A 57671-nucleotide genomic window follows, 5' to 3' on the forward strand; every position below is an offset into this window, starting at 1 on the left:
GGAGCGACACACGAGGTTCGAACTCGTGACCTCAACCTTGGCAAGGTTGCGCTCTACCAACTGAGCTAGTGTCGCATCAACAACGTTTCCGCTGTTTAGGGCTGCGAATTATAAGAGCATTTTTTTGTGATGCAAGTCCTTCCTTCAAAAAAACTTTATTTTTTTACTGAACGACGAAAAAGCAATCAAAAGCGATATAAATTACAACAATTTGGATCGCAACCTTAACAGTTAAATCTTGAAAATAGTACCTCGATAGTACTTAAGTTCTGCGATGGACTCACGAATGTCGTCCAAGGCCAAATGTGTTCCCTGTTTTGTGAACCCATTTAGCACCTCAGGTTGCCAGCGACGTGCTAGTTCTTTAAGAGTACTAACGTCAACATATCGGTAATGGAAGAACTCTTCCAACTCAGGCATATGCTTGTATAAAAAGCGGCGATCCTGCCCAATGCTGTTACCACATATTGGCGAAGCTCCTTTCGGCACCCATTTTTCTAAAAATTCAATGGTTTGTGCGACTGCGTCTTGTTCTGAGATTTGACTGTTTCGAACGCGCTCCACCAAACCGCTTGCCGTATGCGTATTAGTGCACCAGTCGTCCATTTTCACCAGTTCTTCTTCCGGCTGATGAATCGCTAACACTGGACCTTCAGCCAAAATATTTAGTTCGCTATCTGTGACAATAGAAGCAATTTCGATGATTTTGTGCGTTTCAGGATCAAGCCCTGTCATCTCTAAATCAACCCAAATTAGGTTTTGATCGCTAAAGGACATGGTTACGCCGCCTATTTGTTTATCGATAAAAGAGGTACTATACCTCAAAATACGAGAAACACGATACTCATACACGGAGCCAAGAGTACGGCTCAACCATTTGAGTAAATTCACATAAAGTACAGAATTGTGGCAAAGAAGAAAAAGTTAACCAAAGGTCAGGTGCGACGCGTACGTAGCAACCAACAAAAGCGTTTGAAGAAGCAAGAAGATTCCATCCAGTGGGATGAAAACATGCTAGGCGCCAGCAAGCAAGGTCTCGTGATCACTCGTTTTGGTCAGCACGCGGACATTGAAGACCTTGAAACAGGCGAAATTCAACGCTGTAACCTCCGCCGTGGTATTGAGTCTCTAGTATCTGGCGATCGTGTTTTATGGCGCGAAGGATTGGAGTCTATGGCGGGCATCTCTGGTGTTGTTGAAGCGGTAGAACCTCGCTCTTCAGTGCTCACTCGTCCAGATTATTACGATGGTCTAAAACCCGTTGCAGCCAATATTGATCAAATGGTCATTGTCTCTTCGGTATTACCAGAGCTATCGCTAAATATTATTGACCGCTATCTCGTTGCATCAGAAACACTGAATATTGCGCCATTGTTGGTCTTAAATAAGGTCGACCTTCTAGAAGCCGATGACCGTGCAATGTATGAAGAATGGCTCAAAGAATATGAACGTATTGGCTATAAAGTGCTTCTGGTCAGCAAGAAGTCTGGAGAAGGCATTGCTGAACTAGAAACCCTACTGCGTGATCGAATTAATATCTTTGTTGGTCAATCAGGCGTAGGGAAATCCAGCTTAGTCAATGCGTTAATGCCGGAACTAGAGAGCGAAGTGGAAGAAGGCGAAGTCTCTGAGAACTCTGGCTTGGGCCAACACACCACGACGGCTGCACGTTTATACCACATTCCAACGGGTGGCGATTTGATCGACTCACCTGGAGTACGTGAATTTGGTCTTTGGCATTTGGAAGCAGAAGAAGTAACAAAAGCATTCGTTGAATTTCGACCATATTTAGGCGGTTGCAAGTTCCGAGATTGTAAACACAATGATGACCCAGGCTGCCTTCTACGCGAAGCTGTCGAGAACGGGGAAATTAACGAAACTCGCTTTGAAAACTATCATCGCATTTTGGAAAGCATGGTTGAAAACAAAGCAAATCGTCAGTATTCACGTAATAAAAAAGCCGATCTGTAATTGAGTTAAGGCTGTAACTGTGTAAAAAGTCTTCACCTAATACTGACAAGCAAATTAAATTTCAGTAACATCACGCGCCCTAAAGCGCGAATCTAACAGAAGTATCGGAATTAAAGATGGACAAGTTTAAAGTTGGACTGCAGTACTGGATCCCACAACACGGCCTCACTCGCCTAATGGGTAAACTGGCTTCAGCAAAAGCTGGCGGTCTAACAACAGCAGTTATTCGTTGGTTTATCAAACAATACAATGTGAATATGGATGAGGCAAAGCACTCAGATCCTAAGCATTTTAAAACGTTCAACGAGTTTTTCGTTCGTGAGCTAAAAGAAGGCGCACGCCCAATTTCTGAAGGCGAAAACGTCATCACTCATCCAGCCGACGCTTGTGTTAGCCAGTTTGGCCCTATTGAAGCTGGTCAACTTATCCAAGCAAAAGGTCATCACTTCTCAGCACAAGAATTGCTGGGCGGTGACGCGAATTTAGCGGACGAATTTAAAGATGGTTCTTTTGCCACATTGTATCTATCTCCGCGCGATTACCACCGTGTACACATGCCATGTGACGGCACTCTGCGCCAAATGATTTACGTACCAGGTGACCTGTTCTCAGTAAACCCTCTGACAGCAGAAAACGTACCGAACCTATTTGCTCGTAACGAGCGTGTGGTGTGTATCTTCGATACTGAGTTTGGTCCAATGGCACAGGTGCTTGTTGGTGCGACAATTGTTGGTAGCATTGAGCAAGTATGGGCTGGCACTATCACTCCGCCTCGTGGAAACACTGTCTACAAATGGGATTACCCAGCAGAGGGTGACAAGGCCGTGATCTTGAAAAAAGGCGAAGAGATGGGCCGCTTCAAACTGGGTTCTACTGTTATTAACCTGTTTGCCAAAGACGCGATTGAGTTTGACGCAAGCATGGAAAACGGTAAGCCAACCGTTATGGGCACACCTTACGCCTTGAAAAAATAAGTAAAACACCGTTAAAGAGCCCTTTATTAAGGGCTCTTTTTATTGATAAAAAGCAAAACTCCGTTCGAAATTTAGCCTCTATTTCTCAAACTCATACCTGCCTCTAAGACCCTCATTCCACAATCAATTATCCTGCGCTTAGAATGAATATTTAGAGGGGCAGCCAATGCCAAAGATGAGTGTAAACACGTTGGCGAAATTGCTGGTGTGCTTTTTAATTCCGCTCGGTGTTTTGATGATGCCGATTGATGCTATTCCTATTGACGATCTCACTTTAATTCAGCATCGCCTGTTGGCTATTTTTCTTCTTGCTGCCCTACTTTGGGTTCTCGAGCCGGTTCCCGTTTTTGCTACGTCCATTCTTATTATCGCTCTTGAACTGATCATGATATCGGATAAAGGTTTGCATCTATTTCGCAATCCACCAGCGGGGCATGATTTAGGAGAGTTAATTGCTTACACCGATATTTTCTCGGCCTTCTCTTCACCGATCATTATTCTTTTTATGGGTGGTTTTGCTCTTGCGATTGCGGCTTCCAAATACGAGCTCGACAACAACCTCGCCCGAGTTCTATTAAAACCATTCGGCACCCAACCTAAGTTCATCATGCTGGGCTTGATGTTAATTACCGCCGTTTTTTCAATGTTTATGTCCAATACTGCCACGACCGTGATGATGCTAGCCCTGCTTGGCCCCATCGTCGCTTCAGCACCTAAAGGGGATTTAGGCATTAAAGCACTGGTGTTGTGTATTCCAATTGCCGCGAATACAGGCGGCATTGCGACTCCGATAGGCACGCCACCTAATGCGATAGCGCTTCAATATCTCACTGGAGAAAACGCGATAGACTTCCTATCGTGGATGACAATGGGTCTACCCTTTGTGTTGGTACAACTCACTGTAGCTTGGTTCTTGTTGCAAAAGCTGTTTCCGTCTAGCGAACCAGAAATGAAACTAAAGCTAGATGGTACATTCAAAAGGAGCTGGCGTGCGATCGTCGTCTACATCACTTTTGCACTAACCATTGTGCTTTGGATGACAACGAAAGTGCATGGCATGAATACATACGTTGTCGCGATTATCCCACTAGCAGTGTTCACGTTAACGGGCATTATGGGAAAAGAAGAGCTCAAGCTGATTAACTGGGATGTTTTATGGCTGGTTGCCGGTGGTATAGCAATTGGTATTGCCTTAGACAAAACGGGCTTAGCCGAAGCATTAGCGCACGCCATTGATTACAGCCTGCTATCACCATTTGCCGTTGTTTTAGCCCTGTCAGTAGTGTGTTGGTTAATGGCGAACTTTATGTCTAATACCGCAACAGCAAACTTATTGATGCCTATTGCTGCCGCTATTGGTACATCAATGCCAAGCCTTATTGCGGTTGGTGGCCTACAAGGTTTACTGGTTGTCGTCGCCTTCTCCGCATCACTTGGCATGATCTTACCGGTTTCCACACCACCAAACTCTTTGGCTTATTCAACAGGCCTCATCGAGAGCAAAGACATGGCGAAAGTGGGGCTGATTCTTGGTTTGATTGGTCTATTTATCGTGTATGGCGCAGTTCTGGTGCTGTTTTAATCGATAAGCTCCGTGACAGAGCTTGTTGTCATGGAGCTGTTCGCCAACTATTGCCCTTGCAGAGCCGCTTTTACATCCATTAAATTTCGTGCATATTAAGACTCCTCTACTCTACAAGGACGTCGACACATCATGGGTTACGAATGGCTTGCTTTATGCGCCGCTTTTCTGTGGGCAGTTTCTAGCCTAATTTCGGTCATTCCTGCACAACACCTAGGCGCATTTTCTTACAGCCGCTGGCGTATGGGCTGCACAGCCGTGATCTTATCAACAATGGCCTGGATAACTGGCGGCTGGTTAACGGTTTCTTGGGAACATGTAACGCCAATGATGGCCTCAGGACTGATTGGTATTTTTATTGGTGATACCGCTCTATTCGCGTGTTTGAATCGTATGGGGCCAAGACAGGCCGGGTTACTATTCTCTTGCCACGCCGTGTTCTCTGCCATCTTGGGCTACTTCTTATTTAGCGAAGTCATGACCACAATAGAACTACTGGGCGCATCATTGGTATTTAGCGGCGTGGTGATGGCGATATTCTTTGGCCGAAGAGGTCAAGTGAATAACGTCTTGGAAGACATTAAAGGTAACATCTGGGTGGGTATTGGACTTGGCTTAACCGCAGCAATGTGCCAAGCATTGGGCGGCATCATCGCCAAGCCAGTAATGCAAACCAGTATTGACCCAGTTGCGGCTTCTGCTATTCGAATGATCAGTGCCTTTTTCGCCCACAGCATGTTGTTAATTCTAGGGGTCAAAGTCGCTCACTCGACGCAACACATTACTTGGCGCGTATTTGGTATTACTGCACTTAATGGTTTCTTGGCGATGGCCGTCGGCATGACGCTAATCTTATACGCACTGCAAGAAGGAAATGTAGGTATGGTTGCACTGCTATCTTCAACCACGCCAATTATGTTGCTACCACTGCTCTGGATTTACACGAAACGCCGACCAAACCGATTTGCATGGTTGGGCGCAGCCCTAGCTGTGATTGGTGCGGGCATATTGGTTCAGTAACCTTACAGACCAGCCCTTACTGCCAGATACAAAAAAGCCCGAGTTTAAACTCGGGCTTTTGTCATTCGGAGCCGTTAGTTAATCATTTAACTAGTACTTCACCCGTCATTTCTGCTGGGATTTCTAGACCAGCTAGAGAAAGCATGGTTGGTGCAAGGTCAGACAGTTTACCGCCTTCTTTGAATTCAACCGCTTTGTCACCTACATAGATTAGAGGTACTGGTAGGTTAGTGTGAGCAGTGTGGATGCCGCCAGTTTCAGGGTCGATCATCATTTCTGCGTTACCGTGGTCCGCAGTGATCAATAGTTGACCGCCAACTTCTTTGATTGCTTCAACCACTTTACCCACACTTTCATCTAGAGCTTCGATTGCTTTCTCAGCCGCTTCATAAACGCCAGTGTGACCAACCATATCTGCGTTCGGGTAGTTACAGATGATGGTATCGAACTTACCTGACTTGATAGCCGCAACCATCTTATCTGTTAGTTCTGGAGAGCTCATTTCAGGCTGCATGTCGTACGTTGCAACTTTTGGAGAAGCAACCAATTGACGCTCTTCGCCTTCAAATTCGTTCTCAACACCACCGTTGAAGAAGAAAGTCACGTGTGCGTATTTCTCTGTTTCAGAGATACGTAGCTGAGTTTGACCTTGTTTAGATAGCCACTCACCGTAAGTGTTTTCTAGAGACGCAGGTGGGAATGCGATAGCTAGAGGGATATCAGCCGCGTATTGAGTCAGCATCACAAAGTTGATTGCTGGGAATACTGCACGCTCAAAGCCGTCAAATGCAGGAACGAATGCACGAGTGATTTGACGTGCACGGTCAGCACGGTAGTTCATGAAGATAACCGCATCACCATCTTGCATGATTGCGTCTTCTTGACCTTCTGCTTTGATAGCTGTTGCTTTAACGAATTCGTCGTTTTCTTCACGAGCGTAAGCCGCTTCTAGACCTGCAACTGCCGTTTCTGCTGTGAACTCAGCTTTAGCTTGAGTTAGAAGATCGTAAGCAACTTGGACGCGATCCCAATTGTTGTCACGGTCCATTGCGTAGTAACGACCTACTAGAGAAGCAACGCGGCCTTTACCTAGTTTCGCAAATAGGTCTTGGAAACGTTGTAGTGAGTTTTCAGCACTACGTGGTGGTGTGTCACGGCCGTCTAGGAAGCAGTGTAGGTAGATTTTCTCTGCGCCACGAGCCGCTGCCATTTCAACTGCAGCGTAAATGTGGTCTTCGTGAGAGTGAACACCGCCTGGAGACATCAGGCCCATGATGTGTACTGCTTTTTCAGCTTTCACAGCAGAGTCGATTGCTTCAACTAGCGCAGGCGTTTGTTCGAACTCACCATCCGCAATTGATTTAGTTATACGAGTCAGGTCTTGGTATACAACGCGGCCTGCACCAATGTTAGTGTGACCAACTTCAGAGTTACCCATTTGACCATCAGGAAGGCCAACATCCATGCCTGAAGCAGAGATTAATGTGTGTGGGTTATTCGCAATCAGAGCATCCATTACTGGTGTTTTCGCATTCGCAATTGCGTTACTTGCTGTGTCTTCACGGTAACCGTAACCGTCAAGGATAACTAGAGCCAGTGGCTTCTTAGCTGACATAGTGATGACCTCATCAAATTTAAGTAACTTTTGGCGTAGGGCCTCGCTGCCCTATCTAACCTTGAAACAAAACTAGCGTAATTTTACTACACTTTTTAACCAAAACTGTAGGTTAAGATCAAATAATGTTTGCGATTTATTGTTGCTATCTTACAAGTTAAGCGAACAACGAGTCAGTGCCGACAATCGTGTTCCACAAGCATAGTCATTTCTAATACGCTTTGTACACCCCAGTCTAAGTTCGGTTTTCTTACGCTTCTCATTCTTATTTTTGCACTTGAAACAGCGCTAATTTAAAGCAACATCAAACAAGATGGGTTAATACCTATTGTTCTCTTTTCTCAGTAAAACAGAAGTCACTTAAACCGATAAGTCCAATAGGCAAAAGCAATCAAGCTACCAGAGCAAAATGTACGGATAGTAAGGGCATAAAGGGTTTATAGAGATCTCAATTATTCGTTAGAAAATTTTAACCCTCTCGCCTAAGAGCCGTAACCTCGCTATACTCCTGCTTTATTTTTCCGCCAACAGCGTAAGAGCTCAAGACATGCAAGAGTACATTGAATTTTTCCAACAGAACATGATTCTATCTTTGGTTTGGGTAGGTCTTCTTGTCGCCTTTATCATGAACATCGTGAAGTCAGCGACAGCCGCATACAAAGAAATCAACGTAAACCAACTGACTCATCTTATGAACCGTGAAAACGGCGTTGTAGTGGATATCCGTACCAAGGACGAGTTCAAAAAAGGTCATATCACCGACTCACTTCACATTTTACCGTCAGACATCAAAGCGGGTAACTTGGGTAGCCTTGAAAACCACAAATCAGACCCAATCATTGTGGTATGCAAGACAGGACAGACCGCTCAAGAAAGCGCAAACCTATTAGTAAAAGCTGGCTTCGAAAAAGTGAGCCTACTAAAAAATGGTTTGATTGCGTGGAACGAAGCGAACCTGCCGTTAGTTCGCGGTAAAAAGTAGGAACGTGGCAAGAACGAAAGTTCGCGTTTAAACGCGCTTTTACCAAGCCTCGCGGACAAAAAACTGAGCAAATTGAAAGCAGTTGGAGCACTAAGTTGTGACGCTTTGCACGTAATACACGCTTCATCTAGTCAAGGTAGATTGGCTCAGTTAGTCTCAGGACATACCAGTTTTCTGAGCTTAGACGTTTCTAGGCTCAACAAATATTGATTTAAGGATTAAAAAATGGCTGAAGCAGCACCTCAAGACGCACAACAAAACTTCGCAATTCAACGCATCTTCCTAAAAGACGTTTCTTTTGAAGCGCCGAACTCTCCAGTAATTTTCCAGAAAGAGTGGAACCCAGACGTTAAACTAGACCTAGACACTCAAAGCCGTGAGCTTGGTGAAGGCGTTTACGAAGTTGTTCTACGCCTAACCGTTACTGTGAAGAACGAAGAAGAGACTGCGTTCCTATGTGAAGTTCAACAAGGTGGTATCTTCACTGCTGAACAAATGGAAGCTGGTCAACTTGCACATTGCCTAGGCGCATTCTGCCCGAACATCCTATTCCCATACGCTCGTGAAACTATCTCAAGCCTAGTCGTTAAAGGTACGTTCCCTCAACTGAACCTAGCGCCAGTAAACTTTGACGCGCTATTCATGAACTACCTACAACAGCAAGCTCAACAAGGCGAAGCTGAAGCGTAATTCACGTTTTGTAAGTGACGAATAGCCACAGTGCTGACGTCACCGACTCAAATAAAATGCACAGAGCGTCTACCATCCGATGCAATGTGCATTTTTTATTTCTGACAAAAGTTCCTAGTTCCTAATCGCCAGAAGGCGTAAAATTTGACGATTAGGAACTAGATTCTACTAGTAGCAAGACAATTAGGCGGTAGCATGACACAAGCAAATACAAACAATGCTTACGGTAAAGACATCGCAATGACTGTGATTGGCGCAGGCTCATACGGCACCTCTTTGGCAATCTCACTCGCTCGTAACGGCGCGAACGTTGTCCTTTGGGGACACGAGCCAGAGCACATGGCTCGCCTAGAAGCAGACCGAGCTAACCATGCCTTCTTACCAGGTGTTGATTTCCCTGAAAGCTTGATCATTGAATCGGATTTAGAAAAAGCCGTTCAAGCAAGCCGAGATTTGTTGGTTGTGGTTCCAAGCCATGTCTTTGGCATCGTGCTAAACAGCTGTAAACCATTCTTGCGCGAAGACTCTCGCATCTGTTGGGCAACCAAAGGGCTTGAACCTGAAACGGGGCGCCTACTGAAAGACGTTGCTTATGACATTATCGGTGAAAACTACTCACTAGCAGTATTGTCTGGCCCAACGTTTGCGAAAGAGCTCGCAATGGGTATGCCGACTGCAATTTCAGTTGCGTCTCCAGATTCTGAATTTGTTGCGGATCTACAAGAAAAAATCCACTGTAGCAAAACCTTCCGCGTATATGCCAATAGTGACTTTATTGGTATGCAATTGGGCGGCGCTGTGAAAAACGTTATTGCGATTGGTGCGGGTATGTCTGATGGTATTGGTTTTGGCGCCAACGCCCGTACTGCATTAATTACTCGTGGCTTGGCTGAAATGAGTCGCCTTGGTGCTGCGCTGGGTGCACAGCCAGAAACCTTTATGGGCATGGCAGGTTTAGGCGATCTTGTCCTGACATGTACCGATAACCAATCACGTAACCGACGCTTTGGCTTGGCATTAGGCCAAGGTAAAGACGTTGATACGGCTCAAGAAGAAATTGGTCAAGTGGTTGAGGGTTACCGCAATACAAAAGAAGTATGGCTACTTTCTCAACGTATGGGTGTTGAGATGCCGATAGTTGATCAAATTTATCAAGTATTGTATCAAGGAAAAGATGCGCGCTTAGCAGCGCAAGATTTACTTGCTCGTGACAAAAAAGCCGAAGGAAAGTAGCAATCTACCGCCCTTTGCAGCTCATCTGAGAAAAATTGAAGTTGTCGGGTCACGGAAGAACCACTCTGGATATTGAGAATGAAACACTGCGAAAAACAAAAAGTCTGGAACAAAATTGTCTCAGAAGCCCGTGAAATGTCAGAACAAGAGCCTATGCTGGCGAGCTTCTATCATGCCACCATTATCAAGCATGAAAGTTTGTGTGCCGCTCTGAGTTATATTCTGGCTAATAAATTGAACACCGCTTCCATGCCAGCGATGGCTGTACGTGAAGTGGTTGAAGAAGCCTTTGCAGCTGATCCAACCATCACTGACGGCGCGGCTTGTGATATTTGTGCCACGGTCAATCGCGACCCTGCTGTTTCAATGTACTCAATGCCATTGCTGTACCTAAAAGGCTATCACGCACTGCAAGGCTACCGAGTAGCAAACTGGCTATGGAAGCAAGGTCGTCACGCTCTTGCGACTTACCTACAAAATCAGATTTCGGTAGCATGTCAGGTCGATATCCACCCTGCAGCGCGCATTGGTAGTGGCATCATGCTCGACCATGCAACAGGCATCGTGATTGGTGAAACTGCCGTGGTCGAAAACGACGTGTCTATACTGCAAGATGTCACCCTTGGTGGTACTGGTAAAGAATGCGGTGATCGTCACCCGAAAATTCGCGAGGGTGTGATGATCGGAGCTGGTGCAAAGATTCTTGGCAATATCGAAGTCGGTGAAGGCGCGAAAATCGGATCTTGCTCTGTGGTATTGCAAGCCGTGCCTCCTCACACAACGGTGGCTGGCGTGCCTGCAAAAATCGTCGGACGTCCAAAAACGGACAAACCCTCTCTCGATATGGATCAAGGCTTTAACGGCAAGTCGCAAAGCTTTATCCATGGAGATGGTATTTAATCGTCAACAAACCTTTTTGACAACAACGTGGTAGGTAACTCTCAAGTGCGAAAACAAAATCACCCTGTTCTACGCTCGGCTATTTTATTAACTTGTGCTTTATCTGCCACTTATCCCATTACCTCCTCTGCTGTGAGTCAGCAAGAGCTCAAAGGCGTATCCAGTGAAATAAGCCGTCAGCGCAAATCGCTCTCTTCCCAAGAAAAGCAGCTCAATGAGTTACAGAAATCACTAAAAGATCAAGAGCTTGGTATTTCTAAGCTTGAGCGTGAAATACGACAAACCAAGTCTAACCTCGCACAAGCAGACAAAAACATAGAAAACCTGGAAGAGAAAATTGCCTTGCAAGAAGCACAGCGTCAAGAGCAAGAAGAAGAACTCAAACAGCTGCTGCAAACGTATTACGTAACCGAGCGAGCGAAGGCCAATGGTCACTTGTTAAATCAAGGTGTGGAAGAAGACCGCATGAGCCAATACTTCCAGCATTTAGCTAAAGCACGTGCTGAAGTGATTGATGCGATCACCAAAATAACCCAAGAATTAGCGCACAACAAAAACCAGCTCGAGCTAGAAAAAGAGCAAATCGAGACTCTGCTCAAGCAGCAATCCGAAAAACGTACAGCGCTAGCGAGTACACAATCCAAGCGTAAGCAAACCCTGAATAAAATTCAGAGCAGTATCAAGAATGACAAACGCTACTTAGCCGAGCTGCAACGCAACGAAACCCGTTTAAAAGCAGAGATCGCCAAAGCAGCGAAGCGTAATGCGGTGCCAATGGACGGACTCGGCAAACAGCGCGGTAAGTTGCCTTGGCCACTCAAAGGCAGTGTGTTACACAACTTTGGTACGCGACAAACCGGGCAGGTAAACTGGAAGGGCATGGTGCTGTCTGCCAACTATGGTCAACAAGTGAAAGCCGTTTATCCCGGAACTGTCGTATTTGCGGAGTATCTGCGCGGATACGGTTTAGTGGTATTGCTCGACCACGGCAAAGGTGACATGACCCTCTATGGTTACAACCAAGCCTTAACTAAAAAAGAAGGCGACCGAGTCACCGCCGGCGAAGTGATTGCTCTCGCGGGTGATACGGGCGGTCAAGACAGGCCATCGCTGTACTTCGAAATTCGTCGTAATAGTGAAGCGCAGAATCCGAAATCTTGGTTAAAGCGCTGATTATCTGACTTATTGACTTGTCATAAAAAAGGAGCCACTCGGCTCCTTTGTTGTATTCATGTTTTGGAAAATGCTATGCGTAGTAGGTTTCTACCGCATCAATAAAAGCATTCACATCATCTTTGCTTAACGCGTTGATTCCTGCCGCCGCCTCTCGCCCCCCACCTGTCGGGAACTGACCACACACGGCAACGGCACCTTGTTTATTGTTTAATGGGGCACGGAGTGAAACCGTATAAGTCCCATCTGAATTTTCAGTAAGTACCGCATGCGCAGAGTCAGGGGTTTGGTTTGCTAGCCAGTTGCCATAAACACCACTGATTCGGCGTGATGCCGCCGTGTTTGGTAACTCAAACAACTTCAGCTTACCGCTCTCATGCATGGCAGGCACTGCGAGAGCCGCCTCCATGTCTTGTTGGTAAGCCGATTGCAATTGGTAGTATGGCGAGGCCGTATCTTCAATAGCTTCAAATGGTGACGTGTACTTCAGCAAAGCTCGGTACAGCTCCGCAGGGTGAAAGTGTAAATCTTCGACCTTCGTTCCGTAGCCGTTGTAGTTAATTAAAGTACCCAGCTCTTTTAGCTGCTCTTTCTGTTGCTGCGACAAGCCCGCGTTATTCGCTAGCTCATCGGCTTTAGCAATCATGTTATCGCCATAAGCCGCCGTAATCGCCCAGTCATGAAAACGCCCATCAAGCAACTTATCGACAATCAACGCCGTGCACATGTTGGCATCGAGATCGATGTGCACATCCAAATTACCATGCTGAGGAATGTCGCCCGCTTTGTGATGATCGGCGTAAAAGACGTGCGCGCCTTGAGCCAAAGCTTGCTCTAGACCTGCCATGTTCTTTTCCATCGAAATGTCTAACACAGTCAGCTCATCACCCGCTTGCACGTCTACTTTTTCCACCAGCTTGATGTCGCGCTTTACACCGGTTATTAACTGGGCATCGACAGGCTCAGCCAAACGCAATTGTAGAAGAGCAATGATGCCATCAGCATCACCATTAAAAATGTCGTAATTCATGGGGCGATAGTTCCTTTATCGAGAATCTTATCCCTGCAAGGGTTTTTAGCGTATGGGACTATTGTGCGTGGCATATTTGACAAGTCAACTCGAGCCACGACTCGAAAATGAGAGTGACTCTCGAAATATTAAGCAGTTTGACGTTTAACTGTGTAGATTGCTAACCGCATCTTCTAATAACAGTAGCTGCTCTAAGCCCTGCTCAGTTGCTAATGGCTTAACGACATTAAGCATCTGCAACATCCCTTGCTTCACCATTTGCTCGGTAATGTTGGTTTTTGAAGCCATCGCGGATTGATACGCCAACCAACTACACGCAATCAAGTGCAACGTACATACCAATGACTTCAACTGTTGTTGATCGACATTCAACAGCTTCATCGTTACGAACTCTTGCATAATAGCAATGAGGTTCGCTTGCAGCTTCTCTTGCACATCGATGTACTGTTCGTGTAGCTGTTCATCTCGTGACAAGATTTCTGGTAAGTTTGCGTAGAAAAAGCGGTATTTCCACATCAAGGTAAAAATAGAGTCTAGGTAGCTCTTCAGCATAGTCAGGCTCTCTTGCGAACCTTGAATAGGGGTAAATCTTTCTAAAAGTTCTGCTGAATAAAGCGCAAAGATCTCGCGAACGATTTCTTGCTTATTGCGGAAATGGTAATACAGGTTACCAGGGCTAATTTCGATGTGATCGGCAATGTGATTGGTGGTGATGTTGCGCTCACCATGTTGGTTGAACAACTCCAGTGCCGCGTAGACGATTTTGTCGCGCGTTTTCATTGTTATCGTGTTCCCTCTTCATTAACGAATCGAGTATAGCGACTTCACCAACCTAGGTCGATAGAGGCTCCAAATCCGGTAACATAACAGACCAGTTAAGATGCCAGTTGAGTTGGCGACAAGGTCTAACCAAGAAGTTTGTCGCCCTACATACCCTTGCAACCACTCAATAACGGCGCTGAATAGCAAAATACTAATCGCCACCGCCCAACGTTGACGCCAACACCACACGCAAAAACAACCTAAAAACGCAAAGCCGCTGTACGCCATAGCGTGCTGCATTTTGTCGAGATACGCGATATTGCCCCAGTCTTGCAGTTCACCTGAACTCAGAGATAAAAAAGCGATCAGTATGGCGTAGCTAAAGATGACGAAACGCGCAGCCGTCAGGTTCATTGGACGTCCTTATGCAATTGGAAATGGAAAGGCCGTCACTTGATCAATGTGGTCACAGCCTAGCGCCAGCATGATCAAACGATCGATACCCAACGCGACCCCTGCACAATCTGGCAACCCTGCTTCCAGTGCAGAGATCAGATGATAATCGATCGGCTGTGGTTTTAAACCCATTTCGATACGCTTTGCGTTATCTTGTTCAAAGCGCGCTAATTGCTCTTTCGGGTTATCCAGTTCATGAAATCCGTTCGCCAGCTCTATCCCCTTAAAGTACACTTCAAAACGATCCGCGACGCGATGATCTTGAGGATTGATTTTCGCAAGCGCCGCCTGTGATGCAGGGAAGTCGTACACAAAAGCCGGCACGTCCTGACCAATTTTGTTTTCTACTCCCACGCTAAATAGTAGTTGCAGCAGCGTATCGCGATCTTCTTCTGGCTCAGCAATGTCACTCAAACCCAGCTTGCTTGCCGCCGCTTTCAGCTCAGTCATCGAGCCTTCCAGTGGACACACACCCAACACATCAATGAAGGCTTGCTGATACGTCATGCGCTGCGCTGCGCCACACTTCAATACCAGCTGCAACAGGTCATCCATTTCATCCATCAATTTATGATGGTCAAAGCCAACGCGATACCACTCCAACATCATAAACTCAGGATTGTGGTAGCGACCATTCTCTTCATTACGAAATGCTTTGTTGATTTGATAAATACAACCGCTACCCGCAGCCAAAAGGCGCTTCATATGGAATTCTGGGCTTGTCATAAAAAACAGCTTACTGCCATCGGCATAGCCTGGGCCAACAAACTCGGTTTGGAAAGTATGCAAATGAATGTCAGTCACGGTTGCGTGACTCATGGCTGGCGTATCGACTTCCATCACCTGTCGGTCAGCGAAGAATTGTCGAATCGACGCGATTAACGTCGCACGTTGACGAAGTTGGTCAATGGAAGCAGTAGGTTGCCAGTTGGTTTGCATAACAAGTCTCTCAAACTTTAATTCAGCGAGGAAAGTCTCATTCTACATGCTTTTTACTCTTCAAGAAGAGAGGAATATCCCTTCTTCTTTTTACTAATGTGCTCGCCAATTTGAGGCAAGCATTACTCGTGCCGCAGAACAAAAAACACTCAGTTAAAATCCTATTATCCATGCGGTTAATGTCACGCAACACGGGTTTAACATCCCTAATGTTAATGCTTGAGGACCAAAACCTCGATGCCGTGATAGCAGTCACATAACCTATAAATTCTATGCCCTTAAGTGCATTACCGAAGCAAAAACCCAATTACATCAATTTTTCTGCCATGTGGCTCATCTACACTAACCCTACTACTTTTGGGGAGTTCTTTTTAAGGAGCGCCTCGTAATGACAATAACAAGCGGATTTCCGCAATCACACACTGGAGGATAACTGTGCAAATTATCACCACAGATATCGCAGTCATCGGCGCAGGCGGCGCTGGTCTTCGTACTGCTATTGCAGCGGCTGAAGCAAACCCAGACTTAGAAGTCGCTCTGATTTCTAAAGTTTATCCAATGCGCTCCCACACGGTCGCTGCAGAGGGTGGCTCAGCAGCAGTTATCAAGGATGAAGATAGCTTAGACAACCACTTCAACGACACTGTTGGCGGTGGTGACTGGCTATGTGAACAGGATGTTGTTGAATACTTTGTAGAGAACGCGACTCGCGAAATGATCCAAATGGAGCAATGGGGTTGCCCATGGAGTCGTAAAGAGAACGGTGAAGTCAACGTACGCCGCTTTGGTGGAATGAAGGTTGAACGTACTTGGTTCGCTGCAGACAAAACTGGCTTCCACATGCTTCATACGCTATTCCAGACATCAATGAAGTACAGCAACATCAAACGTTTTGATGAGTACTTTGTGGTGGATCTGCTTGTTGATGAAGGCGAAGTTCAAGGTCTGATTGCTATTCACATGTCTGAAGGCGAGCTTGTTACTATCAAAGCAAAATCTGTTGTTCTAGCAACAGGTGGCGCGGGCCGTGTTTACCACTGTAACACCAACGGCGGTATCGTAACGGGCGATGGTATGGCAATGGCTTACCGTCACGGCGTTCCTCTACGTGATATGGAATTCGTTCAATACCACCCAACAGGTCTTCCTGGTACAGGTATCCTGATGACGGAAGGTTGTCGTGGTGAAGGCGGTATCATCGTTAACAAGAATGGCTACCGTTACCTACAAGATTACGGTATGGGCCCTGAAACTCCAGTTGGCCAACCGAAGAACAAATACATGGAACTGGGTCCTCGTGACAAAGTTTCTCAAGCTTTCTGGCACGAACAACAGAAAGGCAACACCATCAAACACCCACTGGGTGACGTGGTGCACCTAGACCTTCGCCACCTTGGTGAAGAGTACCTACAAGAACGTCTGCCGTTCATCTGTGAGCTAGCAAAAGCTTATGTAAACGTGGACCCTGCCAAAGAGCCAATTCCAATTCGTCCAACCGTTCACTACACCATGGGTGGTATTGAAACGGACGGCGGTTGTGAAACTCGCATTAAAGGCCTATTCGCGGTAGGTGAATGTGCATCTGTTGGCCTTCACGGTGCGAACCGTCTAGGGTCTAACTCACTGGCTGAATTCGTGGTATTTGGCCGCGTAGCGGGTGAAAACGCAGTGAAACGCGCGGCAGAATTCAAAGGCTGGAACGACGCGGCAATTGACGCACAAGTAAAAGCAGCTGAAGAACGCATCGCGAAACTGATGAACCAAGAAGGCGACGAAAACTGGGCAGAGATCCGCACGGAAATGGGTCACACCATGGAAGCGGGTTGTGGTATCTACCGCCAAGAAGATTTGATGCAAGCGACTATCGACAAAATCACTGAGTTGAAAGAACGCTACAAACGCATCAGCATCAAAGACAAAGGTAAAGTGTTCAACACAGACCTTCTATACGCAATCGAAGTGGGTTACGGCCTAGAAGTCGCAGAAGCGATGGTTCACTCTGCGATTCTACGTAAAGAATCTCGCGGTGCGCACCAACGTCTAGACGACGGTTGTACAGAACGTGATGACGTGAACTTCCTAAAACACTCACTTGCGTTCTACAAGCCAGAGTCAGCACCAAGTATCGATTACAGCAATGTGACCATCACTAAGTCACAACCAAAAGCTCGTCTATACGGTGAAGCAGCAGAAAAAGCCGCGGCTGAAGAGAAGAACGCAGAGGAGCAAGCATAATGTCAGCAAATCGCATTCAAAAAGTAGACATCCTGCGTTACGACCCAGAAAAAGATGCAGAACCATACAAGCAAACATTCGAAGTCCCATTCGATGAAACCATGTCTGTACTTGACGCACTTGGTTACATCAAAGACCACCTAGACAAAGATCTGTCTTACCGTTGGTCTTGCCGTATGGCGATCTGTGGCTCTTGCGGCATCATGGTGAACAACGTACCGAAACTTGCTTGTAAGAGCTTCCTACGTGACTACCCAGACGGTGTGACTATCGAGCCTCTAGCGAACTTCCCAATCGAGAAAGACTTGATTGTTGATATGACGCCATTCATCGAGCGCCTAGAAGCAATCAAACCATACATCATTGGTAACGATCGTAAACCAGAAGACGGTACGAACTTGCAAACGCCAGAACAGATGGCGAAATACAAGCAGTTCGCTGGCTGTATCAACTGTGGTCTGTGCTATGCAGCATGTCCTCAGTTTGGTCTTAACCCAGAGTTCATCGGTCCTGCTGCACTAACGCTAGCCCACCGCTACAACCTAGACAGCCGTGACAACGGTAAAGATGAGCGCATGAAGCTTATCAACGGTGAAAACGGTGCTTGGGGTTGTACGTTTGTTGGTTACTGTTCTGAAGTTTGTCCGAAGAACGTTGACCCAGCAGCGGCAGTAAACCAAGGCAAAGTGGAGTCTTCTATGGACTTCGTGATTGCTATGTTGAAACCTGATGGTTCACCAAAGAAAGTGGAGGCATAAGGATGAGCAATCGTAAACCTTACGTTCGTGAAGTAAAACGCACTTGGTGGAAGAACCATCCTTTCTACCGCTTCTACATGCTACGTGAAGCGACGGTGCTTCCGTTAATCCTATTCACTCTGTTCCTAACTTTCGGTTTAGGTTGCTTGGTGAAAGGTCCTGAAGCATGGCAAGGTTGGTTAGCGTTCATGGCGAACCCAATCGTAGTCGCAATCAACATCGTTGCACTACTCGGTAGCCTATTCCACGCTCAAACTTTCTTCAGCATGATGCCACAAGTAATGCCAATTCGTTTGAAGGGCAAACCAGTGGACAAGAAGATCATCGTATTGACTCAGTGGGCCGCGGTTGCGTTCATCTCACTGATCGTTCTCATCGTGGTGTAAGGAGCTGAGCAATGAAACCGAATTATAGTGTAAACACATCACCAAAACGTTCTGATGAGCCAATCTGGTGGGGTCTGTTTGGCGCAGGTGGTACTTGGTTCGCGATGATCACGCCAATCACCGTTCTTGTGCTAGGTATCTTGGTACCACTAGGCGTGATTGACGCAGAAGCGATGAGCTACGAGCGTGTCTCTGCCTTCGCAACCAGCATCATCGGTGCGCTATTCATCATTGGCACGCTAGCATTGCCAATGTGGCATGCAATGCACCGTGTACACCACGGCATGCACGACCTTAAATTCCACACTGGTGTGATTGGTAAAATTGCATGCTATGCATTTGCAGGCCTCATCACTGCACTAGCAGTTATCTTTATCTTCATGATTTAAGAGACTGACCAAAAAAGAAAAAGCTGGCTAAATGCCAGCTTTTTTATTGCTTTGGGTTACCCATGATCTTTTTGCTTTTTAAGCTTTGACCACCCATGATCTTATTGCTGTGCGACCTTCTTTGTCTGGTCCATAAGACCCAGAGCACCAAAGCCAGTAATCACATCTAGGTTTGTTTTCAAGCCCGTTTCGTCACTTCCACCAATGTAATTTTGTGGCATCTGAACTTGGAAGTTTTGCAAATTGTTGTACAGCGAGTTCGCTACGTCTCGATTCAATTCTGCCAAGTAAACTTCACGGTTTGCTCCTAACGCTGCATACTTACCTTTTAGGACTTCAGATTCTGCGCGACCTTTCGCTAATATCGCTTTCGCTTCAAACTCAGCAGAAAGTGCGTTCGCTTTTTGAATCGCTAAGTTAGCCTCTGCGATAGCTAGCTCTTTCTCCTTCTCGACTTCAGCAAGTCGTTTGGTTTTTTCCACTTCAACGATTTCACGCTCTGCAATCTGACGCGCCACTTCCACTTCTTTTTGTTGAGCAATAATTGCGAGTTCTTTACCACGCTGGGCGTCTTGCACCTCACGTGTTCGTTGAATCTCTTTGCGTAACTGCTCGGTCTCTGCCTGTGCTTTCGACGTTTCTTGTTCCTGAATCGCGCGAATACGATCCGCCACTAAACGCTTTTTATCTGCCAATAGCTGATCTAATTGCTTTTCTGGCTGCGGGTCACCAATGGTCACCTGCGTCACTTGAATACCGTATTGTTGTAACGGATTGTCTTGACGAATTGGTTGCCCGGTTTTGTCTACGACTGGCACAGTTTTCCATACCAGTTGATTGGTGCGCTGTAATTGGTTCGGATTAGCTTGATTCACCCCAACAGGCGCAAGATCCAACTCTTCCACTTCAACCTGACGTCGCTCTGTTAGATAAATCCCCTCTCGTAACTGATCGCCAAGTTTCGATTTGAACTGGTTCAAACCACCTTGGAAAAACTCTTCACCCGTGTATTGGGTTGCGGTAATCACCGTTACGTTACGTGCGTTCTTTACAAGCAGCGCATCGATCAAGTTACTGTTGTTGCGGAACTCTTTATGCATCTTCTTCACCGCTTCAGGGTCATTACTGAGCTTAAAGCGGAATGTTACGGGGATCTGACCAATATAGGTGTCGGCAAATCGAACCTGAATCGCATCAAGACGTTGATAAAAATCTTCGCCCTTGCTGTTACCGAATGACACGGTGATCACTTGGTCATACTTGGTGATTTTGGACAGAAATGGCATACGAAAATGAATGCCAGGTTCAGTAAACACATCCAACTCACCAGTAATATTATTCTGATGCACGTAGCTGTAACCCGCATCGGTCATCAGCACCGAGCTATTAATCGTTAAGCCTATTGCCAACAGCGGTACGCCAAATACGGCTGCTTTTAATCCTTTATGTAGTAACTGACGTCTTTCTTCCACCTTTAAACCCCTTCCTAAACCTCTGCTTTCCATTTTGTTCTCCTTTTTTGGATTGTTACTGAGTTAAATCGATAAAAATCAGATTGCTATGCAACTCAGCAACAAGTACTAATGTATCAAAATGTTACATTAAGGAATAATCGACAGATTCATGGAATAAATAAGATTTTTACGAATAATACAAAATCATCAAAAATTTGCGGAGGATATCGATGTTTTACGCAGAGGGATTAAAAGAGAAGAATCACAGGCAATAAAAAAGGCCGCCGAAGCGACCTTTCTAACAATCATATAAAGTGCTTACTTCACACGACCTACGTATTCAGCAGTACGAGTATCTACGCGAATCACTTCACCAATTGAGATGAACAGAGGAACACGAACAACAGCGCCAGTTGATAGCGTCGCTGGTTTACCGCCAGTACCTTGAGTATCACCTTTCAGGCCTGGATCTGTGTCTACAACTTCTAGCTCAACGAAGTTTGGTGGAGTAACAGTAATTGGGTTACCGTTCCAAAGAGTGATCATACAAGTGTTGTTTTCTACCAACCACTTAGCGTTTTCACCTACCGCTTTTGCATCCGCTGCGATCTGTTCAAACGTTTCACTGTTCATAAAGTGGTAGAATTCGCCGTCTGAATATAGATAATCTAGGTCGATATCCATTACGTCTGCCACTTCACAAGTGTCACCAGACTTGAATGTTTTCTCTAGCACTTTACCAGAAAGAAGTTTACGAATTTTAACACGGTTGAACGCTTGGCCTTTACCTGGTTTAACGTATTCGTTTTCCAGAATTACACAAGGCTCGTTATCAAGCATTAACTTAAGACCGCCTTTAAATTCATTGGTGCTAACTGTAGCCATTTTTTCCTCTTACATTCTTAGAGCTAAATTCAATGCCGCACATAATAACCCGAAAAGTCGAATCTGTTGAGCAAAACTGGCTCAAACAGTTGGCGAATGGGATCTCTGATCCTGCAAAATTGCTCGAAATACTGGAAATTGATCCTTCACCGTGGCAAGACGGGTTTGCCGCGCGCAAGCTGTTTGCACAGCGTGTACCGCAAAGTTTTGTCGATAGGATGGAGAAAGGCAACCCTAAAGACCCTCTTTTACGTCAGGTTTTACCACTGAGCGACGAATTTGAGGTGCATCCGGGTTACTCCAATGATCCATTGGAAGAGCAGGACAATGAAGTCCCTGGCCTGCTACACAAGTATCGCAACCGCGCCCTGATGATTGTCAAAGGTGGCTGCGCGGTAAATTGCCGTTACTGTTTTCGTCGTCACTTCCCTTATCAAGAGAACAAAAGCGGGAAACAAGCCTGGACCAAGTGCTTAGAGTACATGGCACAACAACCAGAGTTGAACGAAGTCATCTTCTCAGGTGGTGACCCATTAATGGCAAAAGACGATGAGATTCATTGGCTTTTAGAGCACATTGCTCACATTCCTCACGTCAAACGTCTGCGTATTCATAGCCGTTTACCTGTGGTGATTCCAGCTCGAGTCACTGATGAACTATGCCAACTTCTGCAAGCATCAAGGTTACAAATCATCCTCGTCACTCACATCAACCATGCCAACGAAATCAATGACGAATTTGCTGAACAGATGTTCAAGCTCAAAAGAGCGGGCGTTACGCTTCTAAACCAAGGCGTTCTGCTGAAAGGCGTGAATGATTCGGTAGAAGCTCAAGTGGCGTTAAGTGAGGCCTTATTTGACGCGGGTATCTTGCCTTATTACCTCCACGTTCTTGATAAGGTGCAAGGCGCAGCGCACTACTTTATTTCGGACGAAGAAGCGAAAGCTATTATGCGCGGACTCATCACGCGTGTATCGGGTTATCTGGTACCAAAACTCACACGAGAAATTGGTGGCAGGCCAAGTAAAACGCCGTTGGATTTGCATTTAGAATAAGCTCTGACGTTCAATTAAATTTGTCGTCTAGATTGATTATTTTTGTTCGCTTTGCACGGTAAGTCTATGCATACTCCGCACTTTTGGAGGTCAAGATGCATACAGCATTCGAACAAATTTTCGATCTTGGCCCATTCAGTTGGCCTGCCCTACTATGCTGCGCCATTAATGGGCTCATGATCGGTATAGAGCGCCAAACTCGTGGTAAACCGGTTGGCATTCGCACAGCAATATTAATTATTTCAGGCACCTACCTGTTTATGTCGATGGCAGTGTCGTTATCGCCAAATACTCTTGATCAAGCACGAGTGCTTGGTCAGATCATTACTGGCGTCGGCTTCTTAGGCGCTGGCGTTATGATGACACTTGATGGAAAAATCCATGGCGTAACATCCGCGGCTGTAATATGGGTGCTAGCAGGTTTAGGTTTGATGATAGGTTTGGGTTATTTAACGCAGTCGGTGGTTATTACTCTCCTGACACTAACCGTGTTGTTAGGTGTGGATAAAGCAGAAAACCACATCAAAGCATTACGCCGCGGTGTTCATCAAAGAATTCAACAACGCAAAACTTCATCACGATTAATTAAATAGTTAACGCTCCGAGAAACTCGCTTCATCTCATCAGTAATTAAAGAGCCCTCGACGAACATCGAGGGCTTTCTGTATATAAAGATTCTGACTTTCTCAGGGATTACTTAGCAAAGTTGATGAGTGGGAAACACTTGAAGAAACCGTTATCCGCACAGTTCAAAAGACCAATTTGCACGCCATCGATTTGATCGGTCATGTTGAAGAAACCAAACTGGAAATTAGACTTCTTAGAGATACTCGCTAAGCCCACATCCGCCATGGTGTAGCCTTCAGAATAGTTCACCGCGCTCCAGTTCAAGCCTTTTACGTTGTTCGTAATGTTAACAGCACCCAAGTTAACACCCGTCGTCTGACCTTGGTTCCAGTTAACTAAGCCTAAAGACGCGCCTTTCATTTCTTGATTTACTTTTGCTGCACCAAAAAACAGACCGAAGTTCACACCTGTCGTACGATCCGTTTCTGACATACCAAGCAGTGAAAAGTCGACACCTTTAACCTCATTTACCTGCCCATGCAACACAGCTAAACGAACGCCACCTACTGAAGAATTAGAGGGTGCGTTTGTGTTATCGATAGTAGAGAACATCACAGGTGTACTGTCGGCAAAAGCAACAGGTGATGCGATAGCGGCTGCAACCGCCAATGACGTCATAAGCTTTTTCATTTTCATCTCCATGATGGGAAGCAACAATTTACAACATAGTGTAATGTTCAGATTTTGCTCTGTCCCCGTTCAAAAAGTGTTAGCAATAGGTCAGATTTAACCATCTGACTCAAAAGAAAAAATATTTCTCTTCGATTTTTTGCTTCTGAAATGGCGCTTTTTACGCTCAAAAATTTCATGATAAGCCACACCAGAACGTCATGTTTCTCAGGTGATACGCATAAAAAAGTCGAGGCATCTGCCTCGACTTTTAAAGGTTTGGTCGGTTATCTTTCCGCTATAAGGTTTCCCTAGAGCGATGAGATAAGCTGGCTTACATCATGCCGCCCATACCGCCCATGCCACCCATGCCGCCCATGTCAGGCATCGCTGGCGCGTCTTTTTGCGGTAGGTCAGTAACCATCGCTTCAGTTGTGATCATCAGACCTGCAACCGATGCTGCGAATTGTAGTGCAGAACGAGTAACTTTAGTTGGATCTAGGATACCCATTTCTAGCATGTCGCCGTATTCGCCTGTTGCCGCGTTGTAGCCGTAGCTACCTTCACCCGCTTTCACGTTGTTCGCAACAACTGAGTCTTCCTCACCAGCGTTCTTCGTGATTTGACGGATTGGCGCTTCCATTGCACGTAGTGCAACGCGGATACCAACGTTTTGTTCTTCGTTGTCACCCGTTAGGTGAGCAATCTTAGATGCCGCACGGATAAGTGCAACACCACCACCAGCAACAACACCTTCTTCAACCGCTGCGCGAGTTGCGGCTAGCGCATCTTCTACACGGTCTTTCTTCTCTTTCATTTCAACTTCGGTCGCTGCACCGACTTTGATTACTGCAACACCGCCAGCTAGTTTAGCAACGCGCTCTTGTAGTTTCTCTTTGTCGTAGTCTGAAGTTGCGTCTTCGATTTGTTGACGAATCTGAGCAACACGGCCAGAGATCATCTCTTCTTCACCGATACCATCGATGATAGTCGTGTTTTCTTTCGTGATAGAAACACGCTTCGCTTGACCTAGATCTTCTAGTGCAACTTTTTCTAGCTCTAGACCGATCTCTTCAGAAATCACAGTACCGCCAGTTAGGATAGCGATGTCTTGTAGCATTGCTTTACGACGGTCACCGAAGCCAGGTGCTTTCACAGCTGCAACTTTTACGATGCCACGCATGTTGTTCACAACCAATGTTGCTAGCGCTTCGCCTTCTACATCTTCTGCAATGATAAGCAGTGGACGAGATGCTTTCGCGACAGCTTCTAGCGTTGGAAGAAGCTCACGAATGTTTGAGATCTTCTTGTCTACTAGAAGAATGAATGGGTTTTCTAGATCAACACTGCCTGATTCTTGGTTGTTGATGAAGTAAGGAGACAGGTAACCGCGGTCGAACTGCATACCTTCTACTACGTCTAACTCGTCTTGTAGCGCCTGACCTTCTTCAACCGTGATAACGCCATCACGACCCACACGCTCCATTGCTTCTGCAATGATATTACCTACGCTTGCGTCTGAGTTTGCAGAGATAGTACCAACCTGCGCGATCGCTTTTGTGTCGTTACATTCAACAGAAAGCTCTTTTAGTTGCTCAACTGCCGCGGCAACAGCTTTGTCGATACCACGCTTAAGATCCATTGGGTTCATGCCCGCAGCGACTGCTTTTAGACCTTCGTTAACGATAGATTGCGCTAGTACCGTTGCTGTTGTTGTACCGTCACCCGCTGCGTCGTTTGCTTTAGACGCAACTTCTTTAACCATTTGTGCGCCCATGTTCTGGAATTTATCTTCCAGCTCGATTTCACGCGCTACTGATACACCATCTTTCGTGATAGTCGGTGCACCAAAAGATTTGTCTAGAACGACATTACGTCCTTTAGGACCCAGTGTTACTTTTACTGCGTCAGCCAGAACGTTTACACCTTCCAGCATTTTAACTCGTGCGTCATTACCAAATTTAACGTCTTTAGCAGCCATCTTTGATTTCCTTTCTAAAATTCTTTGTGTGTAATTTCGTAATTGAATCTGAGCAAAAAATTACTCAATGATTGCTATTATTCAACGATCGCCATGATGTCGTTTTCAGACATGACAAGCACTTCTTTACCGTCGATTTTTTCAGTTTTTGTACCGTAACCTTCAGCGAAGATAACGGTATCACCGACTTTAACGTCTAGTGGCAGTACGGTGCCGTTTTCTAGGATGCGGCCTTTACCCACAGCTAGAACAACACCGCGAGTCGATTTTTCTGCAGCAGAACCAGTCAGAACGATGCCACCAGCAGACTTAGATTCAACTTCTTTACGTTCAACGATAACTCGGTCATGTAATGGACGAATGTTCATCGGTCGTCTCTCCTGAAAATTTCCATGTTTATTTGATAATTGTCCTTAGGGACTGTAGCCCCAGACACGTGATCCCTATATAAGGGGTCGAAGCAGCGATCCCAAGGGGGTGGCACAAAATTTTTGTGACTTAGTTAAAATAACGAACAACTAGGCAACGGTTTGCGTTAGAAATGCTCACTCGCTCGGCATCTCGCTTTCTTGTATCCTTGCATTTTGCTCACCAGATAGTTGTCACACATGCAGGAAAATAACAAGCTGGAACCCCAAGCGACCGATAAGCATGGTTTGTTGACCGCACCCATTCCTGAAACGCTGCGGAAAATGACCGTACCCATGACCATGGGCATGATCGCAATTTTGATGTTTAACTTGGTGGACACGTTTTTTATCTCGTTGCTTGGCACTCAAGCGCTAGCAGCTATCAGCTATACCTTCCCTGTCACCTTTGCGGTTAACTGCATTACGATGGGGATTGGGATGGGACTATCGACCAATATTGGTCGCTTGCTTGGGCAAGGTCATGCACCACAAGCTGCTCGGTTCACCACCCACGGTTTGTTGTTAGCCGTGTTACTTGTGGCTATCGCGTCTTCTATTGGCTTTACCACCATTGCGCCATTGTTTCGTTTTCTTGGTGCGTCTGATGATCTCATCCCTCTTATTGAGCAATATATGCAGGTCTGGTATCTCACCATTCCTCTGCTAGTGATCCCAATGGCGGGCAACAGTGCTATCCGAGCTACTGGCGACACAAAAACACCAGCAAAAGTCATGATGTTGGCTGGTTTGATTAATGGCATGCTCGATCCATTGTTGATTTTCGGTTATGGCCCTTTTCCGGAACTTGGCATTCAAGGCGCAGCCATAGCAAGTGCCTTTAGCTGGTTAGGTGCTTTGTGTGGCTCATTCTATGTGCTAATTAAACGGGAAAAATTGCTTGCTCAACCCCAATGGGCTTTGCTGAAACAAGACTGGCAACAGACACTAAAAATTGGTACCCCTGCAGCGCTATCAAACGCGATGAATCCGTTGTCCGGTGCCATTCTGATGATGCTGTTATCCAACCACGGTACAGCGGCGGTTGCTGCTTACGGCGCAGCGCAGCGTATTGAGTCTATATTGATTTTAGTATTGATGTCGCTGACCTCTGCCCTCACACCGTTTATGGCACAAAATTTAGGAGCCAAACAACCGCAACGAGCCTTTTCCGGTTTATTTATTAGCATGCGTTTTGCAGTGGTATTCCAAGGGTTTATCTTCTTGATGATGGTGCCACTGAGCATTCCTCTGGCTGCGCTGTTTTCTCAGGAAGATGCGGTGAAAAACCTGCTTTGGCATTATTTACTGGTGGTGCCATTTAGTTATGGCTTCCAAGGCATCGTAATGATGTTAGTCAGTGGTTTGAATGCGATGCACAAGCCATTGCGTGCATTCCAGTGGAGCTTTATGCGGCTGTTCATTTTTACCTTGCCATCGGCGTGGATCGGGAGCCAAATCTACAGCATTGAAGGCTTGTTTATCGGTATCGCGGTTGGAAATACGTTGGGTGGGCTACTGGGCTACTTGTTTGCGCTGCGCGAGCGCAAGTTAACGCTCATAGAGCAGAACAGCGTGTCTTAGCACTCGTCTATCGCTAGTTTCTTTTTTGTTGATTCTCAAATACAAAAAAACCGCGGAAAGCCGCGGTTTTGTTTATCTATTTCAAGCTTGCTTAGAACAACTCTTCAGCAACTTTGTATAGATCGTTGCGTATTGGACGCTTCATGTTTTCGATTGCGTCGATGATATCGTGGTGAACAAGTTGCTCTTTCACGATACCTACACAACGACCACCATGACCTTCGATCAATAGGTGAACAGCGTAGTTACCCATACGAGATGCTAGTACGCGGTCAAATGCAGTTGGACGACCACCACGTTGGATGTGACCAAGTACTGTTGCACGAGTTTCACGACCTGTCGCGGCTTCGATGTCACGTGCTAGTTCATTAGCATCCATCATTAGCTCAGTAAGCGCGATGATCGCGTGTTTCTTACCTTTAGCGATGCCGTCTTGGATGTTGCTGATCAGCTTGTCTTTGTCTAGACCAGTTTCCGGAGTGATGATGTATTCACAACCGCCCGCAATTGCAGACATCAGAGTCAAATCACCACAGTGACGGCCCATGATTTCTACAATTGAAATGCGTTGGTGAGATGAAGAAGTATCACGTAAACGGTCGATTGCATCGATAACGGTGTTTAGTGCACTTAGGTAGCCCACAGTGTAATCCGTACCTGCGATATCGTTGTCGATTGTGCCCGGAAGACCGATACATGGGTAACCCATTTCAGTCAGTTTCTTCGCACCCATGTACGAACCATCACCACCGATTACCACTAGTGCATCGATACCATGTTTTTTCAGGTTCTCAATCGCTTTTTCACGAACTTCCACTTGTTTAAATTCAGGGAAACGTGCAGAACCTAGGAACGTACCACCTTTGTTGATCACATCTGAAACGCTAGAACGATCTAGCTTCTCGATGCGGCCTTCGTATAGGCCTAGGTAGCCGTCGTACACACCGAATACTTCCAGTCCTTCGGATAGTGCTGTACGTACTACGCCGCGTATCGCAGCGTTCATACCAGGTGCGTCACCGCCACTTGTTAAAACACCGATCTTCTTAATCATGCTCACCCTCGATCTTTGGCAATCAATTATTTAATTTTCTTTTAGGCCCCTTGTTACCAAGCAACCTGCATAATCCAGAACTGTGCGTTATGTTACATTTCCTCTACAGGATTACCAATGAAAACGCACTTTTTTATGTAACTTTTCTACTTATGTAAGAGTATTACAGTTTCTCTATGAAACTTTGTTGATTCATATCAGGATCACGAATCTTAATAGGTATTGATGGAAAGATAGTCAATAAGTACCTGTTTGTCGTCGGGCACTGATGGATTTTTCAAGCCTACCAATGTTGCGCTTTTTGCTCTTTCTCTGGTCCGAAAACGACAGACAATGGATCTTGATGGATCAATACGTCCGCATCAGGAAAAAGAGCCAATAAATTATCTTCCACTTTATCAGCGATGTAATGCGCCTCAATTAATCGTAAGTTATCGTCTAGCTCTAAATGCAACTGTATAAAGCGCGTCGGTCCGGACATTCGCGTGCGTAACTGATGCACACCCAATACCCCTTTTACGCTCAAACAAGCTTGGTTAATTTGCTCAAGTTCTTCATCGGGCAACTTTCTATCAAGTAAGGTTTGAATCGCTTCGCTGACCATTTTGAAAGCGCTATAAAGAATGAAGACACCAATACCAATCGCAAACACAGCATCCGCTTGAGTCACTCCAAAATAACTGAGCCCCAGAGCCACCATGATCGCAGCATTCATATACAAGTCAGTCTGATAATGCAGAGAATCCGCCGCTATTGCTTGGCTCCCCGTCACGCGAACCACATGTTTTTGGAACATCACCAAGCCAAGTGTGACCACAATCGCAAACAGCGATACATACACACCTAACTCCGGTGCGTGTAAAGCATGTGGGCGGAAAAATCGGTCAATCCCGTTAAGAATCAAAAATACTGCCGAGCCCGAAATAAACATTGCTTGGGCTAGGGCCGCTAAGGACTCAGCTTTACCATGTCCAAACGTATGTTCGCGGTCTGCCGGTTGTAAGGCGTAACGAACCACCACAAGATTCACAACCGAAGCCGCGATATCTAACATGGAGTCAATCAATGACGCCAATAAGCTCACTGAGCCGGTTACCCACCACGTGATGACTTTTACTATCAGAAGAAGCGTCGCCACAATGGTTGCAGTCCAAGCGGCGGTCGTAACTAAACGTGCGTATTGCTGTTTCATAATCAAAGAGTTAACTAAAACCATACGTTGAGTATATTGAATGACCATGAAATAACCAGATCAAAAAGAGGCAACCAATGGCTGCCTCTTTATATAACATCAATTCATGACTTAATTATTGCGCGACTTTTCCATGCGCTTGTGCATTCTGTCGCCACACTCTTGCATACGTTCATTTTGTAGCTCAACAAATTTCGCTTTCTGCTCAGGTGTTAATACGCTAAGCATTTGGTGCTTTCTTTCTAGCATTTGCACGCGACGTTCCGTTTGGCGCTCAACCATCTCTTTTGCTAACTCGGTAGCTTGAGCTTCATCAAAATTATCCGCCAGCAAAAGCGATTGCACTTTTGCGTGATGCGCTTGACGCTCAGCCATACGTGCTTCTTTGCCATCAGCGAATTTTGCTTTCATTTCTGCTTTGTTTGCTTCACGCATTTCTTTTAGCTGATCTTTTTGTGCATCAGTCAGGTCTAGTTGACGCATGACACCTCGGTCCATACCCATGCCGCATTCGTCACGAGGACCTTTATGATGGTTTTTACCACCGTAAGCGAATGCGCTTGCGGCGCCAAGAGTAAGAGGTAGAACAACAGCAGCTAACACAAGTTTTTTTGCAGACTTCATAATACGATTCCTTACACAGGTGAGTGGTTCTTCTGAGCTGTTCTCACAGCGCTTGAGTATAGAATACGACCCGCTAGGTAAAGCGACGTATAGGGAGCGTAAAGAATCGTAAAGAGTGATTTTTCTCCTCTTCGTTGCGCATCATTCCAATGTAATATTAGGCTATCGGTAACTTACTATAGGTGCCCCCATGGCAAACATTCTTTTAATCGATGACGATATCGAGCTAACCAGCTTATTAAAAGAAGTACTCAGTTTCGAAGGCTTTGACGTCAGCGAAGCAAATGACGGTGAAGCCGGCTTAGCCGCGATCAATGATAAGATTGATTTGATTTTGTTGGATGTCATGATGCCAAAACTCAATGGCATGGAAACGCTGAAACGCTTACGTGAAAATTGGGAAACTCCCGTCTTGATGCTGACCGCTAAAGGAGAAGAAATTGATCGCGTGATCGGCTTGGAACTGGGCGCGGATGATTATTTACCAAAACCTTTTAGTGACCGAGAGCTGTTAGCGCGTATCCGCGCGATTTTACGCCGCACTAGCAGCACACAAAAAAATACCAAAAACAGCGATTGCATTGAGTATCAAGAAATCCGCCTCTATCCCGGTAAGCAAGAAGCGTATTGTGAGCAACAGCTACTCGATCTCACGGCAACCGAGTTTGCGCTACTCACCCACTTCGTACAAAACCCAGGACAAGTGCTGACCAAAGAGACACTGAGCTTAGATGTGCTTGGTAAACGACTCGCTGCTTTTGATCGCGCTATCGATATGCATGTCTCGAACTTACGTAAAAAATTACCAGATCAAAGCAATGGCAAGCCGCGAATCAAAACCCTGCGTGGTCGTGGCTACATGCTGCTTGAGGAGGATTAATGCGCCTATCACGCATCAAACTGCCAAACATCAATAGCCTGTATGGACGCATCTTTGCCATTTTTTGGTTCACCATGTTATTAGTATTGATAGCCGTGCTATCACTGCCACATTTGGACCCACGCAAAGCTCGCGATATTCCAGAAGAACACTACAAACGTATGGTAGAAACGCGTGACTCAATCCAACAAAAATACAGCCAGCAAACAGATTTAGGCCGCATACTTTTTCGTATCGAGGGCAACCGCCACGGCAAGCACGACCCTCGCCCACGAGTGTTTTTTTCTGACTACAGCGGTAATGTTCTTACGACAGAAAAACGCAGCAATTTTCAATTGCGTGCAATGCAAAACTTTGTCACCAGTATCGAAGATTACAATAATCCAAAGCAGAAGCTGTATGGTCGATACATGATTGCGGGCCCAATTCCTATCACTTTGGCAGGTTCCGATATCTTGATGTACGTGGGCTTCAAGTGGAATGAGCCACCACCTCTACTCCTGCGTCTGTTTGATCACCCATTCCAGCTCTTGCTTGCGGTCATGCTGGTTAGTACACCATTGCTGTTATGGCTTGCTTGGGCATTGAGTCAGCCTGCACGTCGTCTTGAAGCCGCTGCTCAACGTGTAGCGAAAGGTGAATTTGTCACAGACCCAAATTTAGAAAAAGGCACAGCGGAGTTTCGTCAAGCAGGTAGCAGCTTCAACCAGATGGTCGAAGCGGTTAATCAAATGATTTCAGGACAACAACGTTTGCTATCCGATATTTCTCACGAGCTGCGCTCACCTTTAACTCGTCTGCGCATGGCAAGTGCATTAGCGACGCGTAAACAAGGCGAAAGCCCAGAACTGACTCGTATCGATACCGAAGCGCAGCGCTTGGAACAGATGATCAGCGAACTATTAGAGCTTTCTCGCATGCAGGCGAACAGTCATATGACTCGCGAAACACAGCCACTAGAAAGTTTATGGGAAGAAATCATTAAAGATGCGCAGTTTGAAGCAGAGCAAATGGGCAAACAGCTACACTATTCAGAATTACCTAAGCGCAATATTTCCGGTAACCCTAAACTGCTGATGAGTGCGGTGGAAAATATCGTTCGTAACGCCATTTACTACGGAAAAGATGAGGTACAAATCGACATCAAAGCCGATGACGATACGCTTCGTATCACGGTTGACGATAATGGAGAAGGTGTACCAGAAGAGGAACTGGCCGCGATTTTTCGCCCGTTCTATCGCGTTTCCACGGCACGCGATCGCCACTCTGGCGGCACAGGTCTCGGCCTAACCATTACCGAAAGTGCCATTCGCCAGCACAGTGGCACGATCGCAGCCAGCCGAAGTCCTTTAGGCGGATTGCGTATGAGTATCACCTTACCGATCAATTGTTAGTCTCAATTTGATGAACTAACAATAATTCGCACCATATTTCTAGAGTGAGTGATTCACAGCCCCACCCTCACTTTAGAAATTGGTGAGGCTTCTTAGAATACCCTTACAAAGATCAAAGTTGATAATAATTATCGTTAGCATTAAAGTAAATTTTCCAATTAAGGAGGATTTACTATGTCACATACATTTCCCGCTCTGCCTTACCCGTACGATTCACTAGAGCCGTACATCGACGCGAAAACCATGGAAGTGCATTACAGCAAACACCACAAGACGTACTTTGATAAGTTTGTAAATGCCGTTGAAGGGAGCGAGCTCGAAACTCAGTCATTAGACGAGATCTTTGACAATATCTCTAAGCTCAGTCCAGCAGTACGTAATAATGGGGGCGGCTATTACAACCACATCATTTATTGGAATTGCATGTCACCAAACGGTGGCGGAGAGCCTCAAGGCGCGCTTGCTCAAGCAATTAACGATAAATTTGGTAGCTTTGCGCAATTTAAAGAGGCGTTTGCCCAAGCTGCCATCAATACCTTTGGGTCTGGCTTTGCATGGCTGATCGTAAAAGATGGTGAGATTCACATTACGTCCACCAGTAATCAAGACAACCCTCTGATGGACGTAGTGGATGTGCGCGGTGAACCAATCCTCGCATTAGACGTGTGGGAGCACGCGTATTACATCAGCTACCAAAACCGTCGCCCAGAATATATTGATGCGTGGTGGAACGTCGTCAACTGGCGAGCAGTTGAAGAAAACTATGCTCACGCTCTCTTATAAAGAGCATCACTACTTACGGTATTAACATCCGCGCTAATGCCTGCTTTCATACCCAGGTCAATCTTGCTGAATCTCGCATATCTCGGTGACTTGGGTATATACTGCCCCTCTCTTTGACCAACTCTATTTCAATACCATGTTTGATATCGCTTTATACGAACCAGAAATCGCGCCGAACACCGGCAACATCATTCGACTATGCGCCAACTGCGGTGCAAACCTTCACTTAATTGAACCTCTGGGTTTCGATCTTGAAGAGAAAAAAGTCCGCCGTGCTGGTTTGGATTACCATGATTTAGCTCGCGTAACACGCCATAAAAACTATCAAGCGTTCTTAGAGTATTTAGAGAAAGAGAAGCAAGGTAACTATCGATTGTTTGCCTGCACCACCAAAACCACAGGTCACCACGTTGATGCACAATACCAAGCGGGTGATGTTTTGATGTTTGGTCCAGAAACTCGTGGCTTGCCTGCTGAAATCATCGATAGCTTGCCAATGGAGCAGCGTATTCGCATTCCAATGATGCCAGATGCGCGCAGCCTAAACCTTTCGAATGCCGTTGCGATCATTGCTTTTGAAGCATGGCGTCAAATGGGCTTTGAAGGCGCATTGTAAGCAGCACGAATTCCAAATACAGAAAAGGGCGCTTGGTGCGCCCTTTTGTTTTCTTTACTGTCTAACTCAATCAGTTGAGCTTGTTGCGATCATCATCGTCTTTACGCTCGTATTCCCCTTCGAAGGTCTTGCCATTATCTGACTGGGAATCAAATGGGTCACGACGGAACGGGTCTTGCTCAAATGGCCCCTGGTTAGAGAAACCACCTTGGAAGCCACCACCATGCATGGTTTTCACCACCATTTTGCTCATCAAGTATTTAGCTATCGCGGCGCGTGGCGCAGGAAGCAACACCAACATACCAAGGGCATCGGTCATAAAGCCCGGGGTTAACAGTAGCACGCCAGCCACCGCTAGCATTACGCCTTCAAAAATTTGCTGGGCTGGAATTTCACCTTGTTCAAGACGCCCCTGTACTGACATCAGTGTTTGTATACCTTGGCTACGAACCAACGACGCACCAACAAATGCAGTGATTAAGACTAGTGCAATGGTCGGCCATAAACCTAAAAAGCCGCCCACCTGAATAAATAAGCCGATTTCAATGATCGGAACAAAAATAAACGCTAATAATAAGATAGGAAACACACGCCCTCCTTTGTTTAATTCAGTGTAATGGTAAAAGCAGACTAAGCTCAAACGAATCGTTGTAAAAAAGCGTGTTCATACTGGTCTCCTTCTCTTTTAGGCAAAGTAGCAGGAGCACGTTTCATTCAATTGCATACCGATTTTTTCGTGCTTTTAAAGTGCTAATTTCGAACTCTAAAAACTCATGTTTGTCGAGGAAAATCGAGTACCTATAAAGGGTTATTAATAACCCGTTCATACTTTGCAAATTATTGACTCATGAAAAATGAAAAAGGTGATCTAGTTACTATTTTTATGCGCTAGGTGCAGTATCATGTGCCACATAAGTCAGGACGGATTTTCCAGCCAAAAATTCTGATGAATGGATTCTAGATTGCAGAAATGGCTAATAAATAACTTTATTATCAGAATTATCATCTAAGGATCCTGCTATGGCTACCCTATCTGATGCTCCAAAAACAGCAAACCCAGCCACTCGTATTGAAGAAGATCTATTAGGTCAACGTCATGTCCCTGCAGATGCGTACTACGGTATTCATACGCTACGTGCGATCGAGAACTTCAACATCTCTAATATGACCATCTCTGACGTACCAGAATTTGTACGCGGCATGGTAATGACCAAAAAAGCAGCAGCGTTAGCAAACAAAGAACTTGGCGCTATTCCAAAAGACGTTGCAAACTACATCATCGAAGCGTGTGATTTGATCCTAGAAACTGGCAAGTGTATGGATCAGTTCCCATCAGACGTATTCCAAGGCGGTGCAGGCACTTCAGTTAACATGAACACGAACGAAGTGATCGCAAACGTCGCGCTTGAGTTGATGGGTAAAGAGAAAGGCCAATACGAATTTGTTAACCCAAATGACCATGTAAACAAGAGCCAATCAACCAACTGTGCGTACCCAACAGGTTTCCGTATTGCAGTATACAACAGCGTACACAAGCTAATGGAAGCAATTGAGTACCTAAAAGGCGCATTCGAACTTAAAGCCGTTGAGTTTAAAGATGTACTGAAAATGGGCCGTACTCAGCTTCAAGACGCAGTACCAATGACAGTAGGTCAAGAGTTCCATGCGTGGGCGGTAACACTAAACGAAGAGATTCGTGCTCTAGATTACACATCTAAACTCCTCCTAGAAATCAACCTAGGCGCAACCGCAATCGGTACTGGTCTAAATACACCAACTGGCTACCAAGCGCTTGCAGTAAAACACCTAGCGGAAGTAACAGGCCTTGACGTTGTTGCAGCAGAAGACCTTATCGAAGCAACGTCTGACTGTGGTGCATACGTAATGACTCACGGCGCGCTAAAACGCCTAGCAGTGAAACTATCGAAGATCTGTAACGACCTTCGTCTACTTTCTTCTGGTCCTCGTGCGGGTCTAAATGAATTGAACCTACCTGAAATGCAAGCAGGCTCTTCAATCATGCCAGCTAAAGTAAACCCAGTTATCCCAGAAGTAGTAAACCAAGTTTGCTTCAAAGTTCTCGGTAACGACAACACGGTTTCTTTCGCAGCAGAAGGCGGTCAGCTACAGCTAAACGTTATGGAACCTGTGATCGCACAAAGTGTGTTTGAGTCTATCTCTCTACTACACAACGCGTGTGTGAACCTACGTGATAAATGTATCGACGGCATCACTGTGAACAAAGAAGTTTGCGAAAACTACGTTTACAACTCTATCGGTATCGTCACTTACCTAAACCCATACATCGGCCACCACGAAGGTGACATCGTAGGTAAGATTTGTGCAGAAACTGGTAAGAGTGTTCGTGAAGTCGTGCTAGAGCGCGGTCTGCTTACAGCAGAGGAGCTTGATGAAATCTTGTCAGTAGAAAACTTCATGCATCCTACTTACAAAGCAAAACGTTACGAGTAATAACGAATCCGAAGGGGGCCACTCAGGCCCCTTTTTTAGGCTCTCATACGGTTAACCACATTTTTTATATGCTTTTATTGCCGCTAAACCACTAGGTTCTCATTCTCTGAGCATTTACTCCTGTTCCTGAGTGTTCAAAAAATCAGAATCAAATAAAAAACTAAAGAGGTATCAATATGGTCATGGTCGAACTCTTCGTGGTTCTGCTCTTCATCTATTTGGGGGCAAGAATCGGTGGTATCGGCATTGGTTTTGCCGGTGGTGCTGGGGTCATTGCGTTGTCTTTGATCTTGGGCGTACCAACAAGCCAAGCTTACATTCCCGTTGACGTAATTTTGATCATCATGTCTGTAATCACCGCTATCGCAGCAATGCAAGTCGCTGGTGGTTTAGACTGGATGGTGCAAGTTGCTGAAAACTTTTTGCGCAAGCATCCTGAGCGCATCACCTTTTATGCGCCTATCGTAACTTACCTAATGACATTAATGGCGGGTACTGGCCACACGGCATTCTCTACTTTGCCAGTGATTGCAGAAGTAGCGAAAGGCCAAGGCGTGCGCCCTTCTCGTCCACTGTCTATCGCGGTCGTAGCATCGCAAATCGCTATCACCGCATCACCAATCTCAGCGGCTGTTGTAGCGTTCGCGGCAATGCTGCATCCATTTGGCGTTGACTACCTAACACTACTAGCAATCTGTATCCCAACGACGTTCATCGCGTGCATGATCGGTGCGTTCGTGGCGAACTTCATGGGCTGTGAGCTAAAAGACGATGCTGAATACCAAGAGCGTCTAGAAAAAGGCTTAATCAAGCTAAATACAGAAGCAAAACGCGAAATCCTACCAACAGCGAAGAAAGCGACATTCATCTTCCTAGGCGCAATCGCATTCGTAGTATGTTACGCAGCAGCAATTTCTGGCTCTGTGGGTCTTATCGAGAACCCTGCTCTAGGTCGTAACGAAGCTATCATGACGGTAATGCTCGCAGCTGCGGCAGCTATCGTAATGAGCTGTAAAATCGATGCTGGCAAAATCCCAGCAGCAGCAACATTCCGCTCTGGTATGACAGCGTGTGTGTGTGTTCTTGGTGTGGCATGGCTAGGTTCTACGTTCGTTAACGCGCACGTTGACGGCATCAAAGAAGTTGCGGGTGCGCTACTAGCAGACTACCCATGGATGCTAGCACTTGTTCTATTCTTCGCTTCAATGCTGCTTTACTCTCAAGGTGCAACCACGGTTGCGCTAATGCCAGCAGCACTTGCTATCGGTGTGGCACCACTTACCGCAGTTGCATCTTTCGCAGCAGTAAGTGCGCTATTCGTGCTGCCAACTTACCCAACGCTACTTGCCGCGGTTGAGATGGACGACACGGGTTCAACTCGTATCGGTAAGTACGTATTCAACCACCCATTCTTTGTACCTGGTGTGGTAACCATCGCTTCTGCGGTAGCACTTGGCTTCGCATTCGGTGGTCTACTGATCTAGTAGAAACAGAGTCTTACTCGGGGAGCTTCGGCTCCCTTTTTTATTGCCTGTTGTCTTGATTTATGCTCAATAAATCTTCATTTTCATGAAACTTATTGACTCGCCTCCGGGTCTGATTGAGTTACACTAACGGCAATTATCTAAGATGAATTGACTCTTTTATGCGCGCATTACTTTCCGTTTTACTCTTAGGGCTCATTACCTTTTCCACTCCGTCTTTAGCTTTATTTGGCAAAGACCAGTTTAACAGTAGCCAGAACAACAGTTTTAGTACCAGCAGCGACAGTTTTGTTCCTGTTGATCAGGCGTTTCCATTTAACTTCTACCAGCAAGATGACAAATTGATGCTCGATTGGCAGGTACGTGACGGGTACTACCTATATCAAGAGCGCTTGTCTGTAGCTGGTGAGAAAGTATCGCTAAGCGAACTGCAAATGGAAGACGGCACACCGCATAAAGATGAATTCTTTGGTGACGTGCATATCTATACTCAACCTCTCTTCGTTAATGTACCAATGCATGATTGGCAAGACGGTGCTCGCGTAGTCGTGCAATACCAAGGTTGTGCGAAAGCAGGCTTCTGTTACCCGCCAGAAACTCGCGTGATTCCTATCAGCGCGTTTACTTCGTCGAACTCAGATTCAACAACGGCGACAACTGCATCAAAAGCAGAACAGGCACCAATAGCAACGCCACCAGCGGCGCAATCATCTACGTCTGGTGACACATCATCAGCGCCAGTAACACAGCAAGATAGCCTTGCTGCCAACCTTGCTGATAACTGGTGGACACCACTTCTGTTCTTGGCGCTTGGTGTGGGCTTGGCGTTTACACCTTGTGTGCTGCCGATGTACCCAATTCTGACCAGCATAGTGCTTGGCAGTGGCAAGCTAAGCCAACGCCGCGCGCTAGGCTTGTCATTCGTCTACGTGCAAGGCATGGCGCTGACTTACACCCTACTCGGCCTTGTGGTGGCATCTGCAGGTATGCAGTTCCAAGCGGCAATGCAACACCCTTATGTGCTGATTGGTTTGAGCGTACTGTTCATCGCACTCGCTTTGTCTATGTTTGGTCTGTACTCATTACAGCTACCAAGCAACGTTCAAACGTGGTTAAACAACCTCAGCAACAAACAGCAAGGCGGCAGCAGTGCAGGCGTATTCGCCATGGGGGCGATTTCTGGACTGGTGTGCTCACCATGTACCACGGCACCTCTGTCTGGTGCGCTACTTTACGTGGCACAAAGCGGCGATTTGCTGACGGGTGGTATCGCGTTATACGCGCTGGCGATGGGCATGGGTATTCCGCTTATTCTTGTTGCAGTCTTCGGCAACAAACTGCTACCAAAAGCAGGTGGTTGGATGGACAGTGTGAAAACACTCTTCGGCTTTATTCTGCTTGCCGCGCCTATCTTCTTACTAGAGCGCATCATGCCAGAAATGTGGTCAACGATTCTGTGGTCAGCACTGGGTATTGCTGCTTTTGGTTGGCTATACCACATCAAAAACAGTCTAGAGTTTGGTGGCTGGAAACAAAGTGCCGTGGGCATAATCGCCGTCTTAGGTTTGCTAGCCTCAGCACAACCTATCTTAAATTACTGGTTTGGCAACAGCACAACACAAACTCAGCAGGCCACTGTTAGCTTTACTCACATTGCTAACGTGGCGGAGCTTGAAGAACAACTGGCACTTGCGAAAGCGGCAGGTAAACCCGTCATGCTCGATTTCTACGCCGATTGGTGTGTAGCATGTAAAGAGTTTGAAAAGTACACCTTCCATGACCCAAGCGTCGAAGCCAAACTGCAAGACTTCGTTCTTCTGCAAGCGGACGTGACCAAAAACCAAGTGCAAGACATCGAACTACTGAAGCACATGAGTGTGCTTGGTTTACCAACAATTGAGTTTTGGGATGCCAGTGGTGAACACGTTTCAAACGCTCGTTTGACGGGCTTTATGCAAGCCGAGCCTTTCTTAGAGCATATCAAGCAGTTCTGATAACCAGATATTCAAACGCCAGTGATGTCCACTGGCGTTTTTTATTGCTCAGATTTGAATAAGAACATTGCGTTTATATGCAATTTTCCTAATAAAAGTCGATTTGGTTCAGACTTTTAGCGAATAAATATTGTCCACTCTCTCAAAGCTGGACAATAATAAATTTAACGAAATAGTCAAAAGTGTTTAACGTCATGGATTCGACCTACACCATCATTATTGCAGATGATCACCCACTCTTCCGGAATGCCTTGTTTCAATCTATCCACATGGCTATTAGTGGTGCAAATTTGCTGGAAGCGGACTCACTCGACGCACTTCTGGCTTTGTTGGAGCGAGAGGAAGAGCCAGATTTAGTGCTATTGGATCTCAAAATGCCAGGAGCAAATGGTATGTCTGGCTTGATTCATTTGCGAGCAGAGCATCCAGATTTACCTATCGTCGTCGTTTCAGCGAGTGAAGAGCCGGCGATCGTGACGCAGGTGAAAAGCCATGGTGCATTTGGTTTTATTCCCAAGTCCAGCGACATGCGCGAATTAGTGAACGCGCTCAATCAAGTGCTGAATGGCGACCCATACTTCCCTGAAGGGTTGATCACCAATAACGCGGCATGTAATGACTTAGCGGAAAAGATTGCTGCGCTAACACCGCAGCAATATAAAGTGTTGGGAATGTTGTCCGATGGCTTGCTGAACAAGCAAATCGCTTACGAATTGAATGTTTCAGAAGCCACCATAAAAGCGCACATGACAGCGATTTTCCGTAAGCTCGGTGTAAAGAACCGCACGCAAGCCGTGATTATGCTGACGGAAATGAGCGACTAGATTGACGTCTTATCGTCAGACTTACTTTTTTCGTTTGGCAATCGGATACCGACTTTAGTGACCTGCTGATCAACAACATCAGCGACGATCCAATGCAAACCTTGCCACTCGAAATGGTCTCCCAATACTGGCGTGCTACCTAATTGCTCTTCGACAAGGTTTCTCAAACTTTTATCCAGCGGTTCATCCCCCAGATTCAAACCATACATCACGGCAATATCGGCAAGCTTCACTTCAATATCGAGGAAGAAGTCACCGAAGAATCGCGCTAGCGACGCTTTCTCTGGGGCTTCACTAAACAGTAAGCTCAGTGCATCTAAATCCTTTTCTTGTGCTAATACACACAAGGTATCATCTTCCTCAAGACGCGTACTGCCGGATGGGTGCAATAGCTCTTTACTGCGAAATACAGCGGCGATACGCGTTCCTTCCGGCATCGAAAGACTACGTAATGGCTCACCAATGCACCATTTATCTGCTTTAAGTCTATAGATAAACAGCTCCCACTCACTGGTCGGGTAAATCTCTACACCCGTACGCGAAATTGGCTCAGGCTTAGAAGGTAGCTCGACCTTTGCAAGAGACATCGCCTTAGTCAACGTGCCCCCTTGTACTATCAAAGACACCATTACTACAAAGAATGCCAAATTGAAGTACAGTTGAGCATCTGGCAACCCTGCCATCATTGGAAACACCGCGAGGATGATAGGTACAGCGCCACGCAATCCTACCCAAGAGACAAACCACTTTTCACGTGGCGTGAAACTCTTGAATGGCAGTAAACCAATCCAAACTGAGATTGGTCGGGCAAACAAAATCATCCCGAAGGCAAGCGCAAGACCTGGCAACGCAATAGAGAGTAAATTAGATGGTGTAACCAACAAGCCAAGCACCAAGAACATACCAATTTGAGCTAGCCACGTCATACCATCTAAAACATGAAGAATAGAGTGGCGGCTGCGTGTTGGACGGTTACCTAATAAAAGACCAACGAGGTAAATCGACAAAATACCACTGCCACCCAAAGTGTTAGATAAAGCAAAAATAAGCAAGCCACCACTGACCGTTAAAATAGAATACAGCCCATCTGGTAATTGATTGCGATTGATAACTTTCCATAAGATCCAGCCACCAGCGAAGCCAAGTAACGCGCCGATACCAAACTGCTTAAGAAAACTGAACGCCAAAAAGCCCGCACTTAAGTCAGCGCCAGGGTTCGCTAAAATAGCAATCAGAGTTACGGTCAGAAACACCGCCATTGGGTCATTGGTGCCGGATTCAATTTCCAGCGTTGAACCAACACGTTCGTTCAGGCTACGACCTTTGAGTAGAGAGAAGACCGCGGCAGCATCGGTGGAACCAACAATCGCACCAACCAATATGCCTTGCAATAAATCTAAGTCGAATAACCACGTTGCCATCAGCCCGGTCAAAATGGTGGTGATCGCAACGCCAAATGTCGCCAAAGAGACCGAGGGCCATAACGCAACCCTAAAGCTGGCGACCCGCGTTCTCATCCCACCATCAAGCAAAATGATGGCTAATGCGAGGTTACTAACCAAATAAGCGATCGAAAAGTTATCGAATAAGATGCCGCCTAAGCCGTCTTCCCCCGCCAGCATTCCAACGGCTAAAAATACCAAAAGAATTGGGATTCCCAACTTAGAAGACACTGGGCTTAAAAGAACGCTAAGTGCGATTAACAACGCACCTATTAGAAAAAAACTGTTAATGGTGTCTGCGTCCATTCTCACCCTCCCTTAATGAAAAACGATAATAATTGTGATGAGCAAGGCTACTTCGTTAATGAGGTAATGCCCTAATCTGCCTCCCCTTTACACCGTCTCAAAATGCGAGGTTGTACGAGAATGACTCAGTTATATTACTTTATTGTGCGTTAAAACGGTGATTTGATGCGAAAACTTTATGTAAATAAATTACTTGAGAGCTTTCTTATCTACGCCTTCTCTCTTTAAGAGCCACAAGATCACCACCAATATTTACACAGCATCTCCAAGTTCAATGAAGAAAAGATTAATGGCCCGTCTTAATCATGCTTGTTTATCCAATCAACCTTTAGACCTTTGGCTAACTTAACAGTTTATTAACATAACATTTTACCCCTTTGTTCGCTGCAAAAGCCCATAGCATGGGGATTCTTCATTTTTAACACCCCGACTAAAGTTGAAAAGAGTTATTGCCAACACCTTGCTAATGTACATATTGAAACATTTCATTAACAACAATACCAATCGTAAGGAGACGGCAATGGCATTTGAAAGTGAAGAAAGAGCCAAAGCCTATTGGGACAAAAACGTGAAGCTCATGATCGGCCTAATGGTCATCTGGTTCGTCGTGTCTTTCGGCTGCGGCATTTTATTTGTCGACGTACTAAATCAATTTCAACTAGGCGGCTACAAACTCGGTTTCTGGTTTGCTCAACAAGGCTCCATCTATGCCTTCCTAGGAATTATTTTCTATTACGCATGGAAGATGCGCCAAATTGACCGTGAATTCGGCGTGGACGAATAAGGAGTCACTCAGATGGATTTGAAAACTATTACCTACCTGGTCGTTGGCGCCACGTTCATCCTGTACATCGGGATTGCTATTTGGGCTCGCGCCGGATCAACCAAAGAGTTTTATGTTGCTGGTGGCGGTGTAAACCCGATTGCAAACGGTATGGCAACCGCAGCCGATTGGATGTCCGCAGCGTCGTTTATCTCAATGGCAGGCTTAATTGCCTTCATGGGCTATGGCGGCTCAGTATTTCTAATGGGTTGGACTGGTGGCTACGTTCTGCTTGCGCTGTTGCTAGCGCCTTACCTACGCAAATTTGGTAAGTTTACGGTGCCAGAGTTTGTTGGTGAACGCTTTTACTCCAACACAGCACGTATCGTAGCGGTTGTTTGTCTTATCATCGCATCAGTGACTTATGTTATCGGTCAGATGAAAGGCGTGGGCGTTGCGTTTGGTCGCTTCTTAGAAGTGGATTACTCCACCGGCCTATTAATTGGTATGTGTATCGTTTTCATGTACGCGGTTCTTGGCGGCATGAAAGGCATCACTTACACGCAGATTGCTCAATATTGCGTACTCATTCTTGCTTACACTATCCCTGCAATCTTTATCTCTCTGCAACTCACTGGTAACCCAATCCCACAAATTGGTCTGGGGAGTACCATGGCTGGTACCGATGTCTATCTACTCGATCGGCTTGACCAAGTTGTGACCGAACTCGGATTCAGTGAATACACGACCCAAGTACGTGGCGACACACTTAATATGTTTGTCTACACCATGTCACTGATGATTGGTACTGCCGGTCTACCACACGTAATTATCCGTTTCTTTACCGTGCCGAAGGTTCGCGACGCACGTACATCAGCAGGCTGGGCTCTGATCTTCATCGCAATCCTTTACACTACTGCACCAGCGGTATCAGCGATGGCTCGCCTCAACCTAATGAATACGGTAAATCCAGCTCCGGGTCAGCACCTAGCGTATGACGAGCGTCCTGCGTGGTTCAAAAACTGGGAAACAACTGGACTACTCGGTTTTGACGATAAAAATGGCGATGGCAATATCCAATACACTTCAGATGCGTCCACCAACGAACTGCGCGTTGATAACGACATCATGGTATTGGCTAACCCAGAGATCGCTAAACTACCAAACTGGGTGATCGCACTTGTGGCAGCAGGTGGTCTTGCAGCTGCACTATCTACCGCAGCAGGTTTACTACTCGCCATTTCTTCAGCTATTTCCCATGACTTAATCAAAGGGGTTATCAATCCGAACATATCCGAGAAAAAAGAGCTACTTGCTAGTCGAATATCAATGGCAGTAGCGATAGCAGCCGCAGGCTATCTCGGTTTAAATCCGCCTGGATTTGCCGCAGGTACGGTAGCACTCGCCTTTGGTCTTGCCGCTTCATCCATCTTCCCTGCATTGATGATGGGCATCTTCAGCAAGAGCATCAATAAAGAAGGCGCAATCGCCGGTATGATTGCAGGTATCAGTATTACGCTGTTCTACGTATTCCAACACAAAGGCATCCTTTTCGTTGCTGATTGGAAATATCTAGAAAGCTGGGGAACAAACTGGTTCCTGGGTATTGAGCCAAACGCGTTTGGTGCTATTGGCGCACTATTTAACTTCATCGTCGCATTCGCTGTCTCCAAAGTAACAGCAGAAACGCCACAAGAAGTAAAAGACCTAGTCGAACACGTTCGCGTGCCAATAGGTGCTGGTAGTGCAGTGGATCACTAAAAACTAATCAAAACCACAAAAGCCCCGCTTGGAACCAGCCGTCCGGGGCTTTTTTATTCTCACTTTTCAGTTACCATATTCGCAGTATGTCGTTGCAAGGAAGCCAAGATGTTCAAAAACAAGCACTTTATTCTCGCTCTACTGATTGCGCCAGTTCTCTCTTTGATCGCTTACTTCGGTACCGATATGGCCCTCAGCGAGAAACCCCACGCGGCGCAAGAAGGGGAAACTTACAAACTCGCGAGTAAGTCTAATTGTCGTTACACCAGTGGTCTGTGTGATATGGAAAATGGCGATTTTAAAGTGAAATTTCGCTCTGAAAAGCTCACTAAAAATAACTTAGAATTGTCACTCAACGCCGCTTACCCACTCGAAGGGGTTAAAGTTTCTATTGTGAGTGACAAAGAGAAAAACGCTCAACCGATTGATATGAAGCCCGCCGATCAAGCAGGCCAAAGCTGGTACATCACCTTACCAAAGCCTGCATCTGCAGAAAGCTGGTTAAGAGTCGTCATTCAATCAGGCGGCACACTGTATTATGGTGAAACACAAACCGCATTTGTGAAGTACGAAACCTTATTTACTGAATAACGGCGACAAGCTAATTCACCGGTATTCAAACGACAGTGACTTAGTTTCACTCAGCATAAATGAATTCCTACTCAGCCGACGCCTTTGCGTCGGCTTTTGTTTCCGTAAGTCTTTCTTCAACAACCTCTTACTCTAAAAAGGGTTGCCAATCCACAACTTAATTGATAATAATTATCATTACATTTAATGAGAGGTGGTTATGGACAACAAACGGGACATCTTTAACGCATTTTTTAAAGCCCAAGATAGATTCCTTCTCGCCGCACCACATGGCTTTGAGCCAGACGTGATTCATGACTATATTCATTGGGGAATGGTGTTGTCTTCTTGTTATGAACACGATGCCGATGAAGAAAATCTATTGTTGTGTGAGCTGTTTTTACGTCAGGTTTATTTCCATTTACTAGACGCAATTCAAGACTCAACTCGCAGTCGTATCTTCCGTCGTGTCTGTCTCGATTCTATCCATACGCCATTATTTTGCCTCAAACGCTATTACTACCAGTTTGAACAAGGCGACGTGAAATTTCTCGCACTACAACAACAATTACGCCTGATTCAAATCTCACTCGATTAACCAAAAGGATCCCTACCATGAGCACCGAATTCCGCATAGAAACTGACAGTATGGGCGAAGTAACGGTCCCTGCAGATGCTCTCTACCAAGCCCAGACTCAACGCGCCGTCGATAACTTCTCATTCAGTCAACATAAAATGCCATCTGGTTTTATCAAAGCGTTAGCACACATCAAGCAGACTGCGGCACTCACCAACGCACAGCTAGGGCTGCTTGAGGGAGATATTGCCAACGCGATTGCTGACGCAGCTCAAGCAATTATCGAAGGCAATCATATTGAGCAATTCCCAATTGACGTATTTCAAACCGGATCAGGTACTAGCTCAAATATGAATGCGAATGAGGTAATTGCAACACTGGCCTCCCAGCATCTAGGCGGCACTGTCAGCCCTAATGATCACGTCAATATGGGACAAAGCAGCAACGATGTGGTACCAACGGCCATTCAAGTTAGCGCAGCATTAGCCATTGAAAAACAGCTCTTCCCGGCCCTGTCACACCTAAGCCAAACACTAGAGTCTAAGCAACAAGCATTGAAAGATGTTGTAAAAACCGGTCGCACCCACTTAATGGACGCGATGCCAATTACCTTTGCTCAAGAACTTGGCGGTTGGCAGTTCCAAATCGAGCATGCAAAACAAGCGATTGAACAAACACTTCCTGCTGTAAAAGCCTTAGCCCAAGGTGGTACGGCGGTTGGAACGGGGATCAATGCCGATCCACGCTTTGCAGACTTATTCGCTAGCAACCTAACCCAGTCAACTCGTATTCAGTTCATGGCCAGTGATAACTTCTTTTTCAATTTAAGCAGTCAAGATGCGATCGTCGCTCTGTCGGGACAGCTCAAAACAGCAGCAGTTGCGATCATGAAGATCGCAAATGATCTTCGTTGGATGAATTCAGGTCCATTGGCTGGTTTAGGTGAGATTGAATTACAAGGCTTGCAACCGGGTTCTTCCATCATGCCTGGCAAAGTAAATCCTGTGATCCCAGAAGCCGCAGCTATGGCATCAGCGCAAGTCATTGGTAATGACACCACCATTACCGTCGCAGGCCAAGCGGGCAACTTCCAGCTTAACGTCATGCTGCCAGTTATTGCTCATAACGTATTGGAGAGCATCGAGTTACTCTCTAACAGCGCAACCGCTTTAGCTGACAAAGCCATTGCGACGTTTGAAGTTCGCCAAGATAACTTGGATGTAGCACTCGCCAAAAACCCTATTTTGGTCACGGCTCTCAACCCGGTCATTGGTTACCTAAAAGCGGCAGAAGTCGCGAAAAAAGCCTACAAACAGGGACGCGCGATTATTGATGTCGCGGAAGAAGAAACTGATTTGGATAGAGCCACACTAGAGCGATTGCTTAATCCAGCCAAACTGACTCAAGGCGGCGTCGCAGAATAAGCGGCAAACTCAGCCTATCAACTAAGATTACAAACATCGAGACCTCCATTCGGAGGTCTCTTTTTATAGCGATTTTTCAAACACTCCAATCCTATGCGACTCGATTGAGCACCGAACGCAGCTTAAGCGGCTTAACTGGCTTAGCAATAAAGCTGAACCCATTTGCTTTGATGCCATCAAGCATATCATCGGTACGATCTGCACTGATGATGACGCCTTCAAAGCTGTGGCCTAATCTTAGGCGGCATTGCTGTAGCACTTCTAAACCAGTACGACCATCATCAAGTCGGTAATCGGAGAAAATTACATCCGGAATCCAACCATCCTCAAGCGCTTGTAGACTTTCAACTAAATCAATCGCAACTCGTGTATCGCAGCCCCATCGGGAAAGTAAGTTTTCCATGCCGACTAGAATGTCAGGCTCATTATCGACACATAGGATTCTCAGATGACCAAGTTCAGATTGCTTACTCATTGCCACGTGAACTGGATGAGGCTGAACATGATCAGCTTTATCTAGGGTGATGGAAAAAACACTGCCTTTTCCAACCCAAGAGCGCATCGAAATTTCATGCCCAAGTACCTGAGCAATTCCTTTCGAAATCGCCAAACCAAGTCCGAGGCCTTGGTCGGAACGAACTTGAGTTCCGCGATTAAACTCTTCAAAAATCTCTTGCTGCTTCTCTTCTTCAATCCCCACTCCATTATCCCATACATCAATACGCACTCGCCCTTTCACGCGGCGAACACCGAGTGCGACTTTGCCATTCGGGTTATAACGAAACGCATTGGTCAGGAAGTTTTGCACCACACGGCGCAGCAGTTTGGGATCCGACTTAACCATGAGTGAGGACGGAATCATGGTGAACTCTATACCTTGCTGTTTGGCTAACGCACTAAACTCAGCATTCAAATTCGATAACACATCATTTAACGCAAAGCCATGCACGTTGACTTCCAACTTGCCCGATTCCAAACGCGAGATATCCAGCAAATCTCCAATTAAGTCTTCGGCAGCCTCTAAAGCACTTTCAATGTGTGCTGACAGCTTTTTGGCTTCGCTGTCTTTGGCGACTTCCGATAGTGAAGATGCGAATAGACGCGCCGCGTTGAGCGGTTGCATCAAGTCATGGCTTACTGCCGCCAAGAACCGTGATTTGGACTTCGATTCCAAATCAGAGCGCTGCGTCGCTTCCACCAGCTGCTTGTTGAGTTGTTCTAATTCTCGAGTCCGCAGACGTACCCTTTCTTCCAATGTCTCGTTGGCGTCTTTCAGTGCTTGCTCTGCATCACGGAATACGGTGATGTCGGTAAAGCTCATCACAAAGCCACCACCTGGCATTGGGTTACCTTGCACCTCTATCACGCGACCATCGGGACGAACCCGAGAAGAGGTGTGCCGAGTCCCTTGCTCAAGGTGATAAACACGGCGACGAACGTGGTCATCAGGGTCACCAGGGCCACACAACCCCTGCTCTGCATTGTGCCGAATCACATCCGCAATCGGTCGACCTACTTGAATCAGGCCTGGCGGAAATTCAAAGAGTTCTAAATAGCGTTGGTTCCACGCTACCAAGCGTAGTTGCTTATCGACGACCGCAATACCTTGTCCAATATGCTCAATCGCGCCTTGGAGTAAACCCCGACTAAAATCGTACAGTTCAGAGGCTTCATCGACGATAGTCGCCACCTCTTCAAGCTGCATGTTTCTTCCTTGCAGAGCAGAAGTAAGTACTAACTTAGCAGAAGATGCTCCAAATACCCCTGCTAGCACACGCTCCGTATGCCGAATCAGAGAAGATGGCGCTTGTTGATTCGGCATCAACTCTTCTCGTTGCTGGCTCCAGTAGGCTTGAAACGCCGCTTTAACTCGCGTTCGTCCTACAAATCTAGACGCTAGCATTTCCAGTTCTGCAACCGTAACGCGGCTCTGGTACAGACTCATATTTTCGCTTTCAGGCAGCGGTGTACCAACGAATGATGCCGATTGTAAGCGCTCACTTAGGCTTGGTCGGGTAGCCATAGAAACCACAACAAAACACACTGCATTAGCGACCACACTGAGGATCATCCCCCAATCTGAAATCGCGATATCAAAACTAGCCAATACCTCTGGTGGCGTAATCAACCAGATCAGGAAGTTATTACTGGCGTCTCCGGCAAGCATGTCTGTTTGGCTCATTAACGTAATCAACCAGGTAGCAAAACCCACCGCGAGGCCAACATACACACCTTTCTTATTCCCTTGACGCCAATACATACCGCCAACCAGCGCAGGAGCGAATTGCGTGATAGCCGCGAACGAGAGAAAGCCGATAGCAGACAGTGAATGAATAGTGTCCAACGCTTGATAGAAACACCACGCGCCAATCAACAAAACTAATATCAAACCACGGCGGATCCGCAGTAATAATTCAGAAAAATGGTGATGGTTACGCTGCGTCAGTCGCATGCGACGCAATAGCAATGGCATAACCAAGTCATTCGAGACCATGATCGCTAAGGCAATCGTCGATACGATAACCATGCCACTTGCCGCTGAAGTACCGCCTAGAAACGCAAGTAAGGCGATTTCACTCGCCCCTACCGACATCGGCACACTGATGACATAAGTATCAGGCGAAGCGCCACTCAAGAGACCTTGCCCTACCCACGCAATAGGTAAAACAAAAATCCCCATTAAGATCAGATAAATGGGGAACAACCAACGAGCCACGTGCAAATCTTGAGCACGTTCATTTTCCACAACCATCGTATGGAATTGTCGCGGAAGGCAAACGATCGCCAGCATCGTGAGTACAGTATGAATCAATATAGTCGGGATATTTGGTGACTGATACGTCTGTGCGGCAACATCAATTAAGCTCAAATTCTCGGTGTTCATCGCCAACCAAACAATGAAAACACCAACCACTAAAAAAGCCAGCAGTTTGATAATGGATTCGAAGGCAATTGCCATCATCATCCCACGATGGTGTTCCGTGTTATCAATGTGGCGGGTACCGAATAGCATCGTAAAAATCGCCAATGCGACCACAACAAACCACGACACGCTATCGTTTTGATAACCAAAATCAGTAGCCAGCTCCGGAGCAATGATTTCAAGCCCCATAGTGATACCACGCAGCTGTAAAGCGATGTACGGCAAAATTCCCGCAACCGCTATGAGCGTAACAACCACGGCCAAACCTTGGGATTTACCGTAGCGTGCTCCGATAAAGTCAGCAATCGACGTGATGTGTTCCCGTTTAGCAATCAAAATAAGCCGAGCTAAAACGCGCCATCCGATGGTAAACACTAAAATGGGAGCAATATAGATAGGCAAGAAAGACCAAGGATTACTGCTGGCCTGCCCGACCGTGCCGTAGAAGGTCCACGATGTACAGTACACCGCAATGGAAAGGCTATAAATCCAAGGCCGCCAGCGCGCTAGCCACCTTTTCTGAATGTCGCCGTACCACGCGATGATAAATAAAGCTCCCAAATACGCTAAAGAAACGGGAACCACCAGCCATCCTTGCATCCGATATCCTTTCTTGCCTTTCTTGCTACTTTTAAAGCAAGAGAATAAAAAAACCTCTCCATGAGGGAGAGGTTTCATTTAACACTGCTTTGATAACGGAGACAAAGCTTAGTTTTTAACCTTTGTTACATAAGTCTAATTCTGTGTTTCAAGTGGCTTGTCTGATACATCAACCACCTGATGTGGGTCTTGCGAATCAAGCTTGATGAACAGAGCCAATAACCCCATCGCGGCCATGCCCCAGAACACAAGCGATCCCCAGTGCTCATAACCCCAGCCACTCAATACGGTCATTAACGCGATAAATGCGCCCAACGGAATCGCGTTATACAACGCTTGCAACGCTACGATCTTATTTTCTTCGGAGTTTTGGATATATTGGATCGCGGCAATGTGTGCGGTAGCGAAAGTCACACCATGCAATAGTTGAACAACCACCAAAGCAATAATTGATGTTGTCGACGCCGTAATACCCCAACGCATCATTACACCAACGGCAGCAGCAATAAACAGCGCGCGTATTGACCAACCTACGAATAAGCGCTTACTCAATGCAAACACTGCCACTTCTGCGGCCACTCCTAAGCTCCACAAGTAGCCAATGACATCTTCCGAGTGACCAGCGGCCTTCCAGTGAATCGCACTAAAGCCGTAGTAAGCCGCATGACTGCCCTGAATTAGTGACACCAACACTAAGAATTTTAGTATCGGCTTGTCGGTCAAAAGAGCGGTCAGCTTTGGACGTTCTGCGCTTTGCCCACCGTGCGTTACAGGCATTGGGTTAGTCGGTCGCATAGCAAACAGCAACGAGATAAACACGCCGAACATCGCAGTGTACAAGATCATATCGGAGCCAAATTCAGCCACCAGGTAGCCCACTGCCGTCGAGCCTGCGATAAAGGCGATCGAACCCCATAGCCGCGTGCGGCCATAATCGAGCATTTTCAGGCGAGCGTAGTAATTTGCCATCGCGTCCGACAACGGAATAATCGGTCCACAACAAAGATTGAACAACACTGTCGCTAGTGCCATTAACCAAAAGCTACCACCCGTAAAAAAGTGAAATCCAACAAAAAGGAGGGCAGCGAAACTCAACCAACGTAAAGCAGGCATAAGATGTTCGACTTTGTGTACTCGTGGGGTGATCACGATATTGGCAACACAACGTGTCGCAAGGCCTAACCCGACCAGCAAACCGATATCTGTCGAAGATACGCCCTGATCCTTAAACCAAAGTGACCAAAATGGCAGATACACGCCATACGCAAAGAAGAATCCGAGAAAGTACTGGGAAATCCAGCCATACGGAGAAGGTTTCAACATTACTAATATCCTAAAACGGGAACACCAACGTTCGAGCCGGGAATTATGGATCGCCATGCGTATTATAAAAAGGGAAGAATAAGAAACTTATCGTTTCCTCGATGGAATACTAACTTTGCGACATTTGGCATCTTCAAGCGAAAACATCGTAATTTAGACCAAAGTCGTCTGGCTTCCGGTAAGAAATTTGTCAGACTTAGAGAGTGTTCCTTCCATCATTATTGGGTGTTCTCATGCCTGACAAATTTAACATGCAATCTCCACCGTTCGATCGCTTAACTGAAGCACAACAAACGCGACTGCGATCGTCTCTGGACGTCGCCTACTATCGAGCTCGAGATGTTATTTTATCCTGCGGACAGAAGAACCCCCACTTACATATTCTGATCAAAGGCGCGGTAGAAGAGCGCTCCAACGATCAACAGGAAGTGTTCGCACATTATGCCAACGACGATATGTTCGATGTACGCTCGTTACTTGAAGACAAGGTACGTCATCACTACATCGCGCTTGAGGACACGCTCTCTTACCTACTGCCGAAAGAAATTTTCCTTGCCCTTTACAACGAAAATGGCCAGTTTGCAGCCTATTTCGATAACAATTTATCGAAACGGCAAGAGCTCATCGAAGCGGCCCATCAACAGCAAAACTTAGCGGAGTTTATTCTCACTAAAGTTGACCGCAGCATTTATCACCCACCGATGATCCTTGAACCAAATACACCAATTAACGAGGTAACACGTTCCTTAAAAGAAAATGGGATTGACGCTGCATTGGTTCAACTCCATGGCGATGATCCACGATTGGAAAAATGGCCATCAGCCCACCCGTACGCAATAGTGACTCGTACCAATATGCTGCATTCTGTGATGATAGATGGTTGCGCGCTCGACACACCAGTGGGTGAGATCGCGAGCTTTCCTGTTTATCACGTTGATGATGGTGACTTTCTATTCAACGCCATGATCACAATGACCAGAAATAGAATGAAACGCCTCATGGTATGTGAAGGCAACCGAGCCGTCGGCATGCTGGATATGACCCAAATTCTCAGCGCGTTCTCAACCCACTCTCACGTCTTAACACTCAGTATTGCTCGAGCAAGCCGCGTGGAAGAGCTCGCTTTGGCCTCAAACCGCCAACGTCAATTGGTCGAGAGCTTATTGAAAAACGGCATCCGCACTCGCTTCATCATGGAGCTGATCTCAGCCGTAAACGAGCAAATTATCGAGAAAGCGTTCGAGTTAGTAATACCACCAGCCTTGCACGACCATTGTTGCTTGATCGTACTCGGCTCTGAAGGCCGAGGAGAGCAAATTCTCAAAACCGATCAAGACAATGCCCTGATTATTCAAGATGGTCTGGAATGGCCTCATTGCGAACAAGTGATGCGATCCTTCACACACACCCTACAACAGCTCGGTTATCCACTTTGCCCTGGTAAAGTGATGGTTAACAACCCGAAATGGGTCAAAACACAGCAAGAATGGATAAGCACCCTAAACCACTGGATAGCTAAAGCCGAACCAGAACAAATCATGGACTTAGCCATTTTCAGTGACGCCCATGCTGTTGCTGGGAATTGCGAGCTGCTGGCCCCAATTGCGGCACATCTTCGTGACACAATGAAAGATCGCATGTTGATATTGTCTGACTTTACTCGCCCTGCCTTGCAGTTTTCGGTGCCCCTAACTCTATTTGGCAACGTAAAAAGTGCTAAAGACGGATTGGACATTAAACGCGGCGGTATTTTCCCAATTGTACACGGCATTCGCGCCTTGTCTTTGGAGTATGCCATTGAAGAGAAGAACACGTTTGAACGCATTGAAGCTCTTAGAAATAAGCGCATCTTAGAATCCGAAACGGCAGATAATCTCAACGAAGCACTTAAATTGTTCTTTAAACTTCGTCTTAATCAGCAACTCAAAAAGCAAGAAGCGTTGAATAACATTGATATTAAACAACTGGATAGAACTGAGCGTGATTTGCTTCGCCACAGCTTACATGTGGTGAAGAAATTTAAGCAATTTTTAGGCTTCCATTATCAAATTCGTGATTAACCCTGATTTTCATAAATCACAGAGGCGTAAGCAATGAACTGGTTACAACGCAAATACTGGCATTACAAATTGAAAGGCTCGCCTTATCAGTCGCTGTTTTGCACGCCAGATAAAACAGAATACGTCTCTCTTGACTGCGAAACCACCAGCCTTGACCCAAATCGCGCCGAGCTGGTGACTATTGCAGCCACCAAGATCATCGACAACCGCATCATCACCAGTCAACCATTTGAAGTCCGCTTACGCGCGCCGCAATCGCTCGACTCAGGCTCGGTCAAGATCCATCGAATTCGCCACCAAGACTTAGTCGATGGCATCAGTGAAAAAGAGGCGCTGCTCGAGCTGCTCGACTTTATCGGCAACCGACCACTTGTGGGCTATCACATTCGTTACGATAAAAAGATCTTAGACCTTGCTTGTCTGCGGCAACTTGGCTTCCCACTTCCTAACCCACTGATCGAAGTCAGTCAGATTTACCACGATAAGTTGGAACGACATTTGCCGAATGCCTATTTCGACTTAAGTCTGGATGCCATTTGTAAACACCTCGAACTTCCTATCCAAGACAAACACGACGCCTTGCAAGACGCGATTTCTGCCGCTTTGGTCTTTGTCCGCTTAACGAAAGGCGATTTACCCAACCTAACCACGCCGTATACATAAAAATCAGTTGACCTAGCTCCCAGAAATACTTTTGTTTCAGCGATTTCCCGGCGCTTCCATCACTCTCATCCTAAAGTCTAATTGTGGAAATACGCGCGGTGACTGACAGTTATAAGCACAACGTCGTCATTACCACGACCAAGTTATTTAGAACCAAAAAACAGCCCTACAAAAATATATTCAAAATCTTATCTAGATTGGTGTAAGGCCGAGAAATAAGGCACAAGGAGAGAAGCCATGAGCGAAGCCCACGTTTATCCGGTAAAAGAAAATATTAAAACTCATACACACGCGGATAATGATACTTACTTAGCCATGTATCAGCAGTCGGTAACCGATCCAGAGGGCTTCTGGAACGAACACGGCAAAATCGTTGATTGGATCAAACCTTTCACCAAAGTAAAAAGCACTTCTTTCGACACTGGCCATGTTGATATTCGCTGGTTTGAAGATGGCACACTGAACGTCTCGGCTAACTGTATTGACCGTCATCTTGCAGAACACGGGGATGACGTCGCCATCATTTGGGAAGGCGATGATCCAGCCGACGACAAAACACTCACTTTCAACGAACTGCACAAAGAAGTGTGTAAATTCTCCAACGCATTGAAAGAGCAAGGCGTACGCAAGGGCGACGTGGTGTGTCTATACATGCCAATGGTGCCAGAAGCTGCAGTGGCTATGCTCGCTTGTACCCGTATTGGTGCGGTTCACACCGTAGTATTTGGCGGTTTCTCACCAGAAGCGCTATCCGGCCGTATCATCGACTCTGACGCTAAAGTCGTGATCACCGCAGACGAAGGCGTACGTGGCGGACGCGCTGTTCCACTGAAAAAGAACGTGGATGAAGCACTAACCAACCCAGACGTAAAAACCATCAATAAAGTCGTCGTGCTTAAACGTACAGGTGGTGATGTTGAATGGCATGAACACCGTGATGTTTGGTGGCACGAAGCAACAGCCAACGTTTCTGACGTTTGCCCACCAGAAGAGATGAAAGCCGAAGACCCGCTGTTCATCCTCTACACATCTGGCTCGACAGGTAAACCTAAAGGCGTACTACATACTACAGGCGGTTACCTCGTCTACGCGGCAATGACCTTTAAATATGTCTTCGATTATCAACCAGGAGAAACCTTCTGGTGTACCGCGGATGTGGGCTGGATTACAGGCCATACTTACCTAATTTATGGTCCACTAGCGAACGGGGCCAAAACCATTCTGTTTGAAGGTGTTCCAAACTACCCAAGCACGGCTCGTATGAGTGAAGTGGTTGATAAGCACCAAGTGAACATTCTCTACACTGCGCCAACCGCTATTCGTGCACTAATGGCAAAAGGTAACGAAGCGGTAGCAGGGACATCTCGTTCAAGCTTACGTGTGATGGGTTCAGTAGGTGAGCCTATCAACCCTGAAGCGTGGGAGTGGTACTACAAAACGATTGGTAACGAGAGCTCGCCTATCGTTGATACTTGGTGGCAAACAGAGACCGGCGGTATCTTAATTGCACCACTACCAGGCGCAACAGATTTAAAACCAGGCTCAGCAACTCGACCATTCTTCGGAGTCCAACCTGCACTGGTTGATAACATGGGCAACATCATTGAAGAAACCGCAGCAGAAGGTAACTTGGTGATCCTTGATTCATGGCCAGGTCAGATGCGTACTGTTTATGGCGACCACGAGCGCTTTGAACAGACCTACTTCTCAACCTTTAAGGGAATGTACTTTACTAGTGATGGGGCTCGTCGTGACGAAGACGGTTACTACTGGATCACGGGCCGTGTTGATGACGTACTAAACGTGTCGGGTCACCGCATGGGTACCGCTGAAATAGAATCGGCTCTTGTCGCACATCATAAAATTGCTGAGGCCGCTATTGTGGGCATTCCGCATGATATCAAAGGCCAAGCTATCTACGCTTACATTACCTTGAACGATGGTGAATTCCCGTCAGCAGAGCTACACAAAGAAGTGAAAGATTGGGTGCGTAAAGAAATTGGTCCAATTGCAACACCAGATGTACTGCACTGGACGGATTCCTTACCGAAGACTCGTTCTGGTAAGATCATGCGTCGAATCCTGCGTAAAATTGCAACGGGTGATACTAGCAACCTCGGAGACACATCAACGCTTGCCGATCCGAGCGTTGTAGATAAACTTATCGCAGAGAAAGCAGAATTGGCATAAATTCAACCAACTGTTTTAAAAGCACTTTAAAAACCGCCATCACTCATGGCGGTTT

50 protein-coding genes and 1 tRNA gene are annotated in these 57671 nt (G+C 46.2%); 32 read left to right on the top strand and 19 right to left on the bottom strand.

Annotated features, from left to right (window positions below):
* Nucleotides 1-2: 2 nt before the first annotated feature.
* A tRNA-Gly gene (locus R8N49_RS19920) sits at nt 3-75 on the bottom strand.
* A gap of 156 nt (nt 76-231) precedes the next feature.
* On the bottom strand, nt 232-777 hold the full coding sequence (orn, locus tag R8N49_RS19925; protein ID WP_005381461.1) for an oligoribonuclease: 546 nt from the start codon (nt 775-777) through the stop codon (nt 232-234).
* A gap of 129 nt (nt 778-906) precedes the next feature.
* Between orn and rsgA the strand changes: the two genes are divergently transcribed.
* The 4 genes from rsgA to R8N49_RS19945 all read left to right on the top strand — a co-directional run bounded on the left by rsgA (nt 907) and on the right by R8N49_RS19945 (nt 5547).
* A complete protein-coding gene (rsgA, locus tag R8N49_RS19930) occupies nt 907-1971 on the top strand; it encodes a small ribosomal subunit biogenesis GTPase RsgA (protein WP_005386419.1) in 1065 nt (354 codons plus the stop codon).
* A gap of 116 nt (nt 1972-2087) precedes the next feature.
* Nucleotides 2088-2945 (top strand): archaetidylserine decarboxylase, encoded by an 858-nt coding sequence (gene asd, locus R8N49_RS19935; protein WP_186584609.1) that lies wholly within the window; start codon nt 2088-2090, stop codon nt 2943-2945.
* 166 nt (nt 2946-3111) lie between these two features.
* Nucleotides 3112-4527 (top strand): SLC13 family permease, encoded by a 1416-nt coding sequence (locus R8N49_RS19940; RefSeq protein ID WP_017635572.1) that lies wholly within the window; start codon nt 3112-3114, stop codon nt 4525-4527.
* 132 nt (nt 4528-4659) lie between these two features.
* On the top strand, nt 4660-5547 hold the full coding sequence (locus tag R8N49_RS19945) for a DMT family transporter (protein ID WP_186584608.1): 888 nt from the start codon (nt 4660-4662) through the stop codon (nt 5545-5547).
* Between the two features lie 82 nt (nt 5548-5629).
* Here R8N49_RS19945 and gpmM read toward each other — a convergent pair whose 3' ends face one another.
* On the bottom strand, nt 5630-7162 hold the full coding sequence (gene gpmM / locus R8N49_RS19950) for a 2,3-bisphosphoglycerate-independent phosphoglycerate mutase (protein ID WP_005381471.1): 1533 nt from the start codon (nt 7160-7162) through the stop codon (nt 5630-5632).
* A gap of 547 nt (nt 7163-7709) precedes the next feature.
* Here gpmM and R8N49_RS19955 point away from each other — a divergent pair.
* The 5 genes from R8N49_RS19955 to R8N49_RS19975 all read left to right on the top strand — a co-directional run bounded on the left by R8N49_RS19955 (nt 7710) and on the right by R8N49_RS19975 (nt 12140).
* The gene (locus R8N49_RS19955) at nt 7710-8144 is read left to right on the top strand and encodes a rhodanese-like domain-containing protein (RefSeq protein WP_005381472.1); all 435 of its coding nucleotides are present in this window, start codon (nt 7710-7712) and stop codon (nt 8142-8144) included.
* Between the two features lie 225 nt (nt 8145-8369).
* On the top strand, nt 8370-8834 hold the full coding sequence (gene secB / locus R8N49_RS19960; protein ID WP_005386410.1) for a protein-export chaperone SecB: 465 nt from the start codon (nt 8370-8372) through the stop codon (nt 8832-8834).
* A 195-nt stretch (nt 8835-9029) separates the two neighbouring features.
* Nucleotides 9030-10067: an NAD(P)H-dependent glycerol-3-phosphate dehydrogenase gene (gpsA, locus tag R8N49_RS19965; RefSeq protein ID WP_005381474.1), complete on the top strand. Its 1038-nt coding sequence runs from the start codon at nt 9030-9032 to the stop codon at nt 10065-10067.
* A gap of 78 nt (nt 10068-10145) precedes the next feature.
* A complete protein-coding gene (gene cysE, locus R8N49_RS19970) occupies nt 10146-10967 on the top strand; it encodes a serine O-acetyltransferase (protein ID WP_005381475.1) in 822 nt (273 codons plus the stop codon).
* Nucleotides 10968-10994: 27 nt separating this feature from the next.
* Nucleotides 10995-12140 (top strand): murein hydrolase activator EnvC family protein, encoded by a 1146-nt coding sequence (locus R8N49_RS19975; protein ID WP_005381476.1) that lies wholly within the window; start codon nt 10995-10997, stop codon nt 12138-12140.
* Nucleotides 12141-12213: 73 nt separating this feature from the next.
* Here R8N49_RS19975 and R8N49_RS19980 read toward each other — a convergent pair whose 3' ends face one another.
* The 4 genes from R8N49_RS19980 to epmA all read right to left on the bottom strand — a co-directional run bounded on the left by R8N49_RS19980 (nt 12214) and on the right by epmA (nt 15327).
* The gene (locus tag R8N49_RS19980) at nt 12214-13170 is read right to left on the bottom strand and encodes a DHH family phosphoesterase (protein WP_258489328.1); all 957 of its coding nucleotides are present in this window, start codon (nt 13168-13170) and stop codon (nt 12214-12216) included.
* Between the two features lie 144 nt (nt 13171-13314).
* Entirely contained in the window at nt 13315-13950 is a 636-nt protein-coding gene (locus R8N49_RS19985) for a TetR/AcrR family transcriptional regulator (protein ID WP_005381480.1), read from the bottom strand.
* A 21-nt stretch (nt 13951-13971) separates the two neighbouring features.
* Nucleotides 13972-14346, bottom strand: a complete 375-nt coding sequence (locus R8N49_RS19990; RefSeq protein ID WP_104975658.1) for a VanZ family protein — start codon at nt 14344-14346, stop codon at nt 13972-13974.
* Between the two features lie 9 nt (nt 14347-14355).
* Nucleotides 14356-15327, bottom strand: a complete 972-nt coding sequence (gene epmA, locus R8N49_RS19995) for an elongation factor P--(R)-beta-lysine ligase (protein ID WP_104975659.1) — start codon at nt 15325-15327, stop codon at nt 14356-14358.
* A gap of 435 nt (nt 15328-15762) precedes the next feature.
* Between epmA and frdA the strand changes: the two genes are divergently transcribed.
* The 4 genes from frdA to frdD are packed head-to-tail and all read left to right on the top strand — an operon-like array spanning nt 15763 to nt 19095.
* Nucleotides 15763-17562: a fumarate reductase (quinol) flavoprotein subunit gene (gene frdA / locus R8N49_RS20000; RefSeq protein WP_104975660.1), complete on the top strand. Its 1800-nt coding sequence runs from the start codon at nt 15763-15765 to the stop codon at nt 17560-17562.
* Complete coding sequence (locus tag R8N49_RS20005; RefSeq protein ID WP_005381489.1) at nt 17562-18320, top strand: succinate dehydrogenase/fumarate reductase iron-sulfur subunit; 759 nt, start codon at nt 17562-17564, stop codon at nt 18318-18320. Before frdA ends, R8N49_RS20005 begins: the two co-directional genes overlap by 1 nt.
* A 2-nt stretch (nt 18321-18322) precedes the next feature.
* Nucleotides 18323-18706, top strand: a complete 384-nt coding sequence (gene frdC, locus R8N49_RS20010; RefSeq protein WP_005381491.1) for a fumarate reductase subunit FrdC — start codon at nt 18323-18325, stop codon at nt 18704-18706.
* 11 nt (nt 18707-18717) lie between these two features.
* The gene (gene frdD / locus R8N49_RS20015; protein ID WP_005381493.1) at nt 18718-19095 is read left to right on the top strand and encodes a fumarate reductase subunit FrdD; all 378 of its coding nucleotides are present in this window, start codon (nt 18718-18720) and stop codon (nt 19093-19095) included.
* A gap of 101 nt (nt 19096-19196) precedes the next feature.
* Here frdD and R8N49_RS20020 read toward each other — a convergent pair whose 3' ends face one another.
* Together R8N49_RS20020 and efp are read right to left on the bottom strand one after the other, a co-directional pair.
* Nucleotides 19197-20600: an SPFH domain-containing protein gene (locus tag R8N49_RS20020; RefSeq protein WP_042523712.1), complete on the bottom strand. Its 1404-nt coding sequence runs from the start codon at nt 20598-20600 to the stop codon at nt 19197-19199.
* A gap of 267 nt (nt 20601-20867) precedes the next feature.
* On the bottom strand, nt 20868-21434 hold the full coding sequence (gene efp / locus R8N49_RS20025) for an elongation factor P (RefSeq protein WP_005381500.1): 567 nt from the start codon (nt 21432-21434) through the stop codon (nt 20868-20870).
* 32 nt (nt 21435-21466) lie between these two features.
* Here efp and epmB point away from each other — a divergent pair, with 32 nt between their 5' ends.
* Together epmB and R8N49_RS20035 are read left to right on the top strand one after the other, a co-directional pair.
* Complete coding sequence (gene epmB, locus R8N49_RS20030; RefSeq protein ID WP_238974973.1) at nt 21467-22489, top strand: EF-P beta-lysylation protein EpmB; 1023 nt, start codon at nt 21467-21469, stop codon at nt 22487-22489.
* Between the two features lie 95 nt (nt 22490-22584).
* A complete protein-coding gene (locus tag R8N49_RS20035; protein ID WP_005381504.1) occupies nt 22585-23082 on the top strand; it encodes an MgtC/SapB family protein in 498 nt (165 codons plus the stop codon).
* A 100-nt stretch (nt 23083-23182) separates the two neighbouring features.
* On the opposite strand, the gene R8N49_RS20040 is transcribed toward R8N49_RS20035, so the two are convergent.
* The 3 genes from R8N49_RS20040 to R8N49_RS20050 all read right to left on the bottom strand — a co-directional run bounded on the left by R8N49_RS20040 (nt 23183) and on the right by R8N49_RS20050 (nt 26074).
* Nucleotides 23183-23746, bottom strand: a complete 564-nt coding sequence (locus tag R8N49_RS20040; RefSeq protein ID WP_005381507.1) for a VC2662 family protein — start codon at nt 23744-23746, stop codon at nt 23183-23185.
* Nucleotides 23747-24059: 313 nt separating this feature from the next.
* Entirely contained in the window at nt 24060-25706 is a 1647-nt protein-coding gene (groL, locus tag R8N49_RS20045; protein ID WP_005381509.1) for a chaperonin GroEL, read from the bottom strand.
* Between the two features lie 77 nt (nt 25707-25783).
* Nucleotides 25784-26074, bottom strand: coding sequence for a co-chaperone GroES (locus tag R8N49_RS20050; protein WP_005381516.1), 291 nt, complete (start codon nt 26072-26074; stop codon nt 25784-25786).
* A 240-nt stretch (nt 26075-26314) separates the two neighbouring features.
* Between R8N49_RS20050 and R8N49_RS20055 the strand changes: the two genes are divergently transcribed.
* Nucleotides 26315-27697: an MATE family efflux transporter gene (locus R8N49_RS20055; RefSeq protein ID WP_258489325.1), complete on the top strand. Its 1383-nt coding sequence runs from the start codon at nt 26315-26317 to the stop codon at nt 27695-27697.
* A 91-nt stretch (nt 27698-27788) separates the two neighbouring features.
* Here the strand turns inward: R8N49_RS20055 and pfkA are convergent, their stop codons facing one another.
* The 3 genes from pfkA to R8N49_RS20070 form a co-directional block, all read right to left on the bottom strand.
* Nucleotides 27789-28751, bottom strand: a complete 963-nt coding sequence (pfkA, locus tag R8N49_RS20060) for a 6-phosphofructokinase (protein WP_182016935.1) — start codon at nt 28749-28751, stop codon at nt 27789-27791.
* A gap of 283 nt (nt 28752-29034) precedes the next feature.
* Nucleotides 29035-29943, bottom strand: coding sequence for a CDF family cation-efflux transporter FieF (fieF, locus tag R8N49_RS20065; protein WP_031781038.1), 909 nt, complete (start codon nt 29941-29943; stop codon nt 29035-29037).
* A 111-nt stretch (nt 29944-30054) separates the two neighbouring features.
* Nucleotides 30055-30567: a CpxP family protein gene (locus R8N49_RS20070; RefSeq protein WP_047104268.1), complete on the bottom strand. Its 513-nt coding sequence runs from the start codon at nt 30565-30567 to the stop codon at nt 30055-30057.
* 190 nt (nt 30568-30757) lie between these two features.
* Here R8N49_RS20070 and R8N49_RS20075 point away from each other — a divergent pair, with 190 nt between their 5' ends.
* The 4 genes from R8N49_RS20075 to trmL all read left to right on the top strand — a co-directional run bounded on the left by R8N49_RS20075 (nt 30758) and on the right by trmL (nt 34240).
* Nucleotides 30758-31447, top strand: a complete 690-nt coding sequence (locus tag R8N49_RS20075; RefSeq protein WP_005382384.1) for a response regulator — start codon at nt 30758-30760, stop codon at nt 31445-31447.
* Complete coding sequence (cpxA, locus tag R8N49_RS20080) at nt 31447-32841, top strand: envelope stress sensor histidine kinase CpxA (protein ID WP_005382383.1); 1395 nt, start codon at nt 31447-31449, stop codon at nt 32839-32841. Before R8N49_RS20075 ends, cpxA begins: the two co-directional genes overlap by 1 nt.
* A 174-nt stretch (nt 32842-33015) precedes the next feature.
* Nucleotides 33016-33624, top strand: coding sequence for a superoxide dismutase (locus R8N49_RS20085; RefSeq protein WP_005382382.1), 609 nt, complete (start codon nt 33016-33018; stop codon nt 33622-33624).
* A 136-nt stretch (nt 33625-33760) separates the two neighbouring features.
* Nucleotides 33761-34240, top strand: a complete 480-nt coding sequence (gene trmL / locus R8N49_RS20090; protein ID WP_005382381.1) for a tRNA (uridine(34)/cytosine(34)/5-carboxymethylaminomethyluridine(34)-2'-O)-methyltransferase TrmL — start codon at nt 33761-33763, stop codon at nt 34238-34240.
* Nucleotides 34241-34310: 70 nt separating this feature from the next.
* On the opposite strand, the gene R8N49_RS20095 is transcribed toward trmL, so the two are convergent.
* Nucleotides 34311-34829 carry an FxsA family protein gene (locus R8N49_RS20095; RefSeq protein WP_005386383.1) on the bottom strand — a complete coding sequence of 173 codons (519 nt, stop codon included), beginning with the start codon at nt 34827-34829 and terminating at the stop codon, nt 34311-34313.
* 431 nt (nt 34830-35260) lie between these two features.
* On the opposite strand from R8N49_RS20095, the gene aspA reads away from it, so the two are divergent.
* The 4 genes from aspA (at nt 35261) to R8N49_RS20115 (ending at nt 41014) form a co-directional block, all read left to right on the top strand.
* Nucleotides 35261-36712, top strand: a complete 1452-nt coding sequence (aspA, locus tag R8N49_RS20100) for an aspartate ammonia-lyase (RefSeq protein WP_005382379.1) — start codon at nt 35261-35263, stop codon at nt 36710-36712.
* Nucleotides 36713-36888: 176 nt separating this feature from the next.
* The gene (locus R8N49_RS20105) at nt 36889-38196 is read left to right on the top strand and encodes an anaerobic C4-dicarboxylate transporter (protein ID WP_005382378.1); all 1308 of its coding nucleotides are present in this window, start codon (nt 36889-36891) and stop codon (nt 38194-38196) included.
* 161 nt (nt 38197-38357) lie between these two features.
* The gene (locus R8N49_RS20110) at nt 38358-40190 is read left to right on the top strand and encodes a protein-disulfide reductase DsbD (protein WP_053307397.1); all 1833 of its coding nucleotides are present in this window, start codon (nt 38358-38360) and stop codon (nt 40188-40190) included.
* A gap of 194 nt (nt 40191-40384) precedes the next feature.
* Nucleotides 40385-41014 (top strand): response regulator, encoded by a 630-nt coding sequence (locus R8N49_RS20115; RefSeq protein WP_005382375.1) that lies wholly within the window; start codon nt 40385-40387, stop codon nt 41012-41014.
* Here R8N49_RS20115 and R8N49_RS20120 read toward each other — a convergent pair.
* Nucleotides 41011-42762, bottom strand: a complete 1752-nt coding sequence (locus tag R8N49_RS20120) for a potassium/proton antiporter (RefSeq protein ID WP_005382374.1) — start codon at nt 42760-42762, stop codon at nt 41011-41013. The two genes, R8N49_RS20115 and R8N49_RS20120, sit on opposite strands and share 4 nt — an antisense overlap.
* A gap of 520 nt (nt 42763-43282) precedes the next feature.
* Here R8N49_RS20120 and R8N49_RS20125 point away from each other — a divergent pair.
* From R8N49_RS20125 to R8N49_RS20145, 5 genes are all read left to right on the top strand, one after another.
* The gene (locus R8N49_RS20125; RefSeq protein WP_005382373.1) at nt 43283-43546 is read left to right on the top strand and encodes a DUF4212 domain-containing protein; all 264 of its coding nucleotides are present in this window, start codon (nt 43283-43285) and stop codon (nt 43544-43546) included.
* Between the two features lie 12 nt (nt 43547-43558).
* On the top strand, nt 43559-45286 hold the full coding sequence (locus R8N49_RS20130) for a sodium:solute symporter family protein (RefSeq protein WP_054577281.1): 1728 nt from the start codon (nt 43559-43561) through the stop codon (nt 45284-45286).
* 108 nt (nt 45287-45394) lie between these two features.
* On the top strand, nt 45395-45877 hold the full coding sequence (locus R8N49_RS20135; RefSeq protein WP_005382371.1) for a hypothetical protein: 483 nt from the start codon (nt 45395-45397) through the stop codon (nt 45875-45877).
* 199 nt (nt 45878-46076) lie between these two features.
* The gene (locus R8N49_RS20140; protein ID WP_005382370.1) at nt 46077-46454 is read left to right on the top strand and encodes a hypothetical protein; all 378 of its coding nucleotides are present in this window, start codon (nt 46077-46079) and stop codon (nt 46452-46454) included.
* A gap of 17 nt (nt 46455-46471) precedes the next feature.
* On the top strand, nt 46472-47857 hold the full coding sequence (locus R8N49_RS20145) for a class II fumarate hydratase (protein WP_054577282.1): 1386 nt from the start codon (nt 46472-46474) through the stop codon (nt 47855-47857).
* 91 nt (nt 47858-47948) lie between these two features.
* Here R8N49_RS20145 and R8N49_RS20150 read toward each other — a convergent pair whose 3' ends face one another.
* A complete protein-coding gene (locus R8N49_RS20150; protein ID WP_054577283.1) occupies nt 47949-51380 on the bottom strand; it encodes a PAS-domain containing protein in 3432 nt (1143 codons plus the stop codon).
* Nucleotides 51381-51515: 135 nt separating this feature from the next.
* Nucleotides 51516-52703 carry a 3-phenylpropionate MFS transporter gene (locus R8N49_RS20155; protein WP_042523701.1) on the bottom strand — a complete coding sequence of 396 codons (1188 nt, stop codon included), beginning with the start codon at nt 52701-52703 and terminating at the stop codon, nt 51516-51518.
* Between the two features lie 233 nt (nt 52704-52936).
* Between R8N49_RS20155 and R8N49_RS20160 the strand changes: the two genes are divergently transcribed.
* From R8N49_RS20160 to acs, 3 genes are all read left to right on the top strand, one after another.
* Nucleotides 52937-54763 (top strand): DUF294 nucleotidyltransferase-like domain-containing protein, encoded by a 1827-nt coding sequence (locus tag R8N49_RS20160; RefSeq protein WP_258489324.1) that lies wholly within the window; start codon nt 52937-52939, stop codon nt 54761-54763.
* A gap of 33 nt (nt 54764-54796) precedes the next feature.
* The gene (locus tag R8N49_RS20165; RefSeq protein ID WP_042523697.1) at nt 54797-55426 is read left to right on the top strand and encodes a 3'-5' exonuclease; all 630 of its coding nucleotides are present in this window, start codon (nt 54797-54799) and stop codon (nt 55424-55426) included.
* A gap of 237 nt (nt 55427-55663) precedes the next feature.
* A complete protein-coding gene (acs, locus tag R8N49_RS20170) occupies nt 55664-57616 on the top strand; it encodes an acetate--CoA ligase (protein WP_005386359.1) in 1953 nt (650 codons plus the stop codon).
* Nucleotides 57617-57671 lie beyond the last annotated feature (55 nt).

It is taken from the genome of Vibrio sp. 1978 (assembly GCF_033344345.1).

Coding starts and splice junctions, on each gene's coding strand:
- R8N49_RS20145 (WP_054577282.1), top strand. CDS start 46,472: ATGAGCACCGAATTCCGCATAGAAACTGACAGTATGGGCGAAGTAACG.
- R8N49_RS20005 (WP_005381489.1), top strand. CDS start 17,562: ATGTCAGCAAATCGCATTCAAAAAGTAGACATCCTGCGTTACGACCCA.
- R8N49_RS19940 (WP_017635572.1), top strand. CDS start 3,112: ATGCCAAAGATGAGTGTAAACACGTTGGCGAAATTGCTGGTGTGCTTT.
- R8N49_RS20150 (WP_054577283.1), bottom strand. CDS start 51,380: ATGCAAGGATGGCTGGTGGTTCCCGTTTCTTTAGCGTATTTGGGAGCT.
- gpsA (WP_005381474.1), top strand. CDS start 9,030: ATGACACAAGCAAATACAAACAATGCTTACGGTAAAGACATCGCAATG.
- secB (WP_005386410.1), top strand. CDS start 8,370: ATGGCTGAAGCAGCACCTCAAGACGCACAACAAAACTTCGCAATTCAA.
- R8N49_RS19980 (WP_258489328.1), bottom strand. CDS start 13,170: ATGAATTACGACATTTTTAATGGTGATGCTGATGGCATCATTGCTCTT.
- frdD (WP_005381493.1), top strand. CDS start 18,718: ATGAAACCGAATTATAGTGTAAACACATCACCAAAACGTTCTGATGAG.
- frdC (WP_005381491.1), top strand. CDS start 18,323: ATGAGCAATCGTAAACCTTACGTTCGTGAAGTAAAACGCACTTGGTGG.
- epmA (WP_104975659.1), bottom strand. CDS start 15,327: ATGCAAACCAACTGGCAACCTACTGCTTCCATTGACCAACTTCGTCAA.
- gpmM (WP_005381471.1), bottom strand. CDS start 7,162: ATGTCAGCTAAGAAGCCACTGGCTCTAGTTATCCTTGACGGTTACGGT.
- R8N49_RS20050 (WP_005381516.1), bottom strand. CDS start 26,074: ATGAACATTCGTCCATTACATGACCGAGTTATCGTTGAACGTAAAGAA.
- acs (WP_005386359.1), top strand. CDS start 55,664: ATGAGCGAAGCCCACGTTTATCCGGTAAAAGAAAATATTAAAACTCAT.
- R8N49_RS20125 (WP_005382373.1), top strand. CDS start 43,283: ATGGCATTTGAAAGTGAAGAAAGAGCCAAAGCCTATTGGGACAAAAAC.
- cysE (WP_005381475.1), top strand. CDS start 10,146: ATGAAACACTGCGAAAAACAAAAAGTCTGGAACAAAATTGTCTCAGAA.
- R8N49_RS19985 (WP_005381480.1), bottom strand. CDS start 13,950: ATGAAAACGCGCGACAAAATCGTCTACGCGGCACTGGAGTTGTTCAAC.
- groL (WP_005381509.1), bottom strand. CDS start 25,706: ATGGCTGCTAAAGACGTTAAATTTGGTAATGACGCACGAGTTAAAATG.
- efp (WP_005381500.1), bottom strand. CDS start 21,434: ATGGCTACAGTTAGCACCAATGAATTTAAAGGCGGTCTTAAGTTAATG.
- R8N49_RS20115 (WP_005382375.1), top strand. CDS start 40,385: ATGGATTCGACCTACACCATCATTATTGCAGATGATCACCCACTCTTC.
- R8N49_RS20135 (WP_005382371.1), top strand. CDS start 45,395: ATGTTCAAAAACAAGCACTTTATTCTCGCTCTACTGATTGCGCCAGTT.
- R8N49_RS19990 (WP_104975658.1), bottom strand. CDS start 14,346: ATGAACCTGACGGCTGCGCGTTTCGTCATCTTTAGCTACGCCATACTG.
- R8N49_RS20120 (WP_005382374.1), bottom strand. CDS start 42,762: ATGGACGCAGACACCATTAACAGTTTTTTTCTAATAGGTGCGTTGTTA.
- R8N49_RS19945 (WP_186584608.1), top strand. CDS start 4,660: ATGGGTTACGAATGGCTTGCTTTATGCGCCGCTTTTCTGTGGGCAGTT.
- aspA (WP_005382379.1), top strand. CDS start 35,261: ATGGCTACCCTATCTGATGCTCCAAAAACAGCAAACCCAGCCACTCGT.
- R8N49_RS20110 (WP_053307397.1), top strand. CDS start 38,358: ATGCGCGCATTACTTTCCGTTTTACTCTTAGGGCTCATTACCTTTTCC.
- R8N49_RS19955 (WP_005381472.1), top strand. CDS start 7,710: ATGCAAGAGTACATTGAATTTTTCCAACAGAACATGATTCTATCTTTG.
- R8N49_RS20085 (WP_005382382.1), top strand. CDS start 33,016: ATGTCACATACATTTCCCGCTCTGCCTTACCCGTACGATTCACTAGAG.
- cpxA (WP_005382383.1), top strand. CDS start 31,447: ATGCGCCTATCACGCATCAAACTGCCAAACATCAATAGCCTGTATGGA.
- orn (WP_005381461.1), bottom strand. CDS start 777: ATGTCCTTTAGCGATCAAAACCTAATTTGGGTTGATTTAGAGATGACA.
- epmB (WP_238974973.1), top strand. CDS start 21,467: ATGCCGCACATAATAACCCGAAAAGTCGAATCTGTTGAGCAAAACTGG.
- R8N49_RS20075 (WP_005382384.1), top strand. CDS start 30,758: ATGGCAAACATTCTTTTAATCGATGACGATATCGAGCTAACCAGCTTA.
- R8N49_RS20140 (WP_005382370.1), top strand. CDS start 46,077: ATGGACAACAAACGGGACATCTTTAACGCATTTTTTAAAGCCCAAGAT.
- R8N49_RS20020 (WP_042523712.1), bottom strand. CDS start 20,600: ATGGAAAGCAGAGGTTTAGGAAGGGGTTTAAAGGTGGAAGAAAGACGT.
- trmL (WP_005382381.1), top strand. CDS start 33,761: ATGTTTGATATCGCTTTATACGAACCAGAAATCGCGCCGAACACCGGC.
- R8N49_RS20035 (WP_005381504.1), top strand. CDS start 22,585: ATGCATACAGCATTCGAACAAATTTTCGATCTTGGCCCATTCAGTTGG.
- fieF (WP_031781038.1), bottom strand. CDS start 29,943: ATGAAACAGCAATACGCACGTTTAGTTACGACCGCCGCTTGGACTGCA.
- R8N49_RS20070 (WP_047104268.1), bottom strand. CDS start 30,567: ATGAAGTCTGCAAAAAAACTTGTGTTAGCTGCTGTTGTTCTACCTCTT.
- asd (WP_186584609.1), top strand. CDS start 2,088: ATGGACAAGTTTAAAGTTGGACTGCAGTACTGGATCCCACAACACGGC.
- R8N49_RS20040 (WP_005381507.1), bottom strand. CDS start 23,746: ATGAAAAAGCTTATGACGTCATTGGCGGTTGCAGCCGCTATCGCATCA.
- R8N49_RS20130 (WP_054577281.1), top strand. CDS start 43,559: ATGGATTTGAAAACTATTACCTACCTGGTCGTTGGCGCCACGTTCATC.
- R8N49_RS20165 (WP_042523697.1), top strand. CDS start 54,797: ATGAACTGGTTACAACGCAAATACTGGCATTACAAATTGAAAGGCTCG.
- R8N49_RS20160 (WP_258489324.1), top strand. CDS start 52,937: ATGCCTGACAAATTTAACATGCAATCTCCACCGTTCGATCGCTTAACT.
- R8N49_RS20155 (WP_042523701.1), bottom strand. CDS start 52,703: ATGTTGAAACCTTCTCCGTATGGCTGGATTTCCCAGTACTTTCTCGGA.
- pfkA (WP_182016935.1), bottom strand. CDS start 28,751: ATGATTAAGAAGATCGGTGTTTTAACAAGTGGCGGTGACGCACCTGGT.
- R8N49_RS20055 (WP_258489325.1), top strand. CDS start 26,315: ATGCAGGAAAATAACAAGCTGGAACCCCAAGCGACCGATAAGCATGGT.
- R8N49_RS20105 (WP_005382378.1), top strand. CDS start 36,889: ATGGTCATGGTCGAACTCTTCGTGGTTCTGCTCTTCATCTATTTGGGG.